Source organism: Neptunomonas antarctica, from assembly GCF_001305295.1.
Taxonomy (GTDB): Bacteria; Pseudomonadota; Gammaproteobacteria; order Pseudomonadales; family Balneatricaceae; genus Neptunomonas; species Neptunomonas antarctica.
In genome coordinates, this window is the sequence record NZ_LJSI01000047.1 from 1 (window position 1) to 57,671 (window position 57,671).

Sequence of the window (57,671 nt, forward strand, 5' to 3'; positions counted from 1 at the left end):
AGCACCTAATAAGATAACCCTGACCGGTAACGGTCAGGGTTTTTTTATGCCTGGAATTTGGGAAAAGATCTGTTTAAAGCTTTTCGGTATTTACCCCACCTCATACTCTGCCGTTAGGCTTTAATCTGATCAATTTACTTGCGAATTGATTTGCAACACACTTAAGTAAGATATGTTTTTCATTATTACAATAAAGTTAGATGCTCTGATTTAATAGCCTAGTGTTTTTATCTCGTACACCGCAGGAGAGTCATCTGATGCAACCTACCACATCATTGAATGCTCAGATTCAATGTGTTGAACATTCCGATGGATCGCTTGGACTGAAGAGTTCAGGACGCTGGATGGTTGATGCTCTTGATGATGCCGTTGTCGTATTAGATCAATGTCTTACGAAGCAGTATGCGGCCTCAATCCAGTGGGATGTCTCTGGCGTTCATCATTATGATTCGGCAGGTATGCTGCTTTTTATTTATTATTATGATGTGTTGAAATCACATAATTGCTCTGTCGATGTCATTGGTGTTACTGAAAAACATAAACAAATGTATCAGCTATTGCGACGTTATAAGTCAGATAAACCTAGAGTGCCGATTGATTCATCTTTTTATTTATTGAAGCTTTTGGCCGATATAGGAAAAAAAGCAGTTTTCTATTTCCAGGATTTTTCCGCGTTTCTTTATTTTGTCGGCGAAAGCTTCGTAAGTTTGTTGTATGCCACTCGACACCCTGGTTCTATTCGTTTTGCTGCTATCGTTAAAAATATAGAAGATGCAGGTGTTCGTGCACTACCCATCGTTGCGTTAACCAGTTTTTTAATAGGGATAGTGATTGCTTATCAAGGCGCTGTTCAATTGCAGAAGTTTGGTGCAAATATTTTCATTGTGGATATGATCGGACTTTCAGTTACCCGGGAGCTTGCTCCGCTGATCACTGCTATTGTTGTCGCTGGCCGTACAGGTTCTTCGTATACCGCTCAACTAGGTGTGATGAAAATTACTGAAGAAATTGATGCAATGCGCACGATGGGGTTTGATCCGCATCGTTTTCTTGTTTTACCTCGGCTCTTCGCGCTCATGCTAACGCTTCCCCTGCTGATTTTTTTCGCTGATATAGTGGGTATTCTCGGTGGTATGTTTATTTCGAATATCCACCTTCATCTATCCTATTCTGAATTTCTTCATAGATTGCAAAGTGTGCTTGAAGCTAAGCATGTATGGATTGGTATCATAAAAGGTCCGTTTTTTGCTTGGTTGATCGCTGTTGTTAGTTGCTTTCGGGGTTTTCAGGTATCAAATAACACCGATAGTATCGGGCGATATACTACGGTGAGTGTGGTTAATGCTATTTTCCTGGTGATTGCCTGTGATGCAATTTTTTCAGTAATACTCACGGAGCTGGGGATTTGAATAAAATTGTTATCAGCGTATCAGATATTGTGACCCGATTAGGATTAAACCTGATTCATGACGGTTTAAGTATGAGTGTGAAGCGGGGTGAAATTTACGGTTTGCTGGGTGGTAGCGGCTCAGGTAAGTCGACTTTATTAAAAGAGATGATCATGCTTGTGCGACCAGAGTCCGGAGAGATTCGCTTACTTGAGCATAACCTGACATCAATTACGCTTACCGAGATAGCAAAGTTACAACGACGTTGGGGCGTATTATTTCAAAGTGGCGCACTTTACTCCTCGCTAACAGTTAAGGAGAACATAGGTATAACCCTAAGGGAATATACATGTCTCCCTGATACGTTAATTCAGGAAATTGTCAGAGTTAAGTTAAGAATGGTCGGCCTCTCTGACGGTGCTGCTGATCTCTACCCTTCTCAATTAAGTGGAGGCATGATTAAAAGAGTAGCATTGGCGCGCGCGTTAGCGATGGATCCGGAATTACTTTTTCTTGATGAGCCTACTTCAGGGCTCGACCCTGTGGGAGCTGAAGCGTTTGATCATTTAATTCTGGAGTTGCGGGATATTTTGGGTTTAACCATTGTTATGGTGACACATGATCTTGATTCTATTTGGACTGTAGTCGACCGGTTTGCTGTTTTGGGTGATAAAAAAGTGGTTGCTGAAGGCTGTTTGGCTGACGTGATTGAAAATCCTCACCCTATTGTGCAGCAGTTCTTTAAAGGCGCGCGGGGAAAGATAAGGAGCCAAAATGGAAAGTAAAATTAACTACACATTGGTGGGTCTTTTCGTGGTTGTGTTATCACTAGGTTTGATGACATTTGCATTTTGGCTGGGTAAATATGGAGGCCAGGAGGAGTACGACTATTATTATATTTACATGACAGAGTCTGTCGCCGGATTAAGTACTGATTCTTCTGTTAAATACAGAGGTGTAGATATCGGGACAGTAGATAATATAGCACTGAATCCAGAGAATTCAGAACAGGTAGCGCTATTGTTACGTGTACAGCATTTGACCCCGGTAAAGGTTGATACGACTGCCACTATGAAATCATTTGGCTTGACCGGGTTGGTTTATGTTGAGTTAGAGGGAGGACGCCGGGATTCTGAATTGCTGATAGCCAAGGAGGGTGAAATTCCGATTATTCCTGCGCGGCCTTCTGCGTTTGTACGGTTTTCTGAATCGATGAATCAACTAACAGAACAAACTGATCAGGCTTTGGAAAAGTTTTCCCGTCTTCTTAGCGAAGAAAATATCCATAATATTAGTGTTATTCTTTATGAAACAAGAGATCTGTCTATCGAAGTCGGGGAGAATCTTCAAGGCCTTAAAAAAGTAATCGAGGGTGGTATTGTCACGGAAGAGCGTGTTATCGGAGCGTTGAAACACGTTGAGTCTGCTTCTCTCAGTATTAAAAATATGGCTGATAGCTTGAGAAAAAGCTCAGTAGAGGTTAGTCATAATATTGGCGAAGATGTGCATAAGAGCCTTGAATCCTTTAATCAGCTGATTTACCAATTAGACATTCTGGCTGTGGATCTCCAAAGAACAACTCAATCTATTGAAAATACTCCAGGAGATTTATTGTTCAAGCGTTCTACGCCTAAGCCGGGGCCCGGTGAGGAGGGATACAGTGAGAAGTAGATTTTTAATACTTTGTTTTTTGTGTAATCTGCTAGCTGGTTGTGCGACTACAACCTTCCCACCGGTTGATGTATATACGATATCCCTGTTATCTAATTATAGTAACGACCGGGTTGAAATAGCTGATCATAGCAATGTCATCCTTAAAGTATCTCCTGTTCGAGGGGCCAGGCCCTTCACCTCTACTGCATTTTTGTATAAAGATACACAGCATGGACTAAACCACTATGCTTATAGTCGTTGGAGCGATGTGCCGGTTAAAATTCTGCAAACATATTTTCAGGTTGCCCTGGAAAAAAGTGCTCAATTCAGAGCTGTCGTTCCCACAGGTTCTGTTTCAAATGCTGATTATTTACTAGAAAGTACGCTGTTGGATTTTAGTCACCATATCAATGATGATGGCAGTTCTGACGGAGTTATCAGAGTGCGTTTTTATGTGATTAATAATGCGACTAAAACTGTGTTAGCAACAACAGAACTTGTTTCAAAAGTGCCTGCATCCCTTAAAAATGCTCAAGGTGCTGCCGTTGCTCTCAATATAGCAGCGAGTAATGTTGCGCGTGATTTAGTGTTCTGGGTAATAGCGGGAGTTGGAAAGATTTAACAGGAGACGAAATCCAAGTGGGCCTGTTAATCATAAGCATATATCAAAAATCATAGAGTTAATTGAATCCTCCATTGAGTAGTGGTAAACCTGTAGACTCGATTGAATATATAAGGGATAGATTTCAAGATGCGTGATTTACAGAAGTTCTATATTGATGGCCAGTGGTTAGATCCAATAGGTCTTAAATCTTTAGCGGTTATTAATCCTGCAACGGAAACACCGATAGCGACTATTAGATTGGGTAATAAAGACGATGTGGACGCGGCTGTGACTGCGGCGCGTAAAGCCTTTGATGATTTTAGTCAAACCAGTATTGATGATCGCATCGCACTATTAGAAAAGATTATTACAGCCTATAAAAATCATAGTAACGCTCTGGCAGAAGCGATTACCAGCGAAATGGGTGCTCCTGATCAATTCGCGCGCAAAGCGCAGGTAGGTGCAGGTTTAGGGCATTTCTTAGTGGCATTAAAGTTACTAAAAAATTATAAATTTGAAGATGTGATTGGTACAACCAGGGTAGTCAAAGAACCGATAGGTGTGTGTGCTTTGATCACTCCCTGGAACTGGCCGCTAAATCAAATTGCTTGTAAGGTCGCACCTGCATTAGCAGCGGGTTGTACTATGGTATTGAAGCCCAGCGAAATTGCACCATTGTCAGCGCATATATTTGCACAGATTATGCATGAGGCGGGTGTGCCTGCAGGTGTCTTTAATCTTATTGATGGCGATGGGGTGGGAGTAGGAACAGCGTTAACTCATCATCCTGAAGTCGATATGGTTTCTTTTACCGGTTCAACGCGTGCCGGTACACTTGTTTCCCAAGCGGCTGCCGAAACTGTGAAGCGAGTAGCACTGGAGTTAGGCGGGAAATCTGCCAATATTCTTTTACATGATGCGGATTTTGAAAAAGCGGTGAGCCGTGGTGTGAAAGGAGTGATGAGTAACAGTGGCCAATCCTGTAATGCATTAACGCGGATGCTGGTACCGGTAGATAAACTTGATGAGGTTATTGAAATTGCTCGTCGTACAGCAGGAAGCGTTATTGTAGGCGCGCCTAACGATGCGGCAACCGTTATGGGGCCGGTTGTTAGTGATGTGCAGTGGCATAAAATACAAACGTTGATCAATAAAGGGATCGATGAAGGTGCTCAGCTAGTCTGTGGTGGTCCAGGTAAACCCGAAGGCTTAGAGACAGGTTACTATGTTAAACCCACTATCTTTGCTCAAGTGACCAATGATATGACGATCGCTCGTGAAGAGGTTTTTGGGCCGGTGTTGAGTATTATTTCATATACGAATGAAGACGAGGCGATTGCGATTGCTAATGATTCACCTTATGGTTTGTCGGGTGGTGTCTGGTCAGAAGATCTGAACAGAGCTCGCTCCGTTGCTGCACGGCTACGCACTGGAATGGTTCATCTGAACGGTGCCGCTAATGATTCAAGAGCACCTTTTGGTGGTTATAAGCAGTCCGGAATAGGGCGGGAATGGGGCGCTTACGGACTTGAAGAGTTCCTCGAAACCAAAGCGTTGTTTGGTTATGAGATTGTCTGATTTTTTAATTTAACTGGTTTTTATCCGCTGCTTTACTCGCTAGTCCGACTAAATCAGCGGCTTATATTTTCTCGTTCTGATGTACCGGTTCTTTGCTGTTATTCCCTTTCGAATCAACCTGTTTCCTCCTCTTTATCAAAATATTTTTTTTTCTGTAAGGTTTGTACGCTGGCAACGACTAATACTCTAGAAGCCAATTACAAGACAGTAATAGGTATTAAGTGGTCTGGAGAATAACAATGAATACATATCTGAAGCCTGCATTAAATGGAATAGCTATGGCCTTTGCCGCTGCAAGTTTTGCTGCCAGCGCTGCAACAGAACAACCATCGGGAGCGAGTGCTGATGCATCAGAAACAGTTGAGATGGTTCACTGCTCAGGTGTTAATCAGTGCAAAGGACATAATGACTGCAAAACGGCTGATAATGCGTGTAAAGGACAGGCTGCTTGTAAAGGACAGGGTTTTGTTGGTATGCCGGCTAAAGCATGTGCTGATGCAGGCGGCACAGTGAAGGATGATTGGCGTGGGGAAATTGCTAAAGCTGAGTTAACACAGTGTTTTGGTATCAATGTATGCAAAGGGCACAATGATTGCAAAACAGCGGATAATGCGTGTAAAGGTCAGGCTGCTTGTAAAGGTCAGGGGTTTATCATGACGACGCCTGAATCGTGTGCTGATATCGGTGGTACAGATTCTTAAGAATATATTCTGAGATCATTATCTCAGAAAAGAGTCATGTGCGGAGAGGGGTAACCCTTTCCGCACATCAAGGGTTAGTTTTATGAGTAAGCATTTTATGGGGTTTGGGCTGGGGTTAAGAGCCCAGCATTTTCACGATGTTCTTGAACAGAAACCGGATCTTGACTGGTTCGAAGTTATTTCTGAGAACTTTATGGTGGATGGCGGTAAACCCAAATATTACCTGCACCAGATCCGTGAACATTACCCGATGGTAATGCATGGGGTATCGTTATCTATCGGTTCGGTTGATCCGCTTGACTACGGTTATCTTAAACGACTCAAATGTCTGATTAACGAGTTACAGCCAGAATGGATATCAGATCATCTCTGTTGGACCGGTATCAATAAGATTAATAGTCACGATCTGTTGCCAATGCCTTACACCGAAGAAGCACTGAAGCATATTGTTGGGCGTTTGATTCAGGTACAGGACTATTTAGGTCGGCCTATCCTGATGGAAAACCCTTCCAGTTATCTTGAATTTTCTGAATCAACCATTCCTGAATGGGAGTTTATGGCAGAGATGGTGAGCCGCTCAGGCTGTCAGGTATTGCTGGATGTGAATAATATTTATGTCAGCTCACGCAATCATGGTTACGATTGTGATACCTATCTTAAAGCGATTGATCCCGCTTCCGTCAGACAGATTCATCTGGCGGGGCATACAGATTACGGTAGTTATGTGATTGATACGCATGCTCACGATGTTCCTGATCCGGTGTGGGAATTATATCGCGAAGCACTTAAATACCTTGGGCCTGTCAGCACGATGATTGAGCGCGATGATAATATTCCGCCACTGGCCGATTTGCTGGCAGAGTTATCTGTTGCCCGTAAGATAGCGGCAGAAGTATTGACGGTTGAGCAGTTACAACCTAAATACAAGACGGCGTCATGAGTAAGCTAGCGGAGCGTCAGCAGCAGTTGATGGACTATATTCTCGGCCATAATGAAGCTATTGCTGAACATGTCATTGAGTCAGGGGAGGCCAGCAAAGCGTTACGCTTACATATCTATCGGAATAATTATAATGCAGGTCTTCGTGAGGCCATTGATACTGATTTTGAAATGCTGGGAACCTATTTGGGCGATGATTTGTTTGAACAGATGGTTAGGGGTTATATCAAAGCTTACCCTTCGCATTATTATTCGTTAAAGCATTTTGGTGATCATCTTCCTGCTTTTTTGCGCGAAAATGAACTCTTTAAACAGCATCCCCAATTAGCCGAGTTAGCCAGATTTGAACGTCTGCTGCTCCGTGCATTTGATGCGTCAGAGTCGCCAAGAGCGTTGCCACAAACATTACAACAGTTAGAGCCCTCGTTATGGCCAGAGCTACGCCTGGCTTTTCATCCCAGCGTACAAATATTTAAATCTGAGATTAACGTCGTAGAAATATGGCAGGCGCTTAAGGGCAATAAAACTCCGCCAGATGTTGTGTTTCAACCTTCTGTCTGGGTGCTGTGGCGTAATCATGACCGCCTCACCGAATTTCGTTCAATCGACGCGTTCGAACAGTTGATGCTGGAAGCGTTTCTGCAAGGCGTTAACCTTGCAGATGTAGCTGAACAGCTATTAGCTTATCAGCAGAACGCCGACCCTACTCAGCTAATGGTGCAGTGTTTATTAGATTGGTTTGAGCATGGTTGGGTTAATCGCTTGCGCAGCACCGAGGACAAGCCCACGTTAAGGTCTCTCTAAAAAGTTACTCTCATTGTCTAAAATAAGTTTGCGTATCTAATAGCCTGATTGGGTATTTCCTCATAATCAATTACCATAGCTGACCGCAAACAGGACAGCTCCCACATGCTCTCACCTTATGAACTATATCAGAGACAGCTTGAGCAGGAAGGCTTCGTAGCAGATCCGGCGCAACATGAAGCGCTTGAGCAGTTGGATCAACTCTACCTTCGGCTGAAGGTATCTTCATCGCGTTGGAAAGGGCGAAAAGAGGTGCGGCTAAAAGGGCTTTACCTTTGGGGTGATGTGGGTCGCGGTAAAACATTCCTGATGGATCTGTTTTACCAAAGCTTGCCTGATGGGCGTAAGTTACGCTTGCATTTCCATCGTTTTATGGCACGTATTCATCGTGACCTGAATACAGAAAGTGGCCATGCCGAGCCATTGCAGCGTATAGCCAAGCAACTCGCACGGGAATGTAACGTCCTTTGTTTCGATGAGTTTTTTGTTTCTGATATTGGCGATGCCATGATTTTAGGGCGCCTGTTTACGGCGCTGTTCGACAATGGAATCACATTGGTCGCCACCTCCAATATCCCAATAGAGCGATTATACTGGGATGGTTTACAGCGCCAGCGGTTTGAGCCCGCCATTAAGCTTTTGCTGCAGCATACGCAAGAGGTTCACTTGAATGGTGGGGAAGATCATCGCTTACGCCATCTTCAGCATCAAAAAACCTATTTCTTACCCTCCGAGATTCACTTCGATCAGCTATTTTTGCAGTTGGCTGAGCCGCTTAATAATAAGATGCAATCTGCTGATCAGAGCTTGTTGGTATGTCATCGGCCGATAGACGTGATACGGCTGGGTAAGTCATTAGTCTGGTTTAGTTTTGATGCCCTCTGTAATGGACCGCGTTCGCAATTAGATTATATTGAATTGGCGAGCCGTTTCAGCTGCATTATGCTCAGTGAAATCCCCCTGTTGGGAGGCGAATGTCGGGGCTGGATCAAAGCACGTGGTACAGAAGACGGTAGTTTTGGCACGACCGAAACAGGTGAGCGTAAGCTGTCTTATGCCAGACAGGATGATGCTGCCAGGCGCTTTATCAGTTTGGTTGATGAGCTTTATGATCGTCGGGTGAATCTGTATTTGTCGGCAGAAGTACCGTTGGAGTCTCTCTATAGCGGTGGCTCACTGAGTTTTGAGTTCAAGCGAACTTACAGCCGATTAATAGAAATGCAGTCGGCAGAATATCTTAAATGCCCGCATCAGGTAAGCTGATGTAACAACTCATGTGCAGGCTAGTAGCACGGCGTAAGGCAATTTATTAACGCTTGATGACTATCAAGTACATCTCCGTTTGTCATTGTTAGGCTGGCGTCTCTTAACAATTGTTGGAGATGCTATTGTGGAGTTGGTTTGTCCTGCGGGAAGTTATCCTGCCTTAAAAGCGGCTGTCGATAATGGTGCGAATGCCGTTTACTTTGGTTTCAGGGATGCTACTAATGCGCGTCATTTTGCGGGTCTGAATTTTGATCGACGTAAGGCTGAAAAAGGCATCGATTATGCCCGCAGTCATGGGGTTAAAGTACTTTGTGCAGTCAACACTTTTCCACAGCCTTCTGGTTGGAAAGCATGGCAGGGCGCTGTTGATATGGCTGCTGATCTGGGTGTTGATGCCTTAATCGCTGCTGATATGGGGGTATTAGGGTACGCTTCTGATACACATTCTGCGCTTAATCTACATCTATCAGTTCAAGGCTCGGCGACCAATTACGAGGCGCTCACTTATTACCAGCAACAGTTTGGTATTAAACGAGCGGTATTACCGCGAGTGCTGTCCCTGGCTCAAGTTGAGCACTTGGCTCAGCATAGCCCGGTTGAACTTGAAGTCTTTGCCTTTGGTAGTCTTTGTATCATGGTCGAAGGGCGTTGTTACCTGTCTTCGTATATTACCGATGAATCCCCCAATACCTGTGGTGCGTGCTCTCCTGCAAAAGCAGTTCGTTGGCAGGAAACTGCTTCTGGTCTGGAATCGCGCTTGAATGATGTGCTGATCGATCGCTATAAGGCCGACGAGAAAGCAGGTTATCCCACGCTATGTAAAGGCCGCTTTGATGTGGAGGGCTCGGTATATCATGCGATGGAGGAGCCCACTAGTTTAAATACGCTTGACCTGATTCCTGAGTTAAAACGCATGGGTATTAAGGCATTAAAAATTGAGGGACGGCAGCGAAGCCCTGCTTATGTCGCTAAGGTGGTGCGTATCTGGCGAGAAGCTCTGGATACGGCTGCGCGTAATCCAGATCACTTTGATATCAATCCAGAATGGAATAATGGCCTGTTGGAGCTCTCTGAAGGCTCAACAACAACTATCGGTGCTTATCATCGTAGTTGGCAATAACAGGGAGGGGTTATGAGTCAGGTTATTAGTATGCAAGAACGTCAACAAAAGAGTCAGAGTATGAATCTTTCATTGGGACCCATTTTGTATTTTTGGCCGAAACAGGATGTTTTTAATTTTTACGCCGAGATGGCAGAGCTTCCACTAGATACCATTTATCTGGGTGAAACGGTGTGTTCTAAACGGCGAGAATTAAAATTATCAGACTGGTTGGGGCTAGCTCAAGAATTAGCGCAGTGTGGTAAAAAAGTGGTGCTATCTACGTTGGCATTACTGGAGGCTGAATCCGAACTAAAAATGTTACGCCGTATTTGCCGAAATGCTGATCTGATGGTTGAAGCCAATGATATGGCGGCGGTGCAGTTATTAAGCCAACAGGAGATTCCTTTTGTAACCGGGCCTTCTATTAATATTTATAATCTCCGTGTTTTGAAGCAATTGTATAACAGTGGTATGCGCCGTTGGGTGATGCCTGTGGAGTTAGGCGCGCAGACGCTTGATGATTTATTGCAGCAAGCGGCGGCTGATGGCAGTTTGCCAGATCTGGAAACAGAGGTGTTTGCTTATGGTTGTTTGCCGCTGGCTTACGCCGCCCGCTGCTTTACCGCTCGTTATAAGGATCTACCGAAAGACAACTGCAATTTTTGTTGTATTGAATATCCGGAGGGTATTCCGATGAAGTCGCAGGAAGGGGATGGTCTCTTCATCATTAATGGCATTCAGACGTTATCGGGTGAGCATTATAATCTTGAGCATGAGTTAGTTCGTATGCAAGAAATAGGTGTGGATATGGTTCGCCTGAGCCCTCAACGAGAGGGCATGGCTGAAGTGATCGAACGATTTTCGAGTCGATTGCAGGGCATGCCCGCTGATCTGATACCGCTACTAAATCAGTCTCAGTGTAATGGCTATTGGTATGGCCAGCCTGGGATGAGCTGGGTAGGTGATACTGAATGATAGAAGCTAAATGATAGATATGTCGGATTAAGTGGTGAGAAAATAAGTCTGCTATATGTAGGGCTTATTCTCTCTATCGCTGTTGTGAGGTGCTGCTTGGCAATGATGAGAGTGCGTTGTTTAATTAATTGCCCGCTGTGCAAGCTTAATACTGCGTTTGAAGAGGGCCGGCATCTCGCTCCAATCAACACTATCCATCAGGTTTTTGATGGTAAGGCCTAATTCAGTATTCCCCTCTATCACCAACCTGCGTTGGAAAAACAGGGTGTCAGGGTCAACGTCCTGACCGGCCATCTGTATGAAATCTTTCGCATCGCCTCTAATCCAGGCATCGGGCTTATCAGCAGGTAGAACAACGAGCTTTTCATCACGGCAGGTGAAAGCTATGCGGATGTCGATGTCGCGGATATCTAACCCTAATTGCTGACCTTCCAAAAAATAGAACTCATCATCATTGAGCTGTTCACGAAATAGATAGTTGAGAGTCTGTTCGGCTATTCTTTTTCTGACGAAAAAAGGTAGTTTGGGTTCTGTGTAGCGAACGATGTGTAAAACGCTGGCCTTCTTCAGAAGGTTCTGCAGGGGTGACAGGGGTAGAAGTGCTATGTTGGGCAGAGTAAAAAGCATCGTGATGGCTCCTTGGTCAATGTTTAATAGTAAGGGGGAGCTCCATATTCTCCTTTGATATCGATCAAGTGCCGGTATTCACAGTGCTTTTTAGTTCAGTTTCAAGTTCGGTCTTTGATGTATCAACTGGAAACGCTGGGTTCAGTCAAAAACCACGATTATATTATGTAATAGTGAATTACTTGTAGAAAGGGTGTTGACATGAAAAGGCTGTGGTATATAATATCCCCAGCTTGAAAGTACGTCCTATATTTATGCATGCCAATTTGATGTTAGATTTTTAAATTTACGTCCTGTTTTCATAAGTAAAAAGTAACACTCTCAGCAAAACCCGCCTTATTTTAAGGCTCAAATTACTCTTGATTAAAGGATATTATTATGTCTGCTACAACTACTGGTACTGTAAAATGGTTCAACGAATCTAAAGGTTTTGGCTTTATCGAGCAAGAATCTGGTCCAGACGTTTTCGCTCATTTCAGCGCTATCTCTAGCTCAGGCTTTAAAACTTTGGCTGAAGGCCAGAAAGTTGAGTTTACAGTTACTCAGGGTCAGAAAGGTCCTCAGGCTGAAAACATCGTACCTCTATAATTAGAGCTACGTTTGACTTGCTCTGATTTCAGTGTAAGTCATTCCTAAATTCCTCTAGGGGAATTGTAAAAAGGGTGAAATCTAACGATTTCGCCCTTTTTTAATTTTTATTTAAACTTATGCGTTTTCTGATTCTGTTTGTTTTATGTTGCCGGGTGCATGAGTAGCCAGCATCACGATTCAGATAATAAGCGTGCTGATTATCCTGCTGTAATTGAATTTATGGCATAATGCATTTTATTTTTCATCCGCGCTTCGTGTCGTCGCTTGCACTGCGAGACTATCCCTTTAGCATTATTAATTCGGAATAAAACATTGCTTACTACCGCGAATATCACCATACAATTTGGCGCCAAGCCGCTTTTTGAAAATATATCTGTAAAATTTGGCGAAGGTAACCGCTACGGTTTAATCGGTGCCAATGGTTGCGGTAAATCCACCTTTATGAAAATTCTGGGAAATGATCTTGAGCCTTCCGCTGGTACTGTCTCTAAGGAGCCGGGGGAGCGTATTGGTAAATTAGCGCAGGATCAGTTTGCTTATGAAGAATACACTGTAATCGACACCGTGATTATGGGTCATACAGAGCTGTGGGCAATTAAGGCCGAGCGCGATGCGATCTATTCAAATCCAGATATGACCGAAGAAGACGGCATGCGTGCCGGTGAATTGGAGTCTGAGTTTGCAGAAATGGACGGTTACACTGCAGAGTCTCGTGCGGGTGAATTATTATTAGGCGTAGGCATCCCGATTGAGCAGCATTTCGGCCTTATGAGCGAAATAGCTCCGGGTTGGAAGTTACGTGTATTGCTTTCTCAGGTTTTGTTTTCTGAGCCTGATATTATGCTGTTGGATGAGCCTACCAATAACCTGGATATTAATACTATTCGTTGGTTGGAAGATGTATTAAACGCTCGCAATTGCACCATGATCATCATTTCTCATGACCGTCACTTTCTTAATAGTGTCTGTACACATATGGCGGATCTGGATTACGGTACATTACGTCTTTATCCCGGCTCTTATGATGAATATATGACCGCTGCTACTCAGGCGCGTGATAGTTTGTTGTCAGAGAATGCCAAGAAAAAAGCACAGATTTCAGACCTTAAAGCTTTTGTTAGCCGCTTCTCTGCGAATGCTTCAAAATCGAAGCAGGCAACGTCCCGTGCCAAGCAGATTGATAAAATTCAACTGGAAGAAGTTAAGCCATCCAGTCGTCAAAACCCGTTTATTCGTTTCGAACAAGATAAAAAACTGCATCGTTTAGCGCTTGAAGTTGAAGGGTTGGAAAAGCGTTTTGAGACAGAGCTCTTTGCTGGTCTTGATATGATGGTTGAAGTTGGCGAGCGTATTGCTATCATCGGGCCTAACGGCATCGGTAAAACTACCTTGCTGAGATGTTTGGTGGGCGATTTGGAGCTTACTGCCGGGCAGATTAAGTGGTCTGAAAACTCAGAGCTGGGATACTATGCTCAGGATCACTCTTCAGACTTTAAAGAAAATAAATCTCTGGTTGAATGGATGAGTGACTGGGGTAGCGAAGGCGATGATGAGCAGGTGATTCGCGGCACGCTGGGTCGTTTGTTATTTTCTCAGAAAGATATTAATAAATCGGTTAACGTTATATCCGGCGGTGAGCAGGGGCGTATGTTGTTTGGTAAGCTTATGCTGACGCGTCCGAATATCATGTTAATGGATGAGCCTACCAACCACTTAGATATGGAATCGATTGAGTCGTTGAATTTAGCGCTGGAGAACTATCCAGGTACGCTGATCTTTGTCAGCCATGACCGTGAATTTGTATCATCATTGGCCACGCGTATTCTTGAGTTGACGCCACATGGTATTGTCGACTTCCGTGGCACTTATGATGATTACCTTCGCAGCCAAGAAGTGTAAATATTCAATAGTTGTAAAGTATGAGCGAAAGAAAACCCGCATATGGCGGGTTTTCTTTTACCTTAATTTTACTGTGTTTGTACGGTTTCTTTTTGTGTTTACGGAAATAGTTCTTCAAATGAGTGTACCGACAGATCTCCATGAGAAGGGAAGTAATCTTCGAGTATGTAGGATATTTGATCGAAAGTATCCTCAAGCTCAAGAAAGGCATCAACTACATTAGGGTCAAAAAATGTACCCTTGCCGCTTTTAATAATAGCGCTTGCTGTATTATGTTTTAGCGCTTCTTTGTAGGGTCTTTTGGAAATAATGGCATCATAAACATCAGCAACAGCCATTAAGCGGGCGACGATAGGAATGTTGTTTCCTTTCAGGCCTTGAGGGTAGCCGTCACCGTCCCATCTTTCATGATGGCTAAGCGTAACCTGTTTAGCTATTTTAAAAAATTCAGCGGCTTTTCCTCTGACATCTCGAGCCAACAGGCGTTCTGCTGAACTTATTGCCTGAAAACCAAACATGGGGTGCTTTTTCATGATTTCGTATTCTTCAGGATCCAGCTTCCCGGGCTTTTGCAAAATGGCATCCGGGATGCCTACTTTTCCGATATCATGCAAAGACGCTGTTTTATAAAAGGTTTCGATTGTTTCGTCATTATCCAGTTCCAAAGCATAGTCAGGATGATATCTAAGATACTCAGCCAGCGCTTTAACGTAATGTTGTGTGCGGAGAATGTGATTGCCGGTAGAGTGATCGCGAACTCGTGCCATGGAAGCCAGGCAGAGAATGGCTGCATCCTGAGCGGCCAGCAAGTCATTTTCTGGCGTGTCCGGGAGGACTGATTTAGTGGTGTAAGAACGGATTATTTCAGCAAGATTGATATGAGTTTTTATCTTGGAAAGAATGATTGATCGATGAAAAGGGGGGTGTAAAAAATCTGATAAACCCGCATCGCATGCTAATGATTTAATATTATCTATTTGGTTTGTTGATATGAGAAAGCTTGGAATCTGTTGGCGAGTGGATTCCAAAATCAGTTCGCCTGCATCTTTCAGTACAGATAAATCTATAATCAGGAGAGATGTATCTTGATTTAGATTTGAGGAATTCGGATGTTCATGTTGAGTAACACGGTAGTCGCATAAAGTGTCCTGAATAGCCTTGATGGGTTTTTTGTCCGGGCTGATGATCAGAATGTTTTTCACGCAATATTCCTGTACTACTAAAGTTCTGCTTGAATTCGATAGTCTAGGATAGCATATTTCTTTTAAAAACTCTGAGTATCAGTTGAGCTTCAGTGTAGGATACGCTTAATCGCGTTAGTGTTATTGTCGTATGTTGGTCAATGGATGGACTCTTTCCGCATATATTTTCCTGTATAATCACAACCTACGTGAATGAATAAGCAGGTAAGGTATGACGACATTAACGATACAAACACCCGATGATTGGCATTTGCATCTACGTGATGGGGATATATTGGCTGAAACGGTAGCCGCTACCGCACGTTGTTTTCATCGTGCGATTGTTATGCCTAATTTGATGCCGCCTGTTACCAATGCAGAGATGCTAACGGCTTATCGACAGCGTATTCTTAATGCGCGGCCACAAGGAAATAGTTTTGAGCCGTTGATGACGTTGTTTCTTACGAACCAGACATCAGGCGCGGACATTGTTGCAGCGAAAGCCGCTGGAGCAGTAGCGGCTAAAATGTATCCGGCAGGCGCTACTACTAATTCTGCGGCCGCCGTTAGCCAGCTTGAGGCACTTTATCCGGTGTTTGAAGTGATGCAAGAGCAGGGCATGTTGCTGTTGGTGCACGGTGAAGTAACTGATCATCATATTGATATATTTGATCGTGAAAAAGTCTTTATTGATCAGAAGATGACCCAGATAGTGGCGCGTTTTCCTGATTTGAAAATCGTTTTCGAGCATATAACAACGGCTGATGCTGCGCAGTTTGTATTAGCTGCGTCCAACAATGTAGCCGCGACCATTACCCCTCAGCACCTGCTGCTTAACCGTAATGATCTTTTGGTGGGTGGTGTGCGTCCGCATAATTTCTGTTTGCCTGTCCTTAAACGCAGCACCCATCAGGCGGCATTACGTAAGGTTGTAAAATCAGGTTCGTCTAAGTTTTTCTTAGGGACTGATTCTGCACCTCACGCCAAAGAAGCAAAAGAAAATGCGTGTGGGTGTGCCGGTTGCTATAGCGCATGGAGTGCGATCGAGTTATATGCTCATGTATTTGAAGAGCTGGATGCGTTAGATAAACTCGAAGGTTTTGCCAGTCATTTTGGTGCAGATTTTTATGGTTTGCCTCGCAATAGTGGCACGCTAACACTGGTGCGCGAGGATTGGGTTATACCTGCTGAAATCACATTACCTAATGGCAAGCCTATCGTACCTTTCTTTGCAGGCGAAACCGTACATTGGAAAGTGCAGGAGGCTTCTAAGTAAGAATGACCTTACGATCTGCTACACGCGCTACATCTTCCTCCTGATGAGTGACAAGTAAGACGGTCTTACCGGCCGTTTTTGCTTGATCTCTGGTCCATAATGCCGCTTTCTCGCGAGTCACCGGATCCAGTTCTGCGAAAGGCTCATCAAGTAATACGATAGCTTCTGGTCTTAGTAGCGTGCGGATTAATGCGATGCGTTGGCGTTGTCCGCCAGATAAGGTTGCTGGCTTCTTGTTCAGGTGTTCATCAACGCCAAGATAGGCCGCTGCATTTTTTATCGATTGTATAGGTACTTGTATAGATGCTGTGGTTTTGAATCCAAGACAGAGATTTTCCAGCACGCTGATATGTTCAAATAAATTATGATCCTGGAACAGCATGCTCACAGGGCGTTGTTCTACGCTAAGGTCGTTCAGTACATGCTGGTTCCATGCGATTGTCCCTGAATCGGGTGTAAGGTATCCGGCAATAAGGTTGAGCAGAGTTGTTTTTCCCACACCGCTGATACCCTGAATGGCGACTATTTCACCTGCTTGAACCTGCAAATCGTAGCGCAAGGGCCAGCCATCTAATTCAAGTAACAGATCTTGTATGTTAAGCATGGGTATCGCCTTCTTTGTGCTGTTTTTCATCGGTCAGTTTTTGATTCATGAGCGGTCTTAGCGCTAACTTTTTATGGACAAGTTTTTCTAATAAAAACAAAAACAAAGCACACAAAATGAGGAGTATAAATGAAGCCGCGCTGGCTTCGGCAATCCGGTAACTGCTGGCGTAGCCGTAAATTAACCAGGGTAGTGTGGTCCACTCGGTCGTGCCAAAAATAGAAAAGATCGCTACATCGCCCAGTGCCAGCACCAGCACCAGTCCGAACGTGGCTAAATAAATCTCTTTAATAAAAGGCCACTCAATCCGCCAGAGGGTGCGGCGGTTCAGTTTTAACGAGCGGGCAAGCCGGTTATATTGTTGATCAAACTGTAGCAATCTTGGTTTTAATTTTTTTACCGCAAAAGGAATCACCAGAGCCGTATTCAGTAGAATAACAAACACAATACCCCACTGCTCTATATCAATACGCGGTAGCAAGAAAATATATAAGCCGACCGAGAGCACCATAGCAGGCGAGATCAGCGTATGCGTGGCTACGCTTTCAAGTAGCCACAGACGTTTTAGTTTAGCCCCCATGGCCGCCTGCCTGATGGGATGTAACAGAGCATAAGCAATGCTCATGGCTAACGTGGCAGCAATAATGGCCAATCCAATGCTGACGGCCGCCGCGCGACTGATGGCTTGTATGTCTGGCCGTGACAACTTGCTGTCCAGTAAGCCTGGGATGAGTGACACAAAGGGTAGCAGTAGTATTATCCACGCAAGGCCGTACATAACTTTGGATGCCTGGATTGAAATAGTGCCTTTTTTGGGGCGCCACACGTTCCGGCTGGAATCAACGTTTTTCCATGAAAGACTGCCAAAACGTGAAATGAGCCAGTATAAACCACCCGCGACTATCAGTTGTGTCCAGGCCAGAGTCAGTGCTTCCGGGATATTAAAGTCATATTTAAGCGCCTGATAAATAGCAACCTCTAGCGTGGTCGACTGAGGGCCACCGCCTAAGGCTAAAACAACGGCAAAGCTATTAAAGCAAAGTACGAAAATAAAACATAAAAGGAGAATGCTGGTGTTGCGCAGCGTTGGCCATTCAACAATACGAAAGCAATCGGCTTTGTTTAATTTAAGTTGGCTGGCAAGTTTCCAGCTGGTCTCTGGGATCGACTGCAATTCCAGGTAGATTATTCTGACGGCTAACGGCATGTTCATGAAAACATGAGCAATCAAGATGCCTGACATTCCATAGATGTTCCAATGGTTATCTGAAAGCGTATTAAGCCAGGGTGTCAGAAATCCAGATCGGCCTAGTAGCGCGACTAAGCCCGTAATGACGATGAGTGTCGGGGTGACAAAGCAGAGTAAACAAAATGCTAGAAACAGTTTCTTATACGGAAGGTGAGGTAAAAAATACAGCGCGCGGGCGATAGGTATGGCTAATCCTACCGACAGCACTGCGCTAATTAATGCCTGTTTTAGTGTGAAGCCAAGAATTGAATAGAAGTAGCTATCCTGTAGTAATGAGGTATCTAAGCTTTCATTGCCAAAACTGATTAACCCGTAAAAAGAGAGAACCGTTAAGCCTAGAACAAACGAATAGGCGAGCCAGTGTAAGCGCATTAGTTAGCAGTTGAGCGCCATTCACGAAGCCATTTTTTACGTTTTTTAGCTATTTCTTTGGGTGTAAAGCCGATGCGTTTAGGCGCTATCAGCGTATCAAAAACTGCCGGTAACTCTATGTTGTTGATTACGGGTAGCATCCAGTTAGTCGTCGGAATAACCGACTGTGCTTCAGGTGAAATTAAAAACTGCAGAAACTGTTTGGCGAGGTCCGGGTTTTTTGAATATTTTGAAATGGCGGCCACCTCAATTTGAGCAATATGTCCTTCGTTAAACAGTGCTGCTTTGTACTGCGGCTTATCTTGAATAATCACATGATAAGCAGGCGAGGTGTTGTAGCTGAGCACATAATCGGCATCGCCTTCAAGAAACATGCTGTACGCTTCCCACCAGCCTTTGGTGACAGTGACTGTGTGAGTTGCCAATTGCTTCCATGCGGCAGGTGCCTGGTTGCCATAAACTGCCTTGACCCACAACATCAAACCCTGACCTGGTGTACTGGTGCGCGGGTCCTGATAAATAACGGATGCGTCAGAATCGATCAGCTCTTTGAGTGAAACGGCAGGTTCAGATACTTTATCCGAGTTGTAAACGAAGGAAAAAAAACCATAGTCGTATGGAATAAAGTTCGGATCATGCCAATTAAGATCTGTTTTTAGTGTATCTAGCTTGATCCCGTGTGGTTGGATCAGGCCTTCTTTACGTGTTATCTCTGTCAAAGAGTCGTCCAGGCCCAGTAAAATATCGGCTTTGGTTTTATCTTGTTCGATGCGAACACGGTTTAAAATACTGATACCATCATCCACTGCAATAAACTCAATATCACATTGGCAATGTGCTTCAAAGGTCGCTTCGAGTTGTGGGCCAGGGCCCCATTCGGAGACAAAAGAGTCGTATGTATAGACGGTTAGATCGGCAGCATTAACTGAGTTGACGATCCCGCAGGCGGCTATTAAAGACAATGTTTTACGCATAGTTTCCTTTATTCCCTACGCCAGTATTAACTGGATCAGGTGCAGCGGGTAAACTCTCAGTCAGACAGATCGTCGGACACCCCGATAAGAAGCACTAATGATAACATATCTCGACTCTCTGGCTTAGCTCTCTGGCTTAACTCCCTAGCTTATGTCTTTCGCTAATCTCTATCGTTAATGACTCAGGTGAATTTTGAAACATAATCAGATGCTTAACCATGTAAACCAGATGTTATGTACAGAGGTGCTCTGGCAACCGCTGGCGCATGCCGGTACGACTAATCACCTTTACCAGGGTGCCTATCAGGGGCAGGAGGTTGTCTTGCGCCAGAATACCGATAAAGTGATTATGGGTGTGTGCAGGGAGCGAGAAAAAAGCGTGCTTAATTTGATCCGGACATGCTGCTGGGCCCCCACTATTTTGCATCTTAAAATGCCAGATGCCAGTCAGCCCGGCTGGTTATTGATGAGACGATATTCTGAATTGATTGTTGTAGATAAAGCAGGTTTTAATGCGGAATTGCTGGCTAGTATTGCTGAGTGGCAGCAGATAAAAGCGGCCCCATTGTTTAATTACAGCGCTTTATGGGATGAGTATCAGCATATAATTGACGTTATGACCGATGCTAGAGTGCTACAAGTTACATTGGATTCTGTACGCCAAACGATGCAGGATCTGGTTCAGGGAATGCCGCAGGTTCAGAACTGTCTTGTGCATCATGATTTGCATCCGGGCAATCTGCTAAGTAGCGAAGGGCAGGTGATTGTTATCGATTGGGAATATGCCGGGCATGGAACCCCATGGTTAGATGCGGCAGCACTGATAACAGAGTTTTCGCTACCCTTACAGGATGTTGCTGCATTGCCCGCTTTCAGGGATATTGATTTGACGATGTTTCAAGCGGGGCTCAGGAAAGCACAGCAGATTAATCAGCAGCTAAATTGGCTGTGGTATGAGCTCATAGGGAACCACAGAGATAACTAATTGATTTTGATGAGTAAACTATGTCTGTAGATCTGAGTGATACGTTAGTGGTTGGTATTTCGGCGACCGCTTTATTTGATATGAGTGAGTCAGATATTTTATATCAACAGGCCCATCGCGATAACCCCGAAAGTGCAGTGGCGGTTTATAGAGAGCACATGCTTAAGTATGAGGATGAGTTGCTATTACCGGGTACTGGTTTTCCTCTGGTCAAAGCGTTGCTTAGCCTCAACCGATATGCCGAACCTAAGCAACCCCCACTTGTGGAGGTTGTGGTAATGTCTCGCAATAGTCCGGATACAGGCTTAAGAGTGCTTCATAGTATTCGACAGCATCAGCTACAGATTACTCGCTCGGCTTTCACTGCGGGAGAGTCAGTACCAGACTACCTGGATGCATTTGATGTTGACCTGTTCCTTACCACCAGAATTGATGACGCCCAGAAAGTCATAGACTCCCGTGCTTGTGCTGCAGCGATTCTGAAGCAGCCACCGCTGGAAAGTGAAAATAATATTTCTGAAGGGCAGGTACGCATCGCTTTTGATGGTGATGCGGTCCTGTTTTCTGAAGAGAGTGAGCTTGTCTACAAAACTGAAGGTTTAGAAGCATTCCGCGCCCATGAAGATGCTCATCAGGATGAGCCCTTACAAGACGGGCCGTATGCGCATCTATTGAGAAAACTATCCAAGCTTCAGGGACGTTTGCCGCAGAGTAAAGACACATCACCCGTACGTATTGCTTTAGTGACGGCTCGTGATAGCCCTGCTGATATGAGAGTGATTAAAACCTTACGTAGTTGGGGTGTGCATGTTGATGAAGCATTTTTTCTTGGTGGTGTTGGTAAGCCTAAGGTATTAAAAGCATTCCGGCCGCATATTTTTTTCGATGACCAGGATGTTCATTTGGATGCTGCTGCTCTCTTAGTTCCGTCTGGGAAAGTTCTTTACCGCAGCACTTCTCTGCTTAAAGAGAAGGTTGAAGATTAACTTTAATATTATGAGTAACATTCAGCCATAGTTAGTTATAGCTTGAGTAATCCCTGCAGCACAGCACAGGTCTTTTGGACCTGTACTGTTATCGGTAGCTGCTTTACAGAGTAATCTTCACTTTGCCAGCAGCCTCTTTAGCAATGCTGACTGCCGCGTCAACGGATTCTGCCCTTGCCAAAACTACACCCATGCGGCGCTGTCCTGTGACCTCAGGTTTACCAAACAATCTTAATTGCGTATTGGCTGTCGCCAATACTTCGTTAAGCCCAGAGAAGCGGGTATCGGTCGATTCGCCCTCAACCAGAATGACACTGGATGCGCTGGGACCGTGGAAATGGATATTAGGAATCGGCAAGCCAAGAATAGCGCGGGCATGTAGAGCGAACTCAGATAGATCCTGAGAGATCATCGTGACCATACCCGTATCGTGTGGCCGTGGTGATACCTCACTGAATAGTACCTCGTCGCCTTTAACGAATAGCTCGACACCAAAAATACCGCGTCCGCCTAAAGCGTCAGTGACTTTTATTGCCGCTGCTTTCGCTGCATTGAGTGCTGCTGCCGACATAGCCTGAGGTTGCCACGACTGACGGTAATCCCCATCAACCTGGACATGGCCGATCGGTTCGCAAAAAGAGGTGCCCATACTATGGCGAACGGTTAGCAGGGTGATCTCATAATCAAAATCTACAAAACCTTCAACAATGACTTTTCCCTGGCCTGCGCGACCACCTTCTTGCGCGTACACCCATGCTTTGTTGATATCTGCTTCGGTTTTAAGCGTGCTCTGGCCTTTGCCGGAAGAACTCATAATCGGTTTTACCACGCATGGCAAACCAATTTCTGCAATGGCAGCCGTGTATTCATCCAGCGTTTCAGCAAAGCGGTAAGGAGACGTTTTCAGCCCCAGTGTTTCGCCCGCGAGACGGCGAATCCCCTCTCTGTTCATGGTTAGCCGTGCAGCATTTGCCGTAGGGATAACGGTAAAGCCTTCAGCTTCAAGCTCAAGCAGAGTATCGGTTGCGATGGCTTCTATTTCAGGAACAATTAAATCAGGCTTTTCGAGCTCAATAATGGCACGTAATACAGCGCCATCCAGCATGGAAATGACATGGCTGCGGTGAGCAACCTGCATGGCCGGGGCATTCGCGTAGCGGTCTACAACAATGACCTCGACACCTAAGCGCTGTAGCTCAATGACGACTTCTTTACCGAGTTCGCCGCCACCGCACATTAAAACGCGTGTTGCATGAGGAGCCAGAGGAGTGCCAAGAGTTGTGCCAAGAGTTGTCATGAACGAGTATCCTTATATGAAATTCATTCACTTATTATACGGTATTTCCGGAAAAATCAGATCGTTGACGCTGTTAAATTTAGACTATACTGAATTCAGTTACACGTAATCATGAAGAAGGAGAGCTAGCTGTTTCACTTGTATTGTTTAATGGGCGTTGCTATATGAGCATTGTTTTATGAGCGTTGCTTTATGAACATTGTTTTATGCACACAGCTTATACAAATTGGTCCACGCACATCCTGGCCCGTTAGGGCTTTTTAGCCGAAGTAGTTTCGGTTCATGATGGGGCAGCCTGAATGGCTGCCTCAGTCTCAGTTTTACCTACTCTAAAAATAACCCTCTGTTTTACTTCGCCAATCAGGTATCTTCTCGTAAACTGGCCTTTTTATTTTAAGTCTAATGGTCTCTACTGATGTCTGAATTACTGACACATTCTATTATCGACGCCGGACGCTGGATTGATGCGCAAGGCTGGTGTCCTGCCACGGGCGGGAATTTCTCAGCGCGTATAGATTCATCTACAGCCTGGGTGACGGCATCGGGTCGTCATAAAGGGGCGCTAACCCCTGATGATCTCATCAAAGTAGATTTCGATGGACAGGTTATCGATTCAGCGCTCACGCCTTCTGCAGAAACCTTATTGCATACAGCGCTGTATGCGTTGGATGATAATATTGGTGCCGTATTGCACACGCATTCAGTGACATCAACCGTGCTGTCACGCATGGTTGCCGCTGATTACCTGACCCTGAGCGGATATGAGATGCAAAAGTCGCTGTCAGGAAACCACACCCATAATGAGCAGATCGGTATCCGTATTCTTGAAAACACACAGGATATGCGGGCGCTCGCGCAACAGCTGACATCGACATGGGCCCGCACACCGCTTCAATGGGGTTTTTTGGTCAGAGGTCATGGTTTGTATGCCTGGGGGCGCGACATGAAAGAAGCCAGAAGGCATATTGAGGGATTAGAATTCCTCTTTGCTTGTGAACGCGAAATGATGCTGTTGAAAAAGTAAATGTTAAATATATAAACTTCGAAATATCTAAGAAGCACTATAAATAAAAGCTGGGAAATACCATGACAGTAAAAGCTATCCTCACCGACATTGAAGGCACCACTACGGATATCAGCTTTGTGCATGATGTGCTTTTCCCCTATGCTCGCCAGCAGTTACCGTGTTTTGTTCAGCAGCATTGGCACGAACCTGCCATACGGGACGTTATGGCTTTGGCCAAAGAAGAATTAGGTATGGCTGATGCAGATCAGCCAACCTTGATTAAGGCCTTTCTTAACTGGATTGATCAGGATAAAAAGGTAACCGCATTAAAAACGCTGCAGGGTTTGATCTGGGTGGAAGGGTATAAAAATGCTGACTTTAGCGGACATCTATACAAAGACGCGTATGATTATCTTAAAAAATGGCATGCAGAAGGTATTGAGCTGAATGTTTTTTCGTCAGGCTCTGTGAAAGCTCAGCAACTGCTGTTTGGACACAGTGACTTTGGTGATCTAACACCCTTGTTTACCCATTATTTTGATACGACGACAGGCCATAAAAGAGAACAAACCGCTTATCAGGCGATTGCCAAGGTAATGCAACAGTCACCTGAGCATATTCTGTTTTTGTCGGATATCGAAGAAGAACTGGATGCGGCAAAATCGGCGGGTATGCAAACCTGTCTATTGGTGCGGGACCGCATGCCAGATGGCTCTAATCATAGCTCTAATCATAGCTCGCCACATAGTTCACAGCACGAAGTAGTGAGCACATTTGCAGAGATTAGCGTCTAGTACCCGTATGAGTTTTTGGGTTTTTTAAACTTTATGTTTAAAACCTTCATTGTAAAATTTTTCCAAAATATAAAGCTGAGAGCGAACAATGAGTGCCATAACCGTCTATCAGGATAACGATACCCGCCAGCCGTTACTACACAGCATCGAGGGTGAGGTGATCAAAAGTACATTGGCCGCCGTGGGTATCCGCTTCGAACGCTGGATGATCGACTGCCCGATTACTCCACAAATGTCCCATCAAGAGATTCTTCAGGCTTATGATCAAGAGATCAAAAAGCTGGTGGATGAAGAGGGCTATCAAACCGTTGATATCGCGGCGATGACAGCCGATAATCCACAAAAAGAGGTATTTCGTCAGAAATTTTTGAATGAACACACTCACTCCGAAGATGAAGTGCGCTTCTTTGTTGCGGGTGAAGGTATGTTCTATCTCCATATCGACGATAAGGTCTATATGATTCATTGTTGTAAGGATGATCTGTTATCGGTGCCGGAGCAGACCAAGCACTGGTTTGATATGGGGCCTGAGCCGCACTTTACAGCGATTCGCTTTTTTAATAACCCCGATGGCTGGGTCGCCGATTTTACCGGTGATGAAATAGCCACGCGATTTCCACTATTTGATGAGTAATAATAACCATGTCCAAAGCACGCGATAAGCATCAGGAACGTCGCCAGAACCTTTCTCAGTTTGGTAAAGACCTGGTGCGCCGTTGCGGTGCCCATTGTGAACTGTGCAATACCAGTGGTGTCGCCCTTAGTATTTATGAAGTACCGCCCGTTGCTGTAGAGCCGCAATATGAGCATTGTTTGATGATTTGCGACACCTGTAATACGCAGATAGAACGGCCAAAACGTCTTGACCCCAACCATTGGCGCTGTCTTGGTACAACGATGTGGAGTGAGGTGGCGGCAGCGAAAGTAACGGCTATCGTTATTCTTAACCACTTGGCTAAGAAAGAGTCATGGGCTCAGGAATTGTTAGAGCAGGCGTACCTGGAGCCGGAAGAAACGGAATGGGTCGCGCTGTGGACAATGTAGACGCTGTAGTGCCAGCCAGACGACGATTTCCGTTATTTTTGACGGTTTTTCTGGCTGTTTTTCTGGCGATTATACTGGGTGGGTTGTTTGTTAAGTGGGTCTATTTTCCATCGGCTTTCAGCCCGGTCAATCTTTCCCAGCAAGAGCAGCAACAGCTTAATAAGAAACTGAGCTATTTTGGTGTTCAGGTGGACGATGCATCGACTTCATCGGATGCTGCTGCGTCACCTCTTCAGCCGCAAGCCTATACTGAAAACAATGCCACCCGTGAAGTCAGGTTCTCCGAAAAAGAACTCAACAGCCTGATCGCAAAAAATCCTGATGTAGCGAGTCGTTTCGCGCTCGATTTGTCTGATAACCTGGCCAGCGCCAGAATTCTTATTCCAGTAGATTCCGACTTTCCACTCCTGGGAGGCGAGACTGTACGTATCAATGCAGGCGTTGAGATTTTTTTCGCAAACAATCGGCCTAGCATTAAGCTCCGAGGTGTCAGTCTTTGGGGGGTGCCATTACCCAATGCATGGCTGGGAAACCTGAAAAATATTGATCTTGTCGAGCAGTATGGTGATCAGGAAGGTTTTTGGAAGAGCTTTTCCGCCGGTATTGCTTTTGTCAAAGTAGCCGACGGTGAGCTAGTCGTTAAATTAAAAGAATAGCATTAAAAGAGTAACATCAAAAAAGAGCCTTAAAGGGTGTATTTAAAAGTAGCGCTAATCAGCCAGCGCTGCTTTTTTTTGACGTCTGAGTTTATGTCCGAAAACATTAATCAGTAACCCGCCCATAATGAGTAGAATGCCAAATACCTGTATAAGGCTGAGGGTTTCATCCAGCACCAGCCAGGCTGTGATCAGTCCGATGACCGGCACCAGTAAGGTAAGAGGCGCTACCTGTGAGGCGGGATAGTTTTTGAGAAGATGAGCCCAGGTGCTGTAGCCAAAAATGGTAGCGATGCCCGCCAGATAAAAGAGCGTGGCTACGGTTTTTAAGCCGACATTTTGCAGGCTCGAGATTATTAATTCCGGTCCTTCAATCCAGTAGGATAGCAGTAGGAAAGGAATCGGAGGAATCAGTGCGCTCCAGACAACCAGGCCCATCAGATTTACATTACCTAATTGGCCGATTTTACGATTGATGATATTGCCCATTCCCCAGCTTGAAGCGGCGGCGATGGTTAACGCAAAACCAATAAATGTCATCTTACTGGCAGGTGTTTGTGTCGCTAATAAGGCCAGACCTGCGGCGGCGACGATTAGGGACATGACTTGCTGAAGTTTCCAGCGTTCTCCCAAAAACATAAAGGCGAAGATCATGGTAAACAGCATTTGTGCCTGTAGTACCAATGAAGCCAGGCCCGCCGGCATGCCCAGGTGCATAGCACTGAACAGCAAGGCAAACTGACCAAAACTGATGGTAAGACCATAGCCCAGTAACCACTTTATCGGTAATTTTGGGGCTTTGATGAAAAGCAGGGCGGGAAAGGCGACCAGCATAAAGCGCAGTGCACCCAGTAGCAGGGGAGGAAGTTCATCCAGCCCCCACTTGATCATAACGAAATTAACACCCCAGGCTAATACAACGAGTAATGCCAGTCCCCAGTCCTTTGGACTCATTGTATTTCCCTGAATCGTTGATTTAGTCGCTGACTACCGCAATACGAACCGCATCCATTTTCAGCTTAGCAGAACTAAGGTGGTCAAGAATGCTGGTACGATCAGCACGCAGCTGCGTGATTTCAGATGGACGAATCGAAGGGTTGACCTTAATCAGCGCTTCTAATCGTTCAACTTCTTCGTTAAGAATTAATGTTGCTTTGCTTATCGCGGCTTTAATTAATTCTGCCTGCTGACTTTCGGCAACAGCTTCAGCTTTTGTCAGTACCGTACTGATCTGTTGCCGGCCATGGCGGATCAGGTTCTGAGCGGCATGGCGTTTAACCCGTTCGCCTAGCTTGTTTAAATGCCCCGGCGTAATGATTTTGCTCAGGTTGTTGCCGCTATTATCCAGCACAACACGCACGGTTGCTTGTGGCTGATAGCGTTGCAGGTTGAGGTGGCGAGGTGCCGCACAATAGAGTACGAAAACCGCTTCAACCAACAAGGTACCAGGCTGCAGAGGCGGTAGTTTTACAGTGCAGACGGCGGTGTTGCCAAACTCACTGCCAATGATCATTTCCATTGCACCCGTTACCATCGGGTGTTCCCAGTTAAGGAACTGCATATCTTCGCGGCTCAGCGCTTCCTCACGGGAGTAGGTAGCGGTACAGCCTTCTTCCGGTAAGCCAGGGAAACGATGTTCAATCATCTGATCCGTCGGCTGTAAAATAACGGAGTGAGGACCATTGGTTTGCTGATCCACACCAAACTGATCGAATACATGTTCCATATAATCGACGAGCTGATGACGATTTTCAGTATCTTCAACTGACTCAACCAGCTCGGCCGCTTTTGCTGGTCGGCATGAGCTCATTTCGAGCAAACGGTCACGGCCTTGCTGCATTTCGTGCAAGATTTTTTGTGAAGCTTGTTGAGACTCGGTAATCAACGTCGAAAAGGTTTCTTCATCCACCCCATCGAGTAACAAAGTCGTCAGCGTTTCTTCAAACTGCGTAAACAACGCTTGTCCTGCAGGGCAGGTATGACGGAAAGCGTTGATGCCCTCATCAAACCAGCGTAGCAAAACAGCCTGAGCACTGTCTTCGTAGTATGGAATATGAATATGAACATCGTTTTTCTGGCCAATACGGTCTAAACGACCAATACGCTGTTCGAGAAGATCAGGATTCAGTGGCAGATCAAACATGATCAAGTGCTGAGCAAACTGGAAGTTACGGCCCTCACTACCAATCTCAGAGCAGATAAGAACCTGCGCATACTCTTCTGTATCGGCAAAATAGGCAGCGGCACGGTCACGGTTGATCAGTGTCATTTTCTCGTGAAAAACAGCTGAACGCACACCCTTACGCAGGCGGATATGTTCTTCCAGTGCTTGTGCTGTTTCAGCACGGGCGCAGATCAACAGGGTTTTTTCCAAACGATGAGATTTAAGCCAGTTGTCCAGCCATTCAACCCGTGGGTCGAACTCCAGCCAATCAACACCTAGCTGTGCTTCCGGCTGCAGGATCTGATCGAGTGAATAGTCTTCCATATTCGATAAGAGGGCTTCTGGCATCGGTAATGGATGCGGCACTAAAATCCTTTGCGGGAAACCCGGTACAGCATCACGCGTATTTCTGAACAACACGCGGCCGGTACCATGGCGATCTAACAAGTGACTAATGCACTGTTGAATCGCATCTTCGGCGTTACCATCCTGTGCATCAGCAATCAGCTTGGCTGCTGTGGCTTCACCCAGAAAGTTATTAATTTCGGTCTGAAACTGAGTATCTGAACTGAGCTGCTGTATGCCATCTGCGGCCAGTAATTTCTGTACCAGCGCGTTTACTTCAGTGTAGTGCGCTTGCTCTTCACGAAACTGATCAAGAGAGCTGTAACGATCTGGATCGAGTAGACGTAAGCGTGCAAAATGGCTTTCAAGGCCCAATTGCTCTGGCGTTGCTGTTAGCAATAACAGGCTTGGGATAACATTGGCGAGTTTTTCAATAGTGGTATATAGCGGGCTAGGCGCATCTTCGCTCCATACCAGATGATGTGCTTCATCAACAATCAACATATCCCAATCACACGCCAGAATCTGCTCAACGCGTGTGGTGTTGTTATTGATAAATGACTGGCCGCATAAAATCAGCTGTGCCGTATCAAATGGATTGCCAGAACCGGACATCTCAATGGCCGTGCAACGCAGTTCATCCATAATGCTGAAATGCAGATTAAAACGTCGCATCATCTCAATCAGCCATTGGTAGATCAGGCTGTCAGGAACGGTAATCAGAACACGCTGGGCACGGCCACTAATCAACTGCTGGTGGAGAATCAGGCCCGCTTCAATGGTTTTACCCAAGCCGACTTCATCCGCCAGTAAAACGCGTGGTGCATAGCGATTAGCGACTTCGTGTGCGATATAAAACTGATGAGGTAATAGTTGAACGCGGCCGCCAGATAAACCATAGGTTTCGGATTTTTGCTGCGCATGCTGATGCTCAAGCGTATCCAAGCGCAGCTGGTAGCGGCTTAGCTTATCTATCTGGCCGGCAAAAAGACGATCCTGAGGGCGGTTAAACTGCACATGACAGTCCAGGTCGATTTCAGAAATAATATGTTCGTCACCCTCATCGTCTAAGCCGATGTAGATAAAACAACCATTTTTTTCGAGGCGTTCGGATATCTTGATACGGATGCCGGCACTATTGCTAATCGCATCACCGACAGGGTATTCGACCCTGCTTATAGGGGCATTATCAGTGGCGTAAGTGCGCTCTTCTTCAGCGGCAGGGTAAACAATAGTGACACGACGGTCAGCATTAGATGTGACCATACCCAAACCTAATTCTGCTTCGGTATTACTGATCCAGCGTTGGCCGGGAATGAACTCTGTAACTGGCAAACTGATTACTCTCGTTCTGCTTGTTTAAAAAGCTATGTATGATAGGAGTTTAGTCTAAATGTTGAAAGATGCAGGCGGCAATTAAAGTGTTTTTAATACGCCTTCAGCTATTTTAGCCTGATTAAAGATGCCTTTATCCAAAACCCAGCCAGTTACCAGTGCGGCGGGCGTCACATCAAACGCGGGATTAAACACCGGGGTATCGTTCGGGCTCCAGCACACATCGCCAAAGCTACCACTTACACCCCGTACTTCGGCGGCGGCACGTTCTTCAATCGGAATGCCTGCACCGGTCATACAGTCGATATCTACCGTGGTATTGGGCGCAACCACATAGAAAGGTACCTTGTGATAGTGTGCATTAACCGCCAGCGAATACGTGCCTACCTTATTGGCAAAATCACCATTCACGGCAATTCTGTCGGCACCGACCAAAACGCAATCGACTTTACCATCGCGCATCAGCAGTGCGGCCATGTTATCGCAGATCAGCGTATGCGGTATGCCGAGCTGTTTCATCTCCCACGCCGTTAGGCGTCCACCTTGTAACAGCGGACGGGTCTCATCCACATAAACATGAATACCTTTGCCTTGTTGGTGGGCAGCATTAATGACCCCAATCGCTGTACCCACGCCAACCGTTGCTAAGCTACCGGTATTGCAGTGGGTCAGAATATTCGCGTTAGGCTTGATGAGATCAGCACCGAGTGTGGCAATGGCGTTGCATAACACGACATCCTCATGGAATAGACGTTCTGCTTCAGCAGGCAGGGCAGCAGGTCCAGAGGCGTTAAGCACGCCCAGCATGCTGTCCAGATTGTTCATCAGGTTAACGGCAGTAGGGCGCGCCGCACGCAAAATTTCAGCCGCGCTTTGCAACGTAACCGTCGCAACACCCTGCGCGGCTAAGTGACCGAGTAATAAACTTGCGCCAATACCGATTAACGGCGCACCACGAATCTGTAATTTCCTGATCATCGCGACCATGGCGTCAACCGACTCGCACGCCAGCCAGTTTTCAACGAGGGGGAGCTGGTGTTGATCAAGCACGTAGAGCTTATTATTCTGGTATTTGATACTGGTCGCGTGAAGGTCGTGCATTACACCATCTCTGATACTAATGAATAATGTAGCGGATTATAACGCACTTATTATCTGCGTACTGTCGGTTTACGCCTTAAATAAAGAGGAAAACTACAGAGCTGGCTGTGAGAAGCCCCATTAGAATATTGAAACGTCGATAAGCCACTGCTGTCGATAAATAGCGCCCAATTGCCATGCCAAAGCTCGCCCATAGACTAATTGTTGGTAGGTTAACAATGCCAAAGATAAGTGCGACATAAAGGGCAGATTGAAAGTATGCATCACCCGCAAGTGTGAATGTCGTCATTGCGCTAATAGACATAATCCAGGCTTTTGGATTTACAAACTGGAAGGCTACTGCCTGCACAAAGCTAAAAGGTACATTGCCTGATGCGTTGCTTTTGCCCGGCCCATTTGCGGAGCCTATCTTCCATGCCAGATAAAACAGGTAGCAAGCACCCACCCATCGTAGCCAGTTATGTAATTCAGGGTATTCAGCAAAAATAACACCAAACCCTAGAGCTACTGACATATTAAGAAAAAACAAACCGCTGCCAATGCCCAGCATATGTGGAATAGTGCGTTTAAACCCGAAATTTGCTCCTGATGCTGTCAGCATCAGGTTATTTGGCCCGGGCGTTACCGATGTCGTAAAGGCAAAGGTAATTAAAGACAGTGCATTGGCTAACATTAATTCAATAATCATGATTGTGGTTCCAGTAACAGATGTATACGCCGGTTGCGTCTGCCTTTGTTTTCTATCTTGCTGATTGTTGCTATGCCTATTTCTTTGATATTGGCGACATGAGTGCCGCCACAAGGCTGAAGGTCCACTCCATCAATCTTTACCATACGTACGGAGCCTGTTCCCCTCGGAGGTTGCACTGATAATGTCCGGACTAATTCAGGTTGTTGTGTCAACTCGGCATCGCTTATGGCCAATGTAGTGACGCTTGCGGCCGTTTGGATGAGCAAATTAAGTTGCTGTGTGAGTAGTTCTTTATCAAGCTTTGCTTCGCCTAAGTCAAAATCAAGACGGCTTTTTTCTAACCCGACAGAGCCACCTGTAACACCTTTAGGAATAAGAGAGCAAAGTAAGTGCAGGCATGAATGCATCCGCATTAATTGGTATCGGCGTGGCCAATCGATCTCCATTAGTATGCTATCACCTACATAAAGCTGCTGAGTATCACCTTTGATGCAATGTAGGATGCTGTTAGGCGTCTCTCCTTTAATGGTGTCGATTACCTCTAACCTAGCGGATGATGTGGTTATCCAGCCTTGGTCACCGGGCTGGCCACCCCCTTGGGGGTAAAAGAGTGTTTGATCAAGTTCAAGATGATTTTCCGTGATCGCAGTGACTACAGCGGTCGCTTGAGTTTGATAGCTATCGAGATTGAACAGTGCTGTAGTCATAAGTAATCCTTGAAATATTTAATTGTATGGGTACAATTATTATATGTTGTTGTAAAAAGTTACTTTTGTGATGCTTTTACATCATATATTTCATATTTTTAGAGTCAATTGGTTTATTGTTACCATGACAATTTGGATTCCCGATTTAACTGAACATTCAGGTCCGCGTTATAAAGCGTTAGCAGCGGCTATTGCTTCAGGTATTAATGATGGTGAGTTAATCGCTCAGCAAAAATTACCACCGCAACGCCAGCTAGCGGATGCGCTAGGTGTGACCTTAGGCACAGTAACGCGCGGGTATGCTGAAGCGGAGCGGCGTGGCCTGGTGTCGGCTCGTGTCGGCAGTGGTACCTATGTGAAAGAGAAGGGTGCAAACGTACGGGATGAGTTTTTAATCCCTGATCCACGTGTGGGTTTTATCGATTTGACGGTGAGCTTGCCGGTAAGGTTAGGCCAGCAGGAATTATTGGCTGAAACACTTGGGCAGTTGCAACATGATCCGGACACGCTTGCACATATGCTGGAATACCACCCAGATGGTGGGTTTGCGCATCATCGCGATGTGATCGCCAAGTGGATAAGCTACGGAAACTTTAAGCCACACCCCGATAGTATTACCTTATGCAATGGGGGTCAGCATGCGATCCAGTTAGCGCTAATAGCAGCGTGCCGCCCTGGTGATACTATCCTTGCAGAAGGGCTGGCTTACCCGGGATTAAAATCAATTGCCAGGCAGCTTAGCCTAAAAGTTATTCCAATACCCATGGATGAAGAGGGTATCGTATTAGACTCTATTGCTGATCTATGTCGCCAATATAACCCTCGTTTGATCTACTGCACGCCGACTCAACATAATCCGACCAATGTGCAAATGACATTGCAGCGAAGGCAGCGACTGATAACTGTGGCCGATGACTACCAGCTGCTGATTATCGAAGATGACGTCTCAGCATCGTTAGTGCAAAATCGACCGGAGTCTTTAGCCTCCATGGCACCTGAACGCGTTTTTTATATCAGCAGTTGCTCAAAAGGCCTGGCGGGTGGCTTACGGGTCGGGTTTCTTGTCTCACCGCAGGCTTATCGAGATAGGGCGGCTTCGGCATTGCGCGCCAGTTGTTGGATGGCACCGCCGCTAATGGTTGAGATAGCCTGTCGTTGGATTCAGCAAGGCGCGGCTACCCGGTTATTAACGAAGCAACGCGAAGCGTTACAAGCGCGTTTTGAATTGGCGAGTGATATATTCGAGGCATTGAATTTTTCGGCCAGAGCCGACAGTTTTTTTGTCTGGTTAGTGTTGCCAGAACATTGGCGAGCCAGTGCTTTTGTAAAAGCAGCCGAGGAGCGAAAAGTTCTGATTACTGCAGCAGAAAGCTTTGCAGTGGGTAATTACCCAGCACCCCAGGCAGTTAGAATCTGTATCAGTGCAGCGAAAGACTTAGCTTCTTTGGAAGAGAGCTTAAGGATTCTTCAGCAGTTAGCCGTTTCTGAAGTGGATGAAAAAATTGAAACATTTTAAGAGATGAGACTAAGTTGAATTATCTGGCGCATCTGTTTTTGGCACAACCTACGGTAGAGTCGCGTGTGGGTAATCTTTTAGGTGACTTTGCAAAAGGTGTTGTGGTCGCACAGTTACCTGAGCCCGTTAAAAATGGATTGTTAAATCATCGTGCCGTAGACCAGTTTACTGACCAGCATAGTGTCGTTAAGCAGCTTAAACTTTTAATCGGGTCAGAGCGAAAACGCTTTGCGGGCATTATGTTGGATGTCGTGTTTGACCACTACCTGATAAAACATTGGCACCGCTTCAGTAATACCCGCTTTGACTCCAGTTGCGATGGCTATTATCAATCGCTGGATGAAGGGCAGTTGCTTATGCCACAGCCGATGCAGCGTGTTACCCAACGCGTGATTCAACAGCAATGGTTTGATTCCTACCAAACGCTCGAAGGTATAGGTTATGCGTTGGATCGTATCGCAGACAGAATACGTTTTGATCATACTTTTTATGGATCGCTTGAGGAGCTGATAAGGCACCAAGACGAAATCGAAAGCGGTTTTTTAGCGTTTTTCCCCGAGCTACAACAGCATGTAGAAGAACGCAGATTAGAACAATAATGGATATAAACAGATGACGCTCAAACTTACCGTTGTAGATCAGACCCCCGTACAACTTGGCACCGCAGGGCCGGAACAGGCACCACGTTTAACTTCCGAGTTAGCACAGGCGTGCGATCAATGGGGCTACCATCGCTATTGGTTAGCAGAACATCACAATAGCAACAGCTTTGCCGGGCCGTGTCCGGAAGTACTGATCAGCCACATCGCCAGCATTACCAAAAACATCCGTGTAGGCAGTGGTGGCGTCATGTTAGCTAACCATAATCCTTATAAAGTAGCCGAGCAGTTCCGCATGCTCGAAACCCTGTTTCCCGGCAGAATCGATCTGGGTATTGGGCGCGCACCCGGCGGTGATGGCATCGCCAGCCAGGCACTGGCTTATCCTTACCAGCCAACACACGGCGAGCGTTATGCAGAACAAACACAACTGTTAACCGGATTTTTACGGGATGGCTTCCCAGAAAATCATGCATTCCATGATTTACAAGTCATGCCTAGCGATGAGCCATGCCCTGAACTCTGGATGCTCGGCACCAGCGGTGGCAGTGCCGCCTTTGCAGGTCAGATGGGTTTTAGTATGTCATTAGGCTTATTCATCAGCCCGGACGACCAAACCATCGCGATTATGGACGAGTACAAACGCGCCTATCAACAATCCGGCCATAGTGGATCACCCCATACAATGATCACTATTGCCGCTTTATGTGCACCCACAAGAGAAGAAGCACTCTATCTGGCTGCATCGCAAGCCTATTGGAAAGTCATGGCGTTTCGTCATGGTGTTCGCCATCCGTGGATAAGCCCGGAAGACTCACTGGATAAAGTAAAACAGCTCTCCATCTCGGATCAAAGCTATTACCACAGCCTGCTCGACTCCATCACATTAGGCTCCCCGCAAGAATGTGCTGATCAGCTTGAGCAAATCTCAGAATACTGGCAAACCGATGAGATAGGTTTAGTCACAGTGACACACGATTTTGAATCGAGAAAACGTAGTTTTGAGCTATTAGCAAAAACATTAGTGGCTTAATTCATCGAGTGGGCAGAAAGTACTCGCTATTGTCTGGTTAGAAAGAGATAAGTAAAACAGATATCTTGTAGCTGCGTATAAACGAACATGCGCAGTATACAAAAGGTAAGCGTTAGATAATTAGCCGTAGATAGATTGGCTGACATAACGGAGTACAAGCGCAATGACGGACAAATACCAAGATATCGCGGCTGAGCGCCAAGCCGAGTGTTGTGAGCGAGCAGCCTTTTTCGATAGCGAACTGCGGTTCTTTTCCAAGACTAATTGGATCACGTTGCTTGTACCCTCTTTGCTTGGGGTCGTCGCTGGATCCTCCTTATTCGCAGAATCCGGGTCGAGTTGGCTATACGTCGATGCGACGACCTGGATAGGCATAGGCACACTTTTGGCCGCTATATTAACCGCCATACACAAAGGTCTTGACTGTGACGCGCACCAGGCTGAGTGCCGAAGACTCGTCCAAGTATACCGTGGTTTAGAAGTTCGTTATCGGACGCTGGCTCAAATCGAAACGCCCAGTATTATTGATCAACTACTTGCCTTAGAATCTGAGCTTGGAGAACTCCGCCAAAGCCAAACGGCAACTATCAACCCGCAATGAAGGTGAGCTTGGTAAAGGGATCAGCAGTGGTTCAGATCCCTTCAATGCTTCAAACGAACCAACGGTACACCGGTGTATATATTTAAAAACTCTTATCTTCAGGGGTTGATTCAAATGGATGTGTACAAAATAAAAAACCAGATCCTTGGCATGTTTTTTTAGTCGATTGGTACGGGCCTTGTTCAGTGGACCCCTTTCCCCCTTTACAAGAAAGAAAGTGGCGACAACCTATTGATCTTTAAGGTAAGCGATTTATGTTTATCAACAAGGGAATGAATAACAATAAGAGCATGGAGGCTTCGTTTGTCTATCAGCGCTACTCTCATGAGCACTTCAAGAAAACACATGTCCCTTAATGGGGCGTTGGTAATATATCTAAACGAGATTATGTAAATGATTGATCGTAAACATCATAAAATTGTATTTTCATTTTTTATGTCATTGCTAATGTCAGGCATCATGTCACTGGTTATAAGTATTTTTAATGTTGGCTTGGTCAGCAATATTATTCATATTTGGTTACAGGCGTGGGCTTTTGCTTTCAGTGTCGCATTTCCAACAATACTGCTGGTTTCTCCATTAGTTCATAAACTTGTAAGCTTAGTCCTAAAGGAATAAAGCAAAACAGCTATCCATATCTGAGCAGTTGACCTCTTTCCCCTTAACAAGGAGGAAAGGGCGATAACCTATTGATCTTTACAAAATAGGTTATGCTCACAAGCAAGGGAATGAATAACAACAAGAGCATGGCGGCTTCGTTTGTCTATCAACACCACTACCATAAACTCTTCAAGTTATTGATTTATAGAACTATGTACAGCGATCCTTATTGCTTTCCTCCTTGTTAAGGCATACTACACCCGAAGTAGCGGTTGAAATCAAAACCTACATTGATACAACAGGTAACTTATCTAAGGAAGAGCAGGATTTACTTGAAAATTTAGATCATCGTGACATTCAAATATTACTCAGCTTGCACAACTGACAAATGAGATATGAGTGTTTCTGGTGTATGAGGAAAATAGAGAGGGTGGCGTATCCTGTTGATTGATCTCGCCAGATCACAATCAACAGAAGAAAGATACGCCATGAGCAAGCTTACCCTGACAACCCCGAATCAATCAGCGAATGCCCCCACTGATCCGCTCACCGAGCGACTAAGATCCGGTGCCCGGCAACTGATCGCACAGGCGGTAGAGCACGCATTAAAAGAAACAATTTAACCTTCGGTTCCTGGCTGTGCAACACTACTGCGCAGAAACGGTAACAGGTTCCCTCCGAGTTTCGGTTGTGAGTAAAGACTTGGTCATAGATATACACATCAGCACCATCACTATGGAGAATGGCAAAGCACCGATGATCATTGCTTTCTGAATCGCACCCATACCGCCAGCCAACAGCAGCGATCCAACCACCAGAGTCAGAATCCCCCCCCAGATAATACGATGTTTCGGTTGTGGGTTACTGTTGCCCCCTGCCATGATGGTGTTCAGTACCAGTACACCGGAGTCAGCCGAGGTTACCAGATAGGTCACGATCAGAATGATGGAAGCCACTTTGACAATACTGCCCAACATTCCTGAATTAAGCAGATCGATAGTGACGAACAGCACTGACGCGATATTTTCGTTTACTGCTTGAATGATAGCGCCATTAGCCACACCGCTCAGCTCCAGATCTAATCCGGTACCGCCCAAGAATGCCATCCATGCAAAACAGGCCAGTGTCGGTACCAGAACACAACCAATTACAAACTCGCGAATCGTCCTGCCTCGTGAAATACGTGCCAAAAATAGACCCACGAATGGGGCAAAAGCAATCCACCAAGCCCAGTAAAGGATGGTCCAGCTAGTCTGCCAGGCGCCGATATCAGAACTGCTATCCCAAACCGAAAATGTCAGGGGAATCAAATTGAGAGTGTAATCCACAAGACTGGAGCCAAATAACTCAAAACCATATAACGTTGAGCCAAACAGGATAAAAAATCCTAGCAGCACAACTGAAAGAATAACATTGACCTGACTTAGCCATTTAACCCCCCGGGCCACCCCGGTTAAAGCTGAGATTGTTGATAACAGCATGACCACCAACAGGGTTAGAATAAGAGCAGTAGCTGTTGGCGTACCATTTTCGTTGATCAAAGCACCTGTGCCTGTAATAAACTCCACACCGTTAACCAGCTGAGTCACGCCAGCCCCCATGGTGGTTGCCACACCTAGTGTTGTTGCAACCACAGCAATGATGTCAACCAAGTGACCCGCTGCCCCGTTAAGTTTGTCGCCGAAAAGCGGTTGTAAAGTTGAGCGAATCGTTAACGGTAACCCCTTGCGGTAAGCAAAATATGCCATCGCCAAACCGGCAGTCACATATACCGCCCAAGCATGCAATCCCCAGTGCAGTAATGTGTAACGCATTGCACTGGGTACCGCCGCTGCATTGGCTCCCTCAGCACCGCTCTGTATCAGTGCCGGATTAGTCTGAAAATGGTATAGGGGCTCGCCAATGGAATAGAACATCAAGCCTATCCCCATACCGGCACTGAACATCATCGAAAACCATGAGAAATATGAGAATTCAGGTTTTTCATTATCCAGCCCTAATCGCAGTTTTCCGAAAGGACTGATACAGCAACCCAGACAAAATATCAGGAACAATGCGACAGAATAGATATAGTAAGAGTTGAACGTTGCCAGCAGCATGGTATTAATTTCACCCAGAGCGGCAACTGCTTTGTCCGGAAATGAGACTGTGTAAATAACTAAAAGCGCTATTACAATTTTACTTATTAAAGTAACCGTGGGATTCAATCCCGAATAAAAGCCAGACTTTGAAAGTCCTATTTTGATCCTTTCAGAAGTATTCATAGTGTGCCCTATTTTATTATTGGTAAGCTCATCCAGAAGCAGGAAGCGCTCCTGATGAGTTCTACCTACTTTGAGTTGATATAAAAGTCAGTTATCTTCTCTCTACCGCAATACTGATTCAGTTTTGTTATGGCTTACTGCCGACCGGAGGCCGGCTGTCACCTAGCGGAGTAAATCTTCTTCAAACGGGAACTGTGAAATAATCTCAATACCGCTCTCGGTGACTAAAATTTGCTCTTCAAGCTTCACTCCTTCGTGTCCGCCTTGTTCACCTATGTAGCTTTCTACACAAAGCGTCATACCCGGCAGGATTTCTCCGTCATAACCGGCATCCGAGTAATCTGCATGGTGATACAAGTATGGATATTCGCCTGTCATCCCAACCCCATGGGAAGACAGGTAATAACGGTTGGTATGGTACTTTTCAGGAATATTCCAGGCCTTATCGGAATACTCCTTAAAGGTCATACCCGGCCGGATAATATCGAGGTTGTGCTGCACTTGTTCGTAAGCAACCTTATATAAAGTGCGCTGTTGTTCGGACGGCGTGCCGGGGCCTGAATGAAAGGTGCGGGAAAAATCGGAGTAATAACCATGACATCCCACTACATCAGTATCTAAAGCGATCAGTTCATTCTCGCCAATCACTTTGCTGGCCGTTTCCTGAAACCAGGGATTAGTTCGGGCACCAGAGTTAAGCAAACGGGTCTCACAGTAATCGCCGTTTTCGGCAATCACTGACTGATGCAAGACCGACCACAATTCATTCTCTGTAATCCCGGGCTGAATAGCCTTCCTGAGGCGACCTACCGCCCGTTCGGTCATGCGCAGTGAGGCTATAACACACTTCAACTCTTCCCTCGACTTGATACTGCGAGCCATCTCTAATGATTCCTGAGCATCACAAATATCGAGTCCCATTTTTGACATAGCGATTGCAGTGCCGGCATTCATTCGCTCCAGACCTACTCTGGCACCGGTACCCACCAGCTCAACAATTGTGGCGCTCATCTCTCTGGCCCACTGCACTTCCCGTTGCTTAATATCGGGACCTGCAGCAACAAAACTCGCGGTCAGGGATGGACGTACTTCGTCGATGGTTTCAAAACCCTGACCGAGGTGTTCGCATCCTGTAAATTCAAATAATATATTTTTGTGGGGGGTAACCAGCAGGTAGCGTGAGGGGGTGTTGCGGGCACAGAAAACCTGCATGTTACGCGCACCACAGGTATAACGAATATTGACCGGATCAGAAATGATCAGTGCATTGATATTGCGTTTTTCCATTTCTGCCCGGACCCGACCAAGCCGGTACAACCGTACCGCTTTAAGATTGATCCCCAGGCTTTCCGGTGCCTGATCCAAGAGTGTAAGACCCGCCAAATCTGCGCGTTCAGCGTGCCAATCCAGTGTTGTCATAATATTACCCTTATCTTTTTTATTGAGGTAGGACGGTAAAAGGCGCTCATAAATAACCTGCTCTCATATACTCGGTCGTTATATGGGTGCTATGGTTTACCAATATTACTGCCAATATCCCTCTAATATCGTTGGCGCCCAGTATATGGCGGGACTTTTTTACCGTACATCCGTTGAATTTTCATCATTATAGATAACTTGAAGTTATGAAGAGTTTAAGACATCGCTTACCAACGCTGACTAGCCTCATGGCATTTGAAGCCGCTGGCCGCACCCTGAATTTCACCCAAGCAGCCCAAGAATTACATGTATCTCAGGCGGCGATCAGCAAACAGATCAAGTATCTGGAGGCGTATCTCTGCTTTAAACTGTTTGAACGCCACGGTCGCAGGGTCAGCCTATCTTTGCGGGGCGAACAACTGCACCATAAAGTCAGTGCGTCATTTAACTATCTGGCGGATGCTGTGGACGAGCAGCGGGCATCTGATACCACAACCTCCGTCACGGTTTCGGCAAACACCGCTATGTCCCATTACTGGCTGAGTAATGCGATCAATGAGTTTCACCGGGCCCACAGCACCCGTGCAATCCATATCCGGGTGATTACTTCTGATAACACCAGAGACCTGTTCAGCGAAGAGGTCAATATCGCCATTGCCTACGATCCGGGAGCACGTATTAACTGGACGATGAACCCCCTGTTTGCCGAGGAGATGTTTCCTATTGCCAGCGCGGATTATCTGCATAAGCATCCTTTCACCGGCGATACCCCAGCAGAACTGATGGACCACAAACTTCTGGATTTCGAACGTATAGAACCGAACTGGATTAACTGGAAAATCTGGTTTGATGCTCTGTCTGTCGATACTGATAAGTTAAAGATAAGCAGTGGGTTTAATAACTACATCATGCTGATTGATGCCGCCAAAAGGGGCCAGGGAGTGACCCTAGGAACCCGATACCTGATTGACAGTAAACTACAGGAAGGTCAGCTGATTCGACTGTCTGATTTCAGTGTATTATCAGGCCGCAGTTATTGGTTGGCGCTGAATGAAGCCAAACCGATAACCAAAGATACCCTGTTATTCTTTGAGTGGCTGAAAAGCTATCAACCTTTGAAAGGTACTGACACGTTAACGTCAATACCTCAATAGAAATGTAATTGATCTGTTTCGCGCTTCCTTCGCCCAAACACTCTTAAGAAATTCATTAGTCGCCCGAAGCCATTGAGTTTTCTGGTCTTCAGTATTAGTTCCCTTGGTGATATAGATGACTAAGTCGAAAGCTGTCGACTTGGTAATCTGCACTGATTCTACATAGACTGACTCAGACCCGAGTGCATATTTATCCGAGTTATATCCGGCCGTTTATCCTCCAAGGCGCTATCGGTGTTCATTTTTTTTCTCAAGCAGGATGATGAAGCCTGCTTTCCGAGCCTGTTGAAACCAGTGGCCAAACTGGGTTAGTTACCGATCGCTTATTAAGCACATCTTCCCAGACCTCGGTACCCCCTTGTGGGGTATAAGAACATGAACTGTTCCTCGGCTCTGGCTTTCTGCTTCTCCCTAGCTCCTGCATCATTTACGATGGCCGTTAGATAACATGGCTTCGTCGTCTTGTACCTAAGGGGCATAAATGCCAACTCGCCTCCAGCCTACGCCTCATATGATGTTTTTGTTCATCAGCGAAGTTTTCCTTCGAAGTGTCTGCTTCTGGTGCGTCCGGCTTCCTCCAGGCCAGACTTCGCAGTCAAGCCATTGCCATTCGCTAGTAGTTAACATCTAATGACGATATAAATCGCTATGGATGGTGACCTTCCTACAGAGAGCTTTCACCTTATTAGTTTGGACGTTATAAGCATTAGGTAATATGAGATGTCGGTCGTTCACAAGTGTAAAAGCATGGGTTCAGTGGAAGCATGGATTGAGAATGATGAAGGTGAGTGGCTGTTAAGCATCAATCGTGTTGCAGCTGAGCAGGACTTAGAAGAGAACCATTACCTCGAAGAGATTGGATAAATTATTCAGCACGTTGCCATAAATGTTTTTTTTGCCCCTATTGTGGTAAAAACTAAATGAAACACAGGGCGATTGAGTGCCTTCATTTCAGCACAATGATTTGTCAACGTGGTAAGGAGTGTAGCTCATAACAAGTACAGGCAGAGGGAAAGCTTCGCTCGTTCCCTGCTACAAGCGTTATGGGCTTTCGCTAAGCTGATTATTGAAGTGAGATAACATCAACTGAATTCAATAGTGCCTAAGTCCATCAATACGTAAAGATAACGACTACCGGTTCAGTTGGCGGCTATGGGTTAAGTTAATAATTGAAAGATAATACTGAATATGCAATCAGATCCAAAAAAATTAATAGAAAAAAATAGAAACCTTACTCACTCCGAATTAATGAAGGTTATATCGCATGTTCAACGAGAGCAGGGTGAGTGGATTTTGCATTCATTAATGGTCGAGGGGTGTGATGTGCCTTTTAAGTTCAAGCGCAAAGGTAATTACCAAAGCCTGAAAGGTGCCAGAGTGAATATGACTTATTACTCAGACCAGGAAACTGTCGGGGGCATGAATTTTGAGATAATGAAAGTTGTACGTATAAAACGAGGGTGATCAGCCTATATGGGCGAAGTGCGCAGTTTTAAAATGTTACGTGATGTTAAGGGTTGACCTATTGGCAAATATATTCAGCAATATTCCATCAAAATTACCCAATGAAATATTTGAAGATATTCTCATTACAGAAAAGCTAAGGGTCGAGCGCATCGTATCAAAAGGACAAACCTCTCCGGATACTGGCTGGTACGATCAAAGTGAAAATGAATGGGTTATTGTTTTATCGGGCTACGGGATAGTTGAGTTTATCAGTGGTGTTAAGGTTGCCCTTAAACAAGGTGATTACTTAAATATCAAAGCGCATGAAAAGCACCGGGTGATAGAAACATCATCCGATGATACGACGGTTTGGTTAGCCATTTTCTATTAAGCGCGGTCACGATGAATAAGCTGCATAATTGGCGTTAGGGTTTTGCCAAGCTGTTTGTGGCAGGCCTTAAAAAGGCGACTCAAGGTCACCTTATGTCTTTTTAAACGACTAACGCTCTAACAGCGCCAGCTTATTGGGTTGGTTTGCCCACTCTGCCGCATCAGGGGGAGGGTCCTTTATTTCGGTGATATTGGGCCACACCTCAGCTAACTCGGCGTTTAACTCCATGAATATCTGTTGATCGTCAGGCAGGTCATCTTCGGAATAAATGGCATCAACAGGGCATTCCGATACACAAAGGGCACAATCAATACACTCGTCAGGGTGGATTACCAGAAAGTTAGGCCCTTCATAAAAACAATCTACAGGGCATACTTCCACACAATCCGTGTGCTTGCACTTGATGCACTGTTCCCCTACTACAAAAGTCATTGCGTATTAGCCTCTATTGAGTCCTATTAATAACCCAGATAATAACTTAGATATTAACCCAGATAATAACCAAGAGTTGTTATGCTGGACCCCGTTCAAAACGAAGGGCCCAGAGCATACATTCATGTAGCTACTTATTTAATGTTAGTGCTTAGGCCAACGTTGTTTTTCAACAACACCTGTTCAGCGCGATAGCTGGAGCGGACGAACGCGCCTGATACTACTTCCAGAAAGCCTCTATCCAGTCCCCACTGACGATATTTTTCAAACTCTTCCGGTGTCACATAGCGTTCAATCGGTAAGTGGTTGTCGGTCGGCTGCAGGTATTGACCAAAGGTTAAAATATCGCAATTGATAGCGCGCAAATCATCCAGAGCTTCGATGATTTCTTCTTCGGTCTCGCCCAGACCCAGCATGATACTGGTTTTGGTCAGCACCTCGGGTTTGTATTCTTTGGCGTGCTTTAAGACGGCAAGAGTTTGCTCGTAGGTGGCGCGCGGGTCTCTGACGGGATGAGTCAGACGCCTGACGGTTTCTACGTTTTGAGCGAAAACGACGATGCCGCTATCGACTACGGTTTCTACGGAGTCGAGGAGGCCTGCAAAATCGGGGGTCAGTGCTTCAACGGCGACACCCGGGTTTTCGGCTTTGACACGTCTGACAACTTCGGCGTAGTGGCCGGCGCCGCCATCGTCCAGATCGTCACGGTTTACCGAGGTGAGTACCAGATACTTGAGCCCCATTAATTTGACGGATTCGGCGGTGTTTTTGGCTTCGTCTTTATCGAGCCACCCTTTAGGGTTGCCGGTGTTAACAGCACAAAAACGACAGGCACGCGTGCAGGTCTCGCCCATTAACATAATGGTCGCCGTTCCTGAACTCCAGCATTCGCCGATATTGGGGCACATCGCTTCTTCGCAGACGGTGCTGAGTTTATGTTCGTGAACTATACTTTTAGTTCTGTCATAAACGGCACCACCTTGGAGCTTGATTCGCAGCCATGACGGTTTTTTGAGCCGTTCCTGAGATTCTTTGCTGGAGGCTTTGATGCCATTTTTGATCGCCATGATGCCTTTTTCGTTAACGAATTTCTTTCCGCTTTTAGCAGGCTCGGCGTGAATTTGAGTGGTAGGGATCAGGTCACGGTCATTCATAATAGTGGCTTACTCCTCAATCTAATACCCAGGTGTTTGGGCACATGAATGGGTTTAATGTTAGTTAAGTGCAATTTTAGCAATACACTGTTGATTGTGCAGGGCTTCTTTTTTGCCGGGGAATAACTGGATCGCATTCGGGGTGATTAAAATAACCCGCTGATCCTTTAAGCCTACATAGCCGGATTTATATTCTTCAATAATACCATCAATCCAGTGTAAATGATGTTCAGGTGCCAGCTCTGTATATCCCAGGTAGCTATCAGCCAGCGGGTCTTCAAAGCTGGTCCTGGATTTATGCAGTGCAATGGCGTCTTTTGCCAGTATCAGGAGCTTGCCGTCAAGAAATTCCAGCACCTGCACTTTTTCTGTGCTATCAAGCTGGAGTGAGGTAACGTTTTTTATGATGTCTGATGTTCCTGAAATACCCATGCTCAACCTGATACCTATAATAATTTCAGATGGTACTAAAACTGGTGTTTATTTGCCAGTGTGGCGTCTTCTCCTTACCCTCAACCACGTCGCCGATAATGAATGTGATTTTGGCGTGCTTGAATCCCGTTATCGGAATGACTACAACGGTGCACCGGCTTACAATCCCCTTATTCTGCAAAAGAGGGTTTTATTTGCTTACTCGCGTATGGTACATACTATGGTGAAGGTCGCGATCGGATCCGACAGTCTCGTGAGGAAACATAAAATAAGAAACTAACAAACAGGGAATAAAAATAATGAAAAAAATAATTTTCAATTTTGACGGCACCTGTAACGATCCAGAAGATGCAGGTGATTTTTTTGAAGATTCCAGTATTAGTAATATACTTAAACTTCATGCATTTTTTGGTGGTAAATTAAGCCCATTGAATGAACAAAACAGCAAAACAAAAAAGCAACATAGTTTCTATTATAGTGGTGTTGGCACGCGCGGTGGTTGGCTTCAGAAAACATTTAATTCCATGTTTGCCCCCCCTTATGGAGATATGGAAGACATTCTTAAGCAAGCCACCGACGACTTAAAAAAGTATTACAAGGATGGAGATAAAATTTATATTTTTGGTTTTAGTCGAGGCGCAGCAATTGCCAGGATGTTTGCTGCGCATTGTGGTAAAGAAGTAGAATTTTTAGGTGTGTTTGATACTGTTGCCGCCACGCGAGGTTCGCTTGATTTGAATCCCGATACTTACCCTGCGAGTGGTATAGTCTTTGAAAATGGCACTATGGGTGACCATATTAATAAAGCGGTACATTTAGTATCAGTTGACGAAAAACGTCTCACTTTTCAACCCACTTTATTCAATAAAAACGATAGGATTACTGAGGTTTGGTTTGCAGGCGTACATTCTGATATAGGCGGCAGTTATTGGTTTGACGGATTATCTGACATTACACTAAAATTTATGCTTGATAGTGTGAGCAAGGATTTGCAGATATTAACCAGTGATAAATTAGATTATGATATTTTAAAAATAAAAGGCGCTCAAGACCACATTTGTTGGGATGACCTTAATGTTAAACCATTATTTAATGGCGTTTTACATGAGCAGAAACGCAAAGGTATTAAAGCTAAAACCTTATCGCCGCGCTTAGTGAGAGTTAATGAAAATGATCAGCCATCATTAGGTACTCCAATTATTCATCACAGTGTTTGTGAAAGATTTGATAAAGTTACCTCATATCGCCCTTACGCTCTGCGTGATAAAAAGTTTTTTGTTATGAATGAGAATGGATCTATTGATGAAAATCCTGAATTCATTGGCGTTTCAGGATTATAACAATATAAAAGCTATTGTTTTCATTATAAAAAAACACCTCAAAGTCGCTTTCAGCGCATGACAACTGTAGCACCGCTGCGGCAGTTGTCATGCGCGTGCAAAGGATGATGTCGTTCATAGCGAACGGGTTAATGCGCTAATCAATAATGGGGTCATATATGGTAAGACCCCTATGGCTTAAGCGAGCTCAAAAAAATTAGGCTCCTGACGCTCGCTCATTCGATAGTCGCTTTAGTAAGCGCCCTCGCTGTAAATCAGCTCGTAGCTGTGGCTGTATATTTCCACAATGTTTCCAAATGGGTCTTCCATATAAATCATGCGGTAAGGCTTCTCTCCGGGGTAGTAATAACGCGGTTTCTCCATGCGTTTTTTACCACCGGCTGCAACAATGCTTTCGGCCAGTTCTTCGACATTCGGGTCCTGTACGCAAAAGTGGAAGACACCGGTTTTCCAGTATTCAAAATTATTTTCCGGGTTCGCCTGATTCTTGAATTGAAACAGTTCTACGCCAATCCGGTCACCGGTTGATAGGTGGGCAATACGGAAGCTCCCCCAATCAGCGCCGAACACTTCGGTGCACATTTCGCCAATGGGGCTGTCGTCCTCAGTGATCTCGGTCGGCTCCATAATTATGTACCAGCCCATGACCTCGGTATAAAATTTAACGGCTTTTTCTAAGTCGGGTACCGAAATACCGATGTGCGAAAAGCTTCTAGGGTAAGCGTTGCTCATGACCTGTCCTCCTGTTTTGACGTTGTATAGAGGTTACAAAGACAGAGAGATTAAGTAAAATTATCATTTATTATAGATATAAGTATGGTTTGTAATGATAAACACTACATGGTTACGCAGTTTTTGCACACTCGTTGAGGTAGGCCATTTCACCCGCACGGCCGAACGCCTTCATATAACGCAGTCGGGCGTTAGCCAGCACGTGCGAAAACTTGAAGAGCAATTGGGGCTGGCTTTGCTCGTTCGGCAAGGTAAGCAGTTCACGCTCACGGATGCGGGTGAGCGACTATATGCTGAAGCGCGGGTCATTATCTCGGCCCTATCCAGTATGGAGCAGCGAGTGGGGGAGGACCCCGCCTACGAGGGAGTGGTCCGGGTAATGTCTTCCGGGAGTCTGGGCCTGAAGCTTTACCCCCACCTTCTGGCGTTGCAACGCCAGCATCCGAAACTTGTAATTGACTATCGGTTTGCTCCGAACATCGATGTGGAAAATGCAATCGCTGATTATAACGTCGATATTGGGTTTATGACCCGCGCCTCGACTCTGGAGGAAGTGAGCTGCCAGCCTATTGCCCGCGAAACCTTGCTGCTAGTCACGCCTGCGACTGTTTCTGAACCCAGCTGGGAGGCTTTAATGATGCTTGGGTTTATAGACCACCCGGATGGAGCCCATCACGCAGGCTTGCTTCTTAGTGCTAACTATCCTGAGTTTCAGCATAGCAATCTGTTTGAAACGAAGGGGTTCTCGAATCAGATCAGTCTGATTCTGGAGCCTGTTAGTCTGGGTCTGGGCTTTACGGTATTACCGGCCCATGCTGTTGAAGCTTTCCGGAAGCCTCAGCTTGTCAGGGTTCATAAGCTTTCCAGCCAGGTCAGTGAGACTGTTTATCTTGGTATTCGGCGTCATAAGCCTATGCATAACAGGATGAATACGGTGATTGCTGAAGCTAAAAAATGGCTCTGAATTGATTCTGTTAGGTTACTGGATTGGTCAGAGCTTTGCCTGGTGAGCATATTCTTGATGGTGTCGTTATTGGGTATTATCGCCCGAATAGTCATGCAGTTCGGGTGCCTAAGGGCTTTAAATAGACTAAGCTGAAAGAACAATGGTAGGTATTAGTTCAGCCTCCTTGTTCTTCATACGGCAGAGCAGGCTATTTACACGACAAGAAAATTTATTGCACGGGTAGGGGGGCTTGTTGTTAAGGAACGTCTGGGGAATTATCAAGACAAATAGGATTACATAAAAAACCGGAGCGATTGCTCCGGTTCTTATTTACGCTACTGATTTTAACGCTTAGCGGCGATTTTCTTACGTGCTATAAAAGCCAAACCTAACGCTGTTAACAGCAGAGTACCAGGTTCCGGCACATCATTGGTTAGGGATGTTGTTTGTTTAATAGTGCCAGTAATACCGGCTAATTTTATGCCATCCCAATTAGTATCATTAATAGTGTCGCCTGTATTAGTGCCTGTCCCCACCGCTGACATGTAAGCTCCAATAATCCAGTAACTTGAGTAGACAGAGGCTAGATCACTATTAACGGCTATAGGGCCTGTTCCGACATTTTTATTATGGCTTATAACGCTCCACCCATCGGCAGATAATCCAGTTAAGCTCGCTCCAGCAATACTATTAGCAGGCTGAGAAGTTGGAGTTCCTCCCTGATACGCCATGACAGTCACATCTGACCATGGATTATTTCTGTTCCAGCCAATATCAAACGCGTCTAAAGAAAACTCCTTGGCACCAAAATCAAACATTACAAATTCATAGTTATCGGCATTGTCTATCGTATGAGAGTTGTCATTACGCTGATCAATAATCAATCCGTAACTATTATGAGACAGTGTGTTATCAATATTTGTTATCTGATTAGCATTACGTCCTGTAACAGGCGCTGACCATGCCGACAGCGTTGTTATCGGTGTTGCGGGGGAGCCGGAGTCATTGCCTGTAAATTGATAAGTACCAGATGTAGACCCTGAAACGCTGTTAGTTCGATTCGATGTGAAATCCCAACTAACAGAGGCATTGGCAGCTATGCTGGTTACCGCCAGTAAAGTGCATAATCCAATCTTCAAGCCAGTAAATTTCATAAGCCTACTCATCCATTAAAATTAATATTCCCGATAATTTTAATTTTAATGGAGATATAAAATTTAAACAACATTGTTTTTTTGTTATAATTTAATATCTATGTTATTCAGTATGTTATAAATTCAAACAGGTGTTTATATTTATAATTCAAACAATATCATTGATTTTCTTTGCTTGATAATGTGGCTCTTAAAGAAACTGCCTGATTTCTTTCTTCAAAATCTTTATCACCGACCAACGCTCGTTCAAGATAAATTGTTGCTTCTTTTTTCCTGCCAATAGCGTCAAGCGCAACGGCCAAATGATAAAGAATATCAAGGGCGTTTGAGTCACGGGAGTTCGCTTCTCTGAGATATCTCAAACCTTCTTCAGCGTTACCTGATTGAACTAACAACCAACCCAAAGTATCTGCAACCTGGGGAATATGAGCTGCTTTATCGTACGCTCGTTTTGCATAATCTAAAGCCTCAGGACGCTCCAGTTTATACATCACATGAGCCATGTTATTAAGTAATAACGCATCTTCAGGAAAACGATTTAATAGTTGTGCTAAAGAAATAGCGGCTTGTTTATAGTTATGGGTGAGTAACAAATACTCAGAATATGCCAACTTGATTGTGAAATCATCCGGATGAGCGTTCAACCAGTCGTCTAAAACACGGCCAGATTCAGCTATCATATTCTGCGCCTGTAGTGCCTTGTAGCGACGGGTAATCAATTCGCTGATAGGCTTGACCGATAGGCCGGCCAAGTATTGATCATCAGCTTCTTTATATAACTCACGTGCCATATAAACATCGCCTAGCAGTTGAAAACCTACTGGATTACCGGGGTAGCTTTTTTGTAACTTCTGAGATGCTTTTTCTGCTCCATCAAGCATCCCTAGTTTAATGCTCAATTCAATCAGTAAAACTTCGGCCGGAAAATAATCGGGCTGAGCCTGAAGTACCTTCGTTAAAGAATAGCGGGCATCCGCAACTTCATTAATACGTAGCTGTAAGTTGGCTATTTTATAGAGTGACTCAGCATCAAAGCCTGCAATTTTCACCATTTTTTTGAATGTTACCTGGGCCGCTTTAGGATCATTTTTTAATGTCTGTATTTGTCCCAATACGGAAAGAACCGCTAAATTTTCTGTGTAATTTTTCACACCTGTTCGTGCAACATTTTCTGCCAGATCAAGCTTCTCAAATTTCACATAAAGATCGCTCAGATACAGTACTGCTTCCAGTGAGCGGCTATCTAATGCGAACGCTTTTTCTGCCCACTTTAAGGCTTCATCATTCTTTTCAGATGCCAACTCAAGCCGCGACATTTGCAGCATTACGCTAGTGTTTTCAGGGTGCTGAGCAAGTAATAACTCCATCTGCGCGCGCGCCTGGGGCAGTTTTTTCTCCGCTATATCTATTTTCACAAGATTTACTTGAGAAGCTGAAAAATTCGGATTTTGCTTCAAAATAAGATTAAATTGCTCGCGAGCGTCTGCCGTCTTCCCGTTTGAAAAAAGGGCAATGCCCAATAAATTGTGATAAGTGAGATTACCAGAAGCAAGATCAACTAGCTGATGCGCAGTGCCTTCAGCTTTATCAAAGGCTTTTTGCTTTAAATACGAAACAGTTAAAAGAAAGCTGGTTTGCTGAGTAGGTTTCTGAGCATGGATTTTTTCTAAAGCCTGCATCCCTTGCTCAATTTCACCAGACTTAAGTAAGCTTTTTGCATGCTGAGTTTCGGTATAAAGGTTGCCTCCGGCACTTACCGCTTCTTCGAGCAACAGTGTGGCCCTATCATGCCTTCCGGTCTGGCTATATGCCGCCGCGAGCATAGTAAGCAGGTCGGTATCAGGCTGCACAAGTGAGCGGGCGGTAGTCAATAATTTTATAGCATTCTCTGGATCGCCCTGCTTAAGCAAAACGTCCGCCAGCAATTTATGAGCCCCGACATCCGTCGGTACTTTTTTAAGATACATTTGCAGATAAGTACGTACCGGTTCCAGCTGATTTAAAGCATGATGAGCCAATGCGGCTGACATTAATAATTGAGGATCGGAAGCGACTTTCTCTTTGGGTAGCACAGCAATCACCTCTGTGCATTTAACATATTCTAAGCGTGCATCGGCTTCCTTGTCTTCCTGTGATAAAAGCAGCCCTCTAAAATAAGCAGCACGGGGCTCATATGGATATTCATTTTTTAAAAAAGCAAGATCTACAGCGGCTTCATCCAAACGCCTCAGATCAATTAAAGCGCCTACTTTTGCAACCCTTGCATCAATATGGCTAGGTTGGATCAATAAAGCTTTCTGGTAACTCTGTATAGCGAGTACTAAATTCCCCTGTGCGTGCATGACGGAAGCATAACTATTCCAGGAGCGTGCATCTTCAGGCCAATCTTCGATTACTAATTGAGCGTTTTTAAGCGCCTCATCCAATGCGCCTTCTCTAAGTAGCAATATAACGTTCGCCAGACGCGGCAATAAAGCTCGGGCATCCTTGCTCAGCGCCAGGTCTATTGAATCGTGTGCATCGGCTAGCTGATCTAAAAGTGTGTAGGCTTCGGCCCGGTAGCCTAAAAGATCCACTTGGTCAGGCAGCGACAAGCTATCTTCATGCAAGTCTGAAATGATTCTTTTGTAATTACCTAACTGAAGATATGACTTGGCAAGATTCAATACAACCAACGATGAGTCTGCACCCAAAGCTAAAGCCTGCCTTAATGTATGCTCGGCGGCTTTAGGATCGCCTTGCTGTAAATATATTTCGCCAGAAAGAAGTAAAGATGGTAAATGTTGCGGGTTAGCTTGTAAGGCATTTTTTAATTGGATGATGGCTTCTGGTAGCTCATCCTGATAGTACAGTTTATTAGCATCTTCAAAGTACATGCTGACATCATGATTATTTTCAGCACTTACTACTGTCGTCAGGCAGCTTAACGTGAGTATTAAAATACCAGCCTTACTGTAAACACTCATTCACTCAATCCTTATGAAGCTCTAAATATTATCTGGTTATAGTGACGAATAAGCTCACCATCTATCCCTTTAATGTAGCACTGAATAAGAACTACATAAACCGAAGGGTTGATTGTTTAGTAATAGCTGCTTTTAGATCAATGCTTTAGAGGATGCTCATCGCCCGTCATTCAAACAAAAAATGAGCACGATTGAAACTTCAGTTGCAAAAAACCGATCAGGCTGCCTGCGACTAGGTTGAGCACCATGGGGCAATATACATCATGAAATTCCGCCACCTACTGGCGCGGTATGGCTTGGCTCGCGCGAATGTTATGCATGGCTTTACGACCGCAGTAGCTAGCATTAAGCGGGGCAGCAATGTGCAGCTCAAAAGAGGTTTCGCGGTGTCTTACGGAGTATTGTTGTCGTGTCATAATTGCTACCAGTTAAAAAGTGGCCCTATCATATTATTTAAAAATGGGTCTGTTCATAGTCCATTTATCATCCTAATCTATTCCAGCATCAGTTGTTTATAGTTGATTGGCTGCTTGATGCTTATACGTCAATGTAATGAGGATAGAGCGATTATGGAAAAGTGTATGAATCACTTAGGGCAGCCTGTCGGAGAGGAGCTTGAGCATTGGAAGCAGCGTTCATATCCACAGCGCACTGTTACGCAAGGTCAGTATTGCCGGCTCGAACCGTTAACGCTTGCCTTGCATGCAGAGCAGCTGTATCAATCTTTTGCAAAAGATCAGCAAGAAGCTAATTGGACGTATCTACCCTACGGTCCATTTGCTGACTTTGAGAGTTTTAAAGGGTGGTTAGAAGATGCTTGTCTAGGAGATGATCCTCTTTTTTTCGCTGTCATTGATAACAGAACGTTGTGTGCCATTGGTTTGGTTAGTTTTTTGCGTATTGACCCCAGGGTAGGAGTAGTTGAGGTCGGGCATATCCATTTCTCAGCGCTTTTACAAAAAACACCTATGGCAACGGAAGCTATGTATTTGATGATGCGGCATGTGTTTGATGACCTCGGTTATCGCCGTTACGAATGGAAGTGCGACTCTTGCAATCAGGGCTCCAGAAAGGCCGCGCTGCGTTTGGGGTTTATGTTTGAAGGGATCTTTCGTCAAGCGACTGTTTATAAGGGCCGTAATCGTGATACTGCCTGGTTTTCAATTTTGGATAAAGAGTGGTGGGCGCTGAAAACTGCTTTTGAGCAGTGGTTAGATACTACTAATTTTGACAATCAAGGCCAACAAAAACGTAGCCTGCAAGAATGCTATTCATAAGGGAAAATAAGAGATGCCATTAACGGACAAAATATCAGTAACCGCTTTAAGTGTTGAAGATCGGGAACAGTGGCAGAGGCTATATTATGGCTATGCTGATTTTTATCAAGTGCCGATGAATCAAACTATTCTGGATACAGTCTGGTCGTGGATTTTTGATGATGCTCAAGAATTTTACGCATTGATAGCTAAGGATCATATGGGTAATGCGATTGGTTTCATGCACTATCGTGAAATGCTGTCGCCATTACGAGGAGCCGCAGTTGGCTTTCTTGATGATCTTTATGTGGATTCGGTAATTCGGGGAGCAGGAGTGGTGGAGCTGTTGTTTGCTGAATTGAATGAGGCTGCAAAAGAACGAGGCTGGCCGCTTGTAAGATGGATAACAGCAGAGAATAATTATCGGGCACGGGCTGCGTATGACAAGCTTGCAATAAAAACGCATTGGCAAACCTATCAGTTAGCCATCGATTGATTTTTATAGCTATTCATATATATAGTCTGCCATCACAACACGTCGGGTTGTGATGGCTTTGAATAGTTAAACCTCAATAGTTAAGGCTAATAGTTAAGACCTTTTCAGACTGACGGCTAGCATCACCAGCATCAAAACAACCCAACCAGCAGCTAATACAATAAGACCTTCTGCCATGGTTATTTTAAATAACAGTTCCGGTGTGTAACCACAGGCTTCCCACGGTTCAAATACGCTGGGCAACCATTTGTCGAGTGGTAACCATGTAGGAAACCCGGAGTTGAGTGTACAACTACCTTCAATAAAACCTCGTTCGATACCCAATGTCATATATGTACGCTCAAGCATTCCAGCTGAAGCAGCTAAGCCTGCCATGTTTGCGATGATCAAGCCGGTACGTGTGTTGCGAATCATTAAACCGAGAATACTCGTTACTAATAAAGCCAACACCCAGGCGCGGATCTGAACACATAACACACAAGGACCATAATCCAGAACATATTGATAATAGAGGGCAATAGATTCCATGCTAATACAAAGGAGAATCATCGCTACCCAGAAGAAAGGAGAGCGGTTAATGCCGGAAAGTGTCGAGAACATTGAAAAGTGATCCTGTCTAATAAGGCGTATTTATTGAGATGCTCTAAAGCTAAAAAAGTTTAACAGATAAAAGTTTACCAGATCCAAACTGGCCGAAAGAATATGAAATTCAGTAGCTGCCAGAGGGTACAAGTGGCCAAGTAGAGTCTTAGTGTTTATTGTAGTAAACAAAGGGTGCGAAAAGAGTGTGTAAAAAAGAAGTTACGATAAGGTATAAAAAGGGCCTCGAAAGGCCCTTGTTAGATCTTACCGTTTTGGCAGAACATCTTTTAGTTTGTTGTGCATATCCAGCAAACATTTTTCGGTCGCAGGCCAGTCAATGCAGGCATCTGTTACCGATACACCGTATTTCAGATCTTCCAGATTTTCAGGAATGGACTGGTTACCCCATTCCAGATTGGATTCAATCATCAGGCCAACGATAGATTTGTTGCCTTCAAGGATTTGATTGGCAGCATTGTCTGCAACAAGTGGCTGCAGTGCTGGATCTTTACTTGAATTTGCATGGCTGCAATCAATCATTATGTTTTTCTGCAGGCCTGATTTGTCCAGAGCCTGTTCACAGATGGAGACGTTTACCGAATCGTAGTTTGGTTTGCCGCCGCCACCGCGCAGTACAATATGACCGTATTGATTACCTTTAGTGCGGATGATCGCTACCTGTCCATCTGGGTTGATGCCCAGAAAATTGTGCGGGTGTTGCACCGAGCTCAGTGCGTTAGTTGCTACGGTTAAGTTGCCATCCGTACCGTTTTTAAAACCAACTGTACAAGACAAGCCAGAAGACATTTCGCGGTGTGTCTGTGATTCGGTGGTTCGTGCGCCGATGGCAGACCATGCGATAAGATCCTGCATATACTGAGGAGAGATTGGATCCAGCGCTTCGGTTGCCAGCGGCAGGCCCATTTCTGAAAGATCAATCAGCAATTTACGGGCAATATGTAAGCCCTCTTCGATTTCAAAAGAGTCGTTCAGATAAGGGTCGTTGATCAGGCCTTTCCAGCCAACAGTGGTACGTGGTTTCTCAAAATAAACACGCATAACTACATATATAGAATCTTTAACCTGTTCGGATAGTCCTTTGAGACGTTTACCATATTCTAATGCTGCATCAACATCATGTATGGAACACGGGCCAATCACTACAAACAAGCGTTTATCCTTTCCATCAAGTATGTCGCGAATGACCTGACGACCTTCCATAACAGTAGTGGCGGCGGCTTCGCTGATCGGTAATTTGCTCTTCAGATCTTCGGGTGTGATCAGGACCGAATGGGATTCGATATTAAGGTTTTCTACACGGTTATCAGTCATGGTACATTTTCCTGAAGAAGTTCAGTACAGACCGGTATCTTGGCCGTACAGCGTAATCATCTTTTTACCATAAAGTCATGGCTTTTATAAGGGTGTTAGCCACAGAACTTATGCTGACAAGCATAAAGGATATGACGAATAACTAGTGTTACAATAAATTGTGGTGGGTATGCGCAGTGTTCGCGAAGAGAATAGTTTTATTTATAAATCATTCGGTTAATTAGAACTCAACGCTTCACTTGTAGTCCATAGCTTATCGAATATTTATTCAGGAGTGCCTCGCCGGTGCCGAGCGTAATAAGAACAACGATTAAAATTATGACAACACTTTGCTTCTTGATCATGAGCTTTTCGGTAGCTCAGGCAGGTGTGTTTGATAAAATAAGCACCTTTGGTCAGTCAGCAGAGAGCCCATTGCCGGTGGAGAAAGCGTTTGTTTTTGTTCCTGAGGTGAACAGCAATGGCGAAGTAATATTACGTTGGGATATTGCTGATCGTTACTATCTATACCGTGATCGTATGAAAATCATACCCTCTGAAACGATAGAAGTTGTTAGCCGTAGTAACGGAGCAACCGATGCAAAAGATGACCCGTTGTTTGGCAGCGTTGAGGTATTTCATAAGAAAGCTGATATTACTTTGCAGGTACGCAGTGTAACCGGTTCGGTAGCGAGTGGTTCTTTAGCCATTACCTATCAAGGGTGTTGGGAGGGTGGGATCTGTTACCCGCCAGTCACAACCAGTCTCGCCTTGATCGATATGCCTGCGGTGTTAGAAAAGCCAGTTGACGTGTTATCTGCGACTACGAACAAGGCTGTTTCTGAGTCTATCATTTTAAATAATCAACCATCGCTACCCGTTGCGCCCGTTCTGCTCAGCGAACAGGATCAATTTGCCCGACTCATTTCGGGTGATAGCTTATGGCTAACACT

Annotated in this window: 57 protein-coding genes and 1 riboswitch (1 of these 58 running past the window's edge); of the genes, 36 read left to right on the forward strand and 21 right to left on the reverse strand. The window is 45.1% G+C overall.

Annotated features, from left to right (window positions below):
- Positions 1-257: 257 nt before the first annotated feature.
- The 11 genes from Nant_RS12170 to Nant_RS12220 all read left to right on the forward strand — a co-directional run bounded on the left by Nant_RS12170 (position 258) and on the right by Nant_RS12220 (position 11,010).
- Positions 258-1,409: an ABC transporter permease gene (locus Nant_RS12170; protein ID WP_054341937.1), complete on the forward strand. Its 1,152-nt coding sequence runs from the start codon at positions 258-260 to the stop codon at positions 1,407-1,409.
- Positions 1,406-2,173 (forward strand): ABC transporter ATP-binding protein, encoded by a 768-nt coding sequence (locus Nant_RS12175; RefSeq protein ID WP_054341938.1) that lies wholly within the window; start codon positions 1,406-1,408, stop codon positions 2,171-2,173. The genes Nant_RS12170 and Nant_RS12175 overlap by 4 nt, the downstream gene beginning before the upstream one ends.
- Complete coding sequence (locus Nant_RS12180; RefSeq protein ID WP_054341939.1) at positions 2,163-3,059, forward strand: MlaD family protein; 897 nt, start codon at positions 2,163-2,165, stop codon at positions 3,057-3,059. The genes Nant_RS12175 and Nant_RS12180 overlap by 11 nt, the downstream gene beginning before the upstream one ends.
- Positions 3,049-3,663 carry an ABC-type transport auxiliary lipoprotein family protein gene (locus Nant_RS21065; protein WP_076496117.1) on the forward strand — a complete coding sequence of 205 codons (615 nt, stop codon included), beginning with the start codon at positions 3,049-3,051 and terminating at the stop codon, positions 3,661-3,663. The genes Nant_RS12180 and Nant_RS21065 overlap by 11 nt, the downstream gene beginning before the upstream one ends.
- Positions 3,664-3,792: 129 nt before the next feature.
- A complete protein-coding gene (locus Nant_RS12190; protein ID WP_054341941.1) occupies positions 3,793-5,223 on the forward strand; it encodes an aldehyde dehydrogenase family protein in 1,431 nt (476 codons plus the stop codon).
- A gap of 239 nt (positions 5,224-5,462) precedes the next feature.
- A complete protein-coding gene (gene bufA2, locus Nant_RS21725) occupies positions 5,463-5,924 on the forward strand; it encodes a BufA2 family periplasmic bufferin-type metallophore (protein ID WP_054341942.1) in 462 nt (153 codons plus the stop codon).
- A gap of 82 nt (positions 5,925-6,006) precedes the next feature.
- Complete coding sequence (gene bufB, locus Nant_RS12200; protein WP_054341943.1) at positions 6,007-6,864, forward strand: MNIO family bufferin maturase; 858 nt, start codon at positions 6,007-6,009, stop codon at positions 6,862-6,864.
- Positions 6,861-7,667 (forward strand): HvfC/BufC N-terminal domain-containing protein, encoded by an 807-nt coding sequence (locus Nant_RS12205; protein WP_054341944.1) that lies wholly within the window; start codon positions 6,861-6,863, stop codon positions 7,665-7,667. The genes bufB and Nant_RS12205 overlap by 4 nt, the downstream gene beginning before the upstream one ends.
- A 105-nt stretch (positions 7,668-7,772) precedes the next feature.
- On the forward strand, positions 7,773-8,930 hold the full coding sequence (gene zapE, locus Nant_RS12210) for a cell division protein ZapE (RefSeq protein ID WP_054341945.1): 1,158 nt from the start codon (positions 7,773-7,775) through the stop codon (positions 8,928-8,930).
- Between the two features lie 127 nt (positions 8,931-9,057).
- On the forward strand, positions 9,058-10,053 hold the full coding sequence (ubiU, locus tag Nant_RS12215) for a ubiquinone anaerobic biosynthesis protein UbiU (RefSeq protein ID WP_054341946.1): 996 nt from the start codon (positions 9,058-9,060) through the stop codon (positions 10,051-10,053).
- 12 nt (positions 10,054-10,065) lie between these two features.
- Entirely contained in the window at positions 10,066-11,010 is a 945-nt protein-coding gene (locus Nant_RS12220) for a U32 family peptidase (RefSeq protein ID WP_238377135.1), read from the forward strand.
- Positions 11,011-11,130: 120 nt separating this feature from the next.
- On the opposite strand, the gene ubiT is transcribed toward Nant_RS12220, so the two are convergent.
- A complete protein-coding gene (gene ubiT, locus Nant_RS12225; RefSeq protein ID WP_054341947.1) occupies positions 11,131-11,637 on the reverse strand; it encodes a ubiquinone anaerobic biosynthesis accessory factor UbiT in 507 nt (168 codons plus the stop codon).
- Positions 11,638-12,015: 378 nt separating this feature from the next.
- Here ubiT and Nant_RS12230 point away from each other — a divergent pair, with 378 nt between their 5' ends.
- Positions 12,016-12,225: a cold-shock protein gene (locus Nant_RS12230; RefSeq protein WP_054341948.1), complete on the forward strand. Its 210-nt coding sequence runs from the start codon at positions 12,016-12,018 to the stop codon at positions 12,223-12,225.
- Positions 12,226-12,540: 315 nt separating this feature from the next.
- Positions 12,541-14,127, forward strand: a complete 1,587-nt coding sequence (locus tag Nant_RS12235; protein ID WP_054341949.1) for an ABC-F family ATPase — start codon at positions 12,541-12,543, stop codon at positions 14,125-14,127.
- A gap of 98 nt (positions 14,128-14,225) precedes the next feature.
- Here Nant_RS12235 and Nant_RS21570 read toward each other — a convergent pair whose 3' ends face one another.
- Entirely contained in the window at positions 14,226-15,329 is a 1,104-nt protein-coding gene (locus Nant_RS21570) for an HD-GYP domain-containing protein (protein ID WP_054341950.1), read from the reverse strand.
- 211 nt (positions 15,330-15,540) lie between these two features.
- Here Nant_RS21570 and pyrC point away from each other — a divergent pair, with 211 nt between their 5' ends.
- Positions 15,541-16,584, forward strand: coding sequence for a dihydroorotase (gene pyrC, locus Nant_RS12245; protein WP_054341951.1), 1,044 nt, complete (start codon positions 15,541-15,543; stop codon positions 16,582-16,584).
- Here the strand turns inward: pyrC and Nant_RS12250 are convergent.
- The 3 genes from Nant_RS12250 to thiB all read right to left on the reverse strand — a co-directional run bounded on the left by Nant_RS12250 (position 16,577) and on the right by thiB (position 19,783).
- Positions 16,577-17,188 (reverse strand): ATP-binding cassette domain-containing protein, encoded by a 612-nt coding sequence (locus tag Nant_RS12250; protein ID WP_054341952.1) that lies wholly within the window; start codon positions 17,186-17,188, stop codon positions 16,577-16,579. The two genes, pyrC and Nant_RS12250, sit on opposite strands and share 8 nt — an antisense overlap.
- The gene (locus tag Nant_RS12255) at positions 17,181-18,809 is read right to left on the reverse strand and encodes an ABC transporter permease subunit (protein WP_076496116.1); all 1,629 of its coding nucleotides are present in this window, start codon (positions 18,807-18,809) and stop codon (positions 17,181-17,183) included. Before Nant_RS12255 ends, Nant_RS12250 begins: the two co-directional genes overlap by 8 nt.
- Complete coding sequence (gene thiB, locus Nant_RS12260; protein ID WP_054341953.1) at positions 18,809-19,783, reverse strand: thiamine ABC transporter substrate binding subunit; 975 nt, start codon at positions 19,781-19,783, stop codon at positions 18,809-18,811. The genes Nant_RS12255 and thiB overlap by 1 nt, the downstream gene beginning before the upstream one ends.
- Positions 19,779-19,877, reverse strand: a riboswitch (TPP riboswitch). It overlaps the preceding gene by 5 nt.
- Positions 19,878-19,976: 99 nt before the next feature.
- Between thiB and Nant_RS12265 the strand changes: the two genes are divergently transcribed.
- Both Nant_RS12265 and Nant_RS12270 read left to right on the forward strand, forming a co-directional pair.
- Positions 19,977-20,768 carry a phosphotransferase gene (locus Nant_RS12265; protein WP_143773600.1) on the forward strand — a complete coding sequence of 264 codons (792 nt, stop codon included), beginning with the start codon at positions 19,977-19,979 and terminating at the stop codon, positions 20,766-20,768.
- A 20-nt stretch (positions 20,769-20,788) separates the two neighbouring features.
- On the forward strand, positions 20,789-21,754 hold the full coding sequence (locus tag Nant_RS12270; RefSeq protein ID WP_054341955.1) for a 5'-nucleotidase: 966 nt from the start codon (positions 20,789-20,791) through the stop codon (positions 21,752-21,754).
- A gap of 103 nt (positions 21,755-21,857) precedes the next feature.
- Here the strand turns inward: Nant_RS12270 and purT are convergent, their stop codons facing one another.
- Positions 21,858-23,051, reverse strand: a complete 1,194-nt coding sequence (gene purT, locus Nant_RS12275) for a formate-dependent phosphoribosylglycinamide formyltransferase (protein ID WP_054341956.1) — start codon at positions 23,049-23,051, stop codon at positions 21,858-21,860.
- Between the two features lie 415 nt (positions 23,052-23,466).
- Between purT and Nant_RS12280 the strand changes: the two genes are divergently transcribed.
- From Nant_RS12280 to Nant_RS12300, 5 genes are all read left to right on the forward strand, one after another.
- A complete protein-coding gene (locus Nant_RS12280; protein ID WP_054341957.1) occupies positions 23,467-24,075 on the forward strand; it encodes a methylthioribulose 1-phosphate dehydratase in 609 nt (202 codons plus the stop codon).
- Positions 24,076-24,137: 62 nt separating this feature from the next.
- A complete protein-coding gene (gene mtnC / locus Nant_RS12285; protein ID WP_076496115.1) occupies positions 24,138-24,851 on the forward strand; it encodes an acireductone synthase in 714 nt (237 codons plus the stop codon).
- Between the two features lie 88 nt (positions 24,852-24,939).
- Positions 24,940-25,485 carry a 1,2-dihydroxy-3-keto-5-methylthiopentene dioxygenase gene (locus tag Nant_RS12290; protein ID WP_054341958.1) on the forward strand — a complete coding sequence of 182 codons (546 nt, stop codon included), beginning with the start codon at positions 24,940-24,942 and terminating at the stop codon, positions 25,483-25,485.
- Positions 25,486-25,493: 8 nt separating this feature from the next.
- Positions 25,494-25,895, forward strand: a complete 402-nt coding sequence (locus Nant_RS12295; protein WP_054341959.1) for a hypothetical protein — start codon at positions 25,494-25,496, stop codon at positions 25,893-25,895.
- Entirely contained in the window at positions 25,871-26,551 is a 681-nt protein-coding gene (locus Nant_RS12300) for a hypothetical protein (RefSeq protein ID WP_054341960.1), read from the forward strand. Before Nant_RS12295 ends, Nant_RS12300 begins: the two co-directional genes overlap by 25 nt.
- Before the next feature lie 54 nt (positions 26,552-26,605).
- Here the strand turns inward: Nant_RS12300 and Nant_RS12305 are convergent, their stop codons facing one another.
- From Nant_RS12305 to Nant_RS12325, 5 genes are all read right to left on the reverse strand, one after another.
- A complete protein-coding gene (locus Nant_RS12305; protein ID WP_054341961.1) occupies positions 26,606-27,505 on the reverse strand; it encodes an EamA family transporter in 900 nt (299 codons plus the stop codon).
- Positions 27,506-27,527: 22 nt separating this feature from the next.
- Complete coding sequence (rapA, locus tag Nant_RS12310) at positions 27,528-30,395, reverse strand: RNA polymerase-associated protein RapA (protein ID WP_238377136.1); 2,868 nt, start codon at positions 30,393-30,395, stop codon at positions 27,528-27,530.
- Positions 30,396-30,476: 81 nt separating this feature from the next.
- Positions 30,477-31,496, reverse strand: a complete 1,020-nt coding sequence (mtnA, locus tag Nant_RS12315) for an S-methyl-5-thioribose-1-phosphate isomerase (RefSeq protein ID WP_054341963.1) — start codon at positions 31,494-31,496, stop codon at positions 30,477-30,479.
- Positions 31,497-31,572: 76 nt separating this feature from the next.
- Positions 31,573-32,184 (reverse strand): LysE family translocator, encoded by a 612-nt coding sequence (locus Nant_RS12320; protein ID WP_054341964.1) that lies wholly within the window; start codon positions 32,182-32,184, stop codon positions 31,573-31,575.
- Positions 32,181-32,894: an alanyl-tRNA editing protein gene (locus Nant_RS12325; RefSeq protein WP_054341965.1), complete on the reverse strand. Its 714-nt coding sequence runs from the start codon at positions 32,892-32,894 to the stop codon at positions 32,181-32,183. Before Nant_RS12325 ends, Nant_RS12320 begins: the two co-directional genes overlap by 4 nt.
- A 124-nt stretch (positions 32,895-33,018) precedes the next feature.
- Here Nant_RS12325 and Nant_RS12330 point away from each other — a divergent pair, with 124 nt between their 5' ends.
- The 6 genes from Nant_RS12330 (at position 33,019) to Nant_RS21830 (ending at position 37,866) form a co-directional block, all read left to right on the forward strand.
- Positions 33,019-34,410 (forward strand): aminotransferase-like domain-containing protein, encoded by a 1,392-nt coding sequence (locus tag Nant_RS12330; RefSeq protein WP_076496119.1) that lies wholly within the window; start codon positions 33,019-33,021, stop codon positions 34,408-34,410.
- A gap of 14 nt (positions 34,411-34,424) precedes the next feature.
- A complete protein-coding gene (locus Nant_RS12335) occupies positions 34,425-35,009 on the forward strand; it encodes an acyl carrier protein phosphodiesterase (protein WP_054341967.1) in 585 nt (194 codons plus the stop codon).
- Between the two features lie 13 nt (positions 35,010-35,022).
- Positions 35,023-36,042 carry an LLM class flavin-dependent oxidoreductase gene (locus Nant_RS12340; RefSeq protein WP_054341968.1) on the forward strand — a complete coding sequence of 340 codons (1,020 nt, stop codon included), beginning with the start codon at positions 35,023-35,025 and terminating at the stop codon, positions 36,040-36,042.
- A gap of 163 nt (positions 36,043-36,205) precedes the next feature.
- Positions 36,206-36,643, forward strand: coding sequence for a hypothetical protein (locus Nant_RS12345; RefSeq protein ID WP_054341969.1), 438 nt, complete (start codon positions 36,206-36,208; stop codon positions 36,641-36,643).
- A gap of 393 nt (positions 36,644-37,036) precedes the next feature.
- Complete coding sequence (locus tag Nant_RS12350) at positions 37,037-37,261, forward strand: DUF2798 domain-containing protein (protein WP_054341970.1); 225 nt, start codon at positions 37,037-37,039, stop codon at positions 37,259-37,261.
- Positions 37,262-37,731: 470 nt separating this feature from the next.
- Complete coding sequence (locus tag Nant_RS21830; RefSeq protein WP_274378333.1) at positions 37,732-37,866, forward strand: hypothetical protein; 135 nt, start codon at positions 37,732-37,734, stop codon at positions 37,864-37,866.
- A gap of 24 nt (positions 37,867-37,890) precedes the next feature.
- Here Nant_RS21830 and Nant_RS12355 read toward each other — a convergent pair whose 3' ends face one another.
- Positions 37,891-39,507: a BCCT family transporter gene (locus Nant_RS12355; protein WP_054341971.1), complete on the reverse strand. Its 1,617-nt coding sequence runs from the start codon at positions 39,505-39,507 to the stop codon at positions 37,891-37,893.
- Positions 39,508-39,669: 162 nt separating this feature from the next.
- On the reverse strand, positions 39,670-40,926 hold the full coding sequence (locus Nant_RS12360) for a M24 family metallopeptidase (protein ID WP_054341972.1): 1,257 nt from the start codon (positions 40,924-40,926) through the stop codon (positions 39,670-39,672).
- A 206-nt stretch (positions 40,927-41,132) separates the two neighbouring features.
- Here Nant_RS12360 and Nant_RS12365 point away from each other — a divergent pair, with 206 nt between their 5' ends.
- The 4 genes from Nant_RS12365 to Nant_RS12375 all read left to right on the forward strand — a co-directional run bounded on the left by Nant_RS12365 (position 41,133) and on the right by Nant_RS12375 (position 43,917).
- Positions 41,133-42,080: a LysR substrate-binding domain-containing protein gene (locus Nant_RS12365; protein ID WP_054341973.1), complete on the forward strand. Its 948-nt coding sequence runs from the start codon at positions 41,133-41,135 to the stop codon at positions 42,078-42,080.
- 720 nt (positions 42,081-42,800) lie between these two features.
- Positions 42,801-42,944 carry a hypothetical protein gene (locus Nant_RS21320; RefSeq protein WP_156298832.1) on the forward strand — a complete coding sequence of 48 codons (144 nt, stop codon included), beginning with the start codon at positions 42,801-42,803 and terminating at the stop codon, positions 42,942-42,944.
- Between the two features lie 324 nt (positions 42,945-43,268).
- On the forward strand, positions 43,269-43,544 hold the full coding sequence (locus tag Nant_RS12370; protein ID WP_054341974.1) for a hypothetical protein: 276 nt from the start codon (positions 43,269-43,271) through the stop codon (positions 43,542-43,544).
- A gap of 61 nt (positions 43,545-43,605) precedes the next feature.
- Positions 43,606-43,917, forward strand: a complete 312-nt coding sequence (locus Nant_RS12375) for a cupin domain-containing protein (RefSeq protein ID WP_054342032.1) — start codon at positions 43,606-43,608, stop codon at positions 43,915-43,917.
- Positions 43,918-44,025: 108 nt separating this feature from the next.
- Here the strand turns inward: Nant_RS12375 and fdxA are convergent, their stop codons facing one another.
- The 3 genes from fdxA to Nant_RS12390 form a co-directional block, all read right to left on the reverse strand.
- On the reverse strand, positions 44,026-44,349 hold the full coding sequence (gene fdxA, locus Nant_RS12380; RefSeq protein WP_054341975.1) for a ferredoxin FdxA: 324 nt from the start codon (positions 44,347-44,349) through the stop codon (positions 44,026-44,028).
- Between the two features lie 134 nt (positions 44,350-44,483).
- The gene (gene lipA, locus Nant_RS12385; protein ID WP_054341976.1) at positions 44,484-45,503 is read right to left on the reverse strand and encodes a lipoyl synthase; all 1,020 of its coding nucleotides are present in this window, start codon (positions 45,501-45,503) and stop codon (positions 44,484-44,486) included.
- A gap of 60 nt (positions 45,504-45,563) precedes the next feature.
- Positions 45,564-45,935, reverse strand: coding sequence for a hypothetical protein (locus Nant_RS12390; RefSeq protein WP_054341977.1), 372 nt, complete (start codon positions 45,933-45,935; stop codon positions 45,564-45,566).
- Positions 45,936-46,234: 299 nt separating this feature from the next.
- Between Nant_RS12390 and Nant_RS12400 the strand changes: the two genes are divergently transcribed.
- Positions 46,235-47,275 carry a phospholipase effector Tle1 domain-containing protein gene (locus tag Nant_RS12400; RefSeq protein WP_054341979.1) on the forward strand — a complete coding sequence of 347 codons (1,041 nt, stop codon included), beginning with the start codon at positions 46,235-46,237 and terminating at the stop codon, positions 47,273-47,275.
- A 231-nt stretch (positions 47,276-47,506) separates the two neighbouring features.
- Here Nant_RS12400 and Nant_RS12405 read toward each other — a convergent pair whose 3' ends face one another.
- Positions 47,507-48,007, reverse strand: coding sequence for a lactoylglutathione lyase family protein (locus Nant_RS12405; RefSeq protein ID WP_054341980.1), 501 nt, complete (start codon positions 48,005-48,007; stop codon positions 47,507-47,509).
- A gap of 94 nt (positions 48,008-48,101) precedes the next feature.
- On the opposite strand from Nant_RS12405, the gene Nant_RS12410 reads away from it, so the two are divergent.
- Entirely contained in the window at positions 48,102-48,971 is an 870-nt protein-coding gene (locus tag Nant_RS12410; protein ID WP_054341981.1) for a LysR family transcriptional regulator, read from the forward strand.
- Between the two features lie 326 nt (positions 48,972-49,297).
- On the opposite strand, the gene xdp1 is transcribed toward Nant_RS12410, so the two are convergent.
- The gene (xdp1, locus tag Nant_RS12415) at positions 49,298-50,107 is read right to left on the reverse strand and encodes an exosortase-dependent surface protein XDP1 (RefSeq protein ID WP_054341982.1); all 810 of its coding nucleotides are present in this window, start codon (positions 50,105-50,107) and stop codon (positions 49,298-49,300) included.
- A gap of 158 nt (positions 50,108-50,265) precedes the next feature.
- The gene (gene prsT / locus Nant_RS12420; protein ID WP_054341983.1) at positions 50,266-53,073 is read right to left on the reverse strand and encodes an XrtA/PEP-CTERM system TPR-repeat protein PrsT; all 2,808 of its coding nucleotides are present in this window, start codon (positions 53,071-53,073) and stop codon (positions 50,266-50,268) included.
- Between the two features lie 581 nt (positions 53,074-53,654).
- On the opposite strand from prsT, the gene Nant_RS12425 reads away from it, so the two are divergent.
- Positions 53,655-54,350: a GNAT family N-acetyltransferase gene (locus Nant_RS12425; RefSeq protein WP_238377137.1), complete on the forward strand. Its 696-nt coding sequence runs from the start codon at positions 53,655-53,657 to the stop codon at positions 54,348-54,350.
- Between the two features lie 13 nt (positions 54,351-54,363).
- Entirely contained in the window at positions 54,364-54,825 is a 462-nt protein-coding gene (locus Nant_RS12430; RefSeq protein WP_054341985.1) for a GNAT family N-acetyltransferase, read from the forward strand.
- 93 nt (positions 54,826-54,918) lie between these two features.
- Here Nant_RS12430 and Nant_RS12435 read toward each other — a convergent pair whose 3' ends face one another.
- Both Nant_RS12435 and Nant_RS12440 read right to left on the reverse strand, forming a co-directional pair.
- Entirely contained in the window at positions 54,919-55,425 is a 507-nt protein-coding gene (locus Nant_RS12435; protein WP_054341986.1) for a disulfide bond formation protein B, read from the reverse strand.
- 246 nt (positions 55,426-55,671) lie between these two features.
- A complete protein-coding gene (locus tag Nant_RS12440; RefSeq protein ID WP_054341987.1) occupies positions 55,672-56,739 on the reverse strand; it encodes a 3-deoxy-7-phosphoheptulonate synthase in 1,068 nt (355 codons plus the stop codon).
- A gap of 285 nt (positions 56,740-57,024) precedes the next feature.
- On the opposite strand from Nant_RS12440, the gene dsbD reads away from it, so the two are divergent.
- Positions 57,025-57,671: the 5' portion of a protein-disulfide reductase DsbD gene (dsbD, locus tag Nant_RS12445; RefSeq protein ID WP_054341988.1), read on the forward strand. The gene runs 1,252 nt beyond the window's last position; only the first 647 of its 1,899 coding nucleotides appear in the window; the start codon lies at positions 57,025-57,027; its stop codon lies off the right edge, out of view.

Bases quoted from the DNA above. Each gene is read 5' to 3' on its own strand.
- Nant_RS12340 (WP_054341968.1), top strand. From the start codon at position 35,023: ATGACGCTCAAACTTACCGTTGTAGATCAGACCCCCGTACAACTTGGC.
- Nant_RS12295 (WP_054341959.1), top strand. From the start codon at position 25,494: ATGTCCAAAGCACGCGATAAGCATCAGGAACGTCGCCAGAACCTTTCT.
- Nant_RS12305 (WP_054341961.1), bottom strand. From the start codon at position 27,505: ATGAGTCCAAAGGACTGGGGACTGGCATTACTCGTTGTATTAGCCTGG.
- Nant_RS12280 (WP_054341957.1), top strand. From the start codon at position 23,467: ATGTCTGAATTACTGACACATTCTATTATCGACGCCGGACGCTGGATT.
- Nant_RS12270 (WP_054341955.1), top strand. From the start codon at position 20,789: ATGTCTGTAGATCTGAGTGATACGTTAGTGGTTGGTATTTCGGCGACC.
- Nant_RS21830 (WP_274378333.1), top strand. From the start codon at position 37,732: ATGAGCAAGCTTACCCTGACAACCCCGAATCAATCAGCGAATGCCCCC.
- thiB (WP_054341953.1), bottom strand. From the start codon at position 19,783: ATGCGTAAAACATTGTCTTTAATAGCCGCCTGCGGGATCGTCAACTCA.
- Nant_RS12255 (WP_076496116.1), bottom strand. From the start codon at position 18,809: ATGCGCTTACACTGGCTCGCCTATTCGTTTGTTCTAGGCTTAACGGTT.
- Nant_RS12250 (WP_054341952.1), bottom strand. From the start codon at position 17,188: ATGCTTAACATACAAGATCTGTTACTTGAATTAGATGGCTGGCCCTTG.
- Nant_RS12435 (WP_054341986.1), bottom strand. From the start codon at position 55,425: ATGTTCTCGACACTTTCCGGCATTAACCGCTCTCCTTTCTTCTGGGTA.
- pyrC (WP_054341951.1), top strand. From the start codon at position 15,541: ATGACGACATTAACGATACAAACACCCGATGATTGGCATTTGCATCTA.
- Nant_RS12190 (WP_054341941.1), top strand. From the start codon at position 3,793: ATGCGTGATTTACAGAAGTTCTATATTGATGGCCAGTGGTTAGATCCA.
- Nant_RS12220 (WP_238377135.1), top strand. From the start codon at position 10,066: ATGAGTCAGGTTATTAGTATGCAAGAACGTCAACAAAAGAGTCAGAGT.
- Nant_RS12400 (WP_054341979.1), top strand. From the start codon at position 46,235: ATGAAAAAAATAATTTTCAATTTTGACGGCACCTGTAACGATCCAGAA.
- Nant_RS12205 (WP_054341944.1), top strand. From the start codon at position 6,861: ATGAGTAAGCTAGCGGAGCGTCAGCAGCAGTTGATGGACTATATTCTC.
- zapE (WP_054341945.1), top strand. From the start codon at position 7,773: ATGCTCTCACCTTATGAACTATATCAGAGACAGCTTGAGCAGGAAGGC.
- Nant_RS12410 (WP_054341981.1), top strand. From the start codon at position 48,102: ATGATAAACACTACATGGTTACGCAGTTTTTGCACACTCGTTGAGGTA.
- mtnC (WP_076496115.1), top strand. From the start codon at position 24,138: ATGACAGTAAAAGCTATCCTCACCGACATTGAAGGCACCACTACGGAT.
- ubiT (WP_054341947.1), bottom strand. From the start codon at position 11,637: ATGCTTTTTACTCTGCCCAACATAGCACTTCTACCCCTGTCACCCCTG.
- lipA (WP_054341976.1), bottom strand. From the start codon at position 45,503: ATGAATGACCGTGACCTGATCCCTACCACTCAAATTCACGCCGAGCCT.
- Nant_RS12170 (WP_054341937.1), top strand. From the start codon at position 258: ATGCAACCTACCACATCATTGAATGCTCAGATTCAATGTGTTGAACAT.
- Nant_RS12180 (WP_054341939.1), top strand. From the start codon at position 2,163: ATGGAAAGTAAAATTAACTACACATTGGTGGGTCTTTTCGTGGTTGTG.
- fdxA (WP_054341975.1), bottom strand. From the start codon at position 44,349: ATGACTTTTGTAGTAGGGGAACAGTGCATCAAGTGCAAGCACACGGAT.
- purT (WP_054341956.1), bottom strand. From the start codon at position 23,051: ATGACAACTCTTGGCACAACTCTTGGCACTCCTCTGGCTCCTCATGCA.
- Nant_RS12405 (WP_054341980.1), bottom strand. From the start codon at position 48,007: ATGAGCAACGCTTACCCTAGAAGCTTTTCGCACATCGGTATTTCGGTA.
- Nant_RS21320 (WP_156298832.1), top strand. From the start codon at position 42,801: ATGTCGGTCGTTCACAAGTGTAAAAGCATGGGTTCAGTGGAAGCATGG.
- Nant_RS12390 (WP_054341977.1), bottom strand. From the start codon at position 45,935: ATGGGTATTTCAGGAACATCAGACATCATAAAAAACGTTACCTCACTC.
- Nant_RS12325 (WP_054341965.1), bottom strand. From the start codon at position 32,894: ATGACTACAGCACTGTTCAATCTCGATAGCTATCAAACTCAAGCGACC.
- Nant_RS12370 (WP_054341974.1), top strand. From the start codon at position 43,269: ATGCAATCAGATCCAAAAAAATTAATAGAAAAAAATAGAAACCTTACT.
- prsT (WP_054341983.1), bottom strand. From the start codon at position 53,073: ATGAGTGTTTACAGTAAGGCTGGTATTTTAATACTCACGTTAAGCTGC.
- Nant_RS12230 (WP_054341948.1), top strand. From the start codon at position 12,016: ATGTCTGCTACAACTACTGGTACTGTAAAATGGTTCAACGAATCTAAA.
- Nant_RS12425 (WP_238377137.1), top strand. From the start codon at position 53,655: ATGAATCACTTAGGGCAGCCTGTCGGAGAGGAGCTTGAGCATTGGAAG.
- Nant_RS12355 (WP_054341971.1), bottom strand. From the start codon at position 39,507: ATGAATACTTCTGAAAGGATCAAAATAGGACTTTCAAAGTCTGGCTTT.
- mtnA (WP_054341963.1), bottom strand. From the start codon at position 31,496: ATGCACGACCTTCACGCGACCAGTATCAAATACCAGAATAATAAGCTC.
- Nant_RS12350 (WP_054341970.1), top strand. From the start codon at position 37,037: ATGATTGATCGTAAACATCATAAAATTGTATTTTCATTTTTTATGTCA.
- Nant_RS12300 (WP_054341960.1), top strand. From the start codon at position 25,871: ATGGGTCGCGCTGTGGACAATGTAGACGCTGTAGTGCCAGCCAGACGA.
- bufA2 (WP_054341942.1), top strand. From the start codon at position 5,463: ATGAATACATATCTGAAGCCTGCATTAAATGGAATAGCTATGGCCTTT.
- Nant_RS12365 (WP_054341973.1), top strand. From the start codon at position 41,133: ATGAAGAGTTTAAGACATCGCTTACCAACGCTGACTAGCCTCATGGCA.
- Nant_RS12430 (WP_054341985.1), top strand. From the start codon at position 54,364: ATGCCATTAACGGACAAAATATCAGTAACCGCTTTAAGTGTTGAAGAT.
- Nant_RS12345 (WP_054341969.1), top strand. From the start codon at position 36,206: ATGACGGACAAATACCAAGATATCGCGGCTGAGCGCCAAGCCGAGTGT.
- bufB (WP_054341943.1), top strand. From the start codon at position 6,007: ATGAGTAAGCATTTTATGGGGTTTGGGCTGGGGTTAAGAGCCCAGCAT.
- Nant_RS12290 (WP_054341958.1), top strand. From the start codon at position 24,940: ATGAGTGCCATAACCGTCTATCAGGATAACGATACCCGCCAGCCGTTA.
- Nant_RS12440 (WP_054341987.1), bottom strand. From the start codon at position 56,739: ATGACTGATAACCGTGTAGAAAACCTTAATATCGAATCCCATTCGGTC.
- Nant_RS12320 (WP_054341964.1), bottom strand. From the start codon at position 32,184: ATGATTATTGAATTAATGTTAGCCAATGCACTGTCTTTAATTACCTTT.
- Nant_RS12330 (WP_076496119.1), top strand. From the start codon at position 33,019: ATGACAATTTGGATTCCCGATTTAACTGAACATTCAGGTCCGCGTTAT.
- Nant_RS12360 (WP_054341972.1), bottom strand. From the start codon at position 40,926: ATGACAACACTGGATTGGCACGCTGAACGCGCAGATTTGGCGGGTCTT.
- xdp1 (WP_054341982.1), bottom strand. From the start codon at position 50,107: ATGAAATTTACTGGCTTGAAGATTGGATTATGCACTTTACTGGCGGTA.